The 55,099-nt window shown below is 60.9% G+C and carries 58 protein-coding genes and 1 pseudogene (2 of these 59 only partly in view); 38 read left to right on the forward strand and 21 right to left on the reverse strand.

Annotated elements, in window-relative coordinates:
• The 6 genes and pseudogenes from BM403_RS22135 to BM403_RS22160 all read left to right on the forward strand — a co-directional run.
• Window positions 1–669, forward strand: partial view of a choline sulfate utilization transcriptional regulator gene (locus tag BM403_RS22135; protein ID WP_064053161.1) — the 3' portion only. Its footprint begins 282 nt before the window's first position; only the last 669 of its 951 coding nucleotides appear in the window; its start codon lies beyond the left edge, outside the window; it ends in the stop codon at window positions 667–669.
• A gap of 31 nt (window positions 670–700) precedes the next feature.
• Window positions 701–1,031: pseudogene (locus BM403_RS22140) on the forward strand (DOPA 4,5-dioxygenase family protein).
• A 110-nt stretch (window positions 1,032–1,141) separates the two neighbouring features.
• Window positions 1,142–2,101: a 2-dehydro-3-deoxygalactonokinase gene (locus tag BM403_RS22145; protein ID WP_093544840.1), complete on the forward strand. Its 960-nt coding sequence runs from the start codon at window positions 1,142–1,144 to the stop codon at window positions 2,099–2,101.
• Between the two features lies 1 nt (window position 2,102).
• Window positions 2,103–2,723, forward strand: coding sequence for a 2-dehydro-3-deoxy-6-phosphogalactonate aldolase (locus tag BM403_RS22150; RefSeq protein WP_046035868.1), 621 nt, complete (start codon window positions 2,103–2,105; stop codon window positions 2,721–2,723).
• Between the two features lie 48 nt (window positions 2,724–2,771).
• Entirely contained in the window at window positions 2,772–3,920 is a 1,149-nt protein-coding gene (gene dgoD / locus BM403_RS22155; protein ID WP_012721479.1) for a galactonate dehydratase, read from the forward strand.
• A 115-nt stretch (window positions 3,921–4,035) separates the two neighbouring features.
• Entirely contained in the window at window positions 4,036–5,346 is a 1,311-nt protein-coding gene (locus BM403_RS22160) for an MFS transporter (RefSeq protein WP_012721480.1), read from the forward strand.
• A gap of 182 nt (window positions 5,347–5,528) precedes the next feature.
• Here BM403_RS22160 and BM403_RS22165 read toward each other — a convergent pair whose 3' ends face one another.
• The 3 genes from BM403_RS22165 to trpB form a co-directional block, all read right to left on the reverse strand.
• On the reverse strand, window positions 5,529–5,969 hold the full coding sequence (locus BM403_RS22165; RefSeq protein ID WP_012721481.1) for an anti-virulence regulator CigR family protein: 441 nt from the start codon (window positions 5,967–5,969) through the stop codon (window positions 5,529–5,531).
• A gap of 136 nt (window positions 5,970–6,105) precedes the next feature.
• On the reverse strand, window positions 6,106–6,915 hold the full coding sequence (trpA, locus tag BM403_RS22170; protein WP_093544843.1) for a tryptophan synthase subunit alpha: 810 nt from the start codon (window positions 6,913–6,915) through the stop codon (window positions 6,106–6,108).
• Window positions 6,915–8,141, reverse strand: coding sequence for a tryptophan synthase subunit beta (trpB, locus tag BM403_RS22175; RefSeq protein ID WP_012721483.1), 1,227 nt, complete (start codon window positions 8,139–8,141; stop codon window positions 6,915–6,917). The genes trpA and trpB overlap by 1 nt, the downstream gene beginning before the upstream one ends.
• Window positions 8,142–8,251: 110 nt before the next feature.
• On the opposite strand from trpB, the gene BM403_RS22180 reads away from it, so the two are divergent.
• A complete protein-coding gene (locus BM403_RS22180) occupies window positions 8,252–9,148 on the forward strand; it encodes a LysR family transcriptional regulator (RefSeq protein WP_012721484.1) in 897 nt (298 codons plus the stop codon).
• An 11-nt stretch (window positions 9,149–9,159) separates the two neighbouring features.
• Here BM403_RS22180 and BM403_RS22185 read toward each other — a convergent pair whose 3' ends face one another.
• Window positions 9,160–9,486, reverse strand: coding sequence for an ElaB/YgaM/YqjD family protein (locus tag BM403_RS22185; RefSeq protein ID WP_003170746.1), 327 nt, complete (start codon window positions 9,484–9,486; stop codon window positions 9,160–9,162).
• A 154-nt stretch (window positions 9,487–9,640) separates the two neighbouring features.
• Here BM403_RS22185 and BM403_RS22190 point away from each other — a divergent pair, with 154 nt between their 5' ends.
• A complete protein-coding gene (locus BM403_RS22190; protein WP_012721485.1) occupies window positions 9,641–9,856 on the forward strand; it encodes a dodecin in 216 nt (71 codons plus the stop codon).
• Between the two features lie 115 nt (window positions 9,857–9,971).
• The gene (locus tag BM403_RS22195; protein WP_012721486.1) at window positions 9,972–10,199 is read left to right on the forward strand and encodes a DUF1161 domain-containing protein; all 228 of its coding nucleotides are present in this window, start codon (window positions 9,972–9,974) and stop codon (window positions 10,197–10,199) included.
• Window positions 10,200–10,350: 151 nt separating this feature from the next.
• On the opposite strand, the gene BM403_RS22200 is transcribed toward BM403_RS22195, so the two are convergent.
• Window positions 10,351–11,352 (reverse strand): LLM class flavin-dependent oxidoreductase, encoded by a 1,002-nt coding sequence (locus tag BM403_RS22200; protein ID WP_046035871.1) that lies wholly within the window; start codon window positions 11,350–11,352, stop codon window positions 10,351–10,353.
• Between the two features lie 218 nt (window positions 11,353–11,570).
• On the opposite strand from BM403_RS22200, the gene BM403_RS22205 reads away from it, so the two are divergent.
• Both BM403_RS22205 and BM403_RS22210 read left to right on the forward strand, forming a co-directional pair.
• A complete protein-coding gene (locus BM403_RS22205; RefSeq protein WP_012721488.1) occupies window positions 11,571–12,002 on the forward strand; it encodes an OsmC family protein in 432 nt (143 codons plus the stop codon).
• A gap of 146 nt (window positions 12,003–12,148) precedes the next feature.
• A complete protein-coding gene (locus BM403_RS22210) occupies window positions 12,149–12,388 on the forward strand; it encodes a DUF1161 domain-containing protein (RefSeq protein WP_010207769.1) in 240 nt (79 codons plus the stop codon).
• Here the strand turns inward: BM403_RS22210 and BM403_RS22215 are convergent, their stop codons facing one another.
• Window positions 12,389–12,811, reverse strand: a complete 423-nt coding sequence (locus tag BM403_RS22215) for a PA0061/PA0062 family lipoprotein (RefSeq protein WP_093544846.1) — start codon at window positions 12,809–12,811, stop codon at window positions 12,389–12,391.
• Between the two features lie 142 nt (window positions 12,812–12,953).
• On the opposite strand from BM403_RS22215, the gene BM403_RS22220 reads away from it, so the two are divergent.
• Window positions 12,954–13,997 (forward strand): aminopeptidase, encoded by a 1,044-nt coding sequence (locus tag BM403_RS22220; protein WP_012721490.1) that lies wholly within the window; start codon window positions 12,954–12,956, stop codon window positions 13,995–13,997.
• A gap of 85 nt (window positions 13,998–14,082) precedes the next feature.
• Here BM403_RS22220 and BM403_RS22225 read toward each other — a convergent pair whose 3' ends face one another.
• Window positions 14,083–14,742, reverse strand: a complete 660-nt coding sequence (locus tag BM403_RS22225) for an HAD family hydrolase (protein WP_046035874.1) — start codon at window positions 14,740–14,742, stop codon at window positions 14,083–14,085.
• Entirely contained in the window at window positions 14,739–15,281 is a 543-nt protein-coding gene (locus BM403_RS22230; RefSeq protein WP_064053154.1) for a gamma carbonic anhydrase family protein, read from the reverse strand. Before BM403_RS22230 ends, BM403_RS22225 begins: the two co-directional genes overlap by 4 nt.
• Before the next feature lie 54 nt (window positions 15,282–15,335).
• Between BM403_RS22230 and prlC the strand changes: the two genes are divergently transcribed.
• Together prlC and BM403_RS22240 are read left to right on the forward strand one after the other, a co-directional pair.
• The gene (gene prlC, locus BM403_RS22235) at window positions 15,336–17,435 is read left to right on the forward strand and encodes an oligopeptidase A (RefSeq protein ID WP_175538095.1); all 2,100 of its coding nucleotides are present in this window, start codon (window positions 15,336–15,338) and stop codon (window positions 17,433–17,435) included.
• Entirely contained in the window at window positions 17,432–17,707 is a 276-nt protein-coding gene (locus BM403_RS22240; protein WP_012721494.1) for a YheV family putative zinc ribbon protein, read from the forward strand. Before prlC ends, BM403_RS22240 begins: the two co-directional genes overlap by 4 nt.
• A 73-nt stretch (window positions 17,708–17,780) precedes the next feature.
• Here BM403_RS22240 and BM403_RS22245 read toward each other — a convergent pair whose 3' ends face one another.
• Window positions 17,781–18,437 (reverse strand): phosphatase domain-containing protein, encoded by a 657-nt coding sequence (locus BM403_RS22245; protein ID WP_043206094.1) that lies wholly within the window; start codon window positions 18,435–18,437, stop codon window positions 17,781–17,783.
• 273 nt (window positions 18,438–18,710) lie between these two features.
• Between BM403_RS22245 and BM403_RS22250 the strand changes: the two genes are divergently transcribed.
• The 6 genes from BM403_RS22250 (at window position 18,711) to BM403_RS22275 (ending at window position 26,293) form a co-directional block, all read left to right on the forward strand.
• Window positions 18,711–19,463, forward strand: coding sequence for a gluconate 2-dehydrogenase subunit 3 family protein (locus BM403_RS22250; RefSeq protein WP_012721496.1), 753 nt, complete (start codon window positions 18,711–18,713; stop codon window positions 19,461–19,463).
• A gap of 2 nt (window positions 19,464–19,465) precedes the next feature.
• Complete coding sequence (locus BM403_RS22255) at window positions 19,466–21,250, forward strand: GMC family oxidoreductase (RefSeq protein WP_012721497.1); 1,785 nt, start codon at window positions 19,466–19,468, stop codon at window positions 21,248–21,250.
• 12 nt (window positions 21,251–21,262) lie between these two features.
• Window positions 21,263–22,561 (forward strand): cytochrome c, encoded by a 1,299-nt coding sequence (locus tag BM403_RS22260; RefSeq protein ID WP_093544852.1) that lies wholly within the window; start codon window positions 21,263–21,265, stop codon window positions 22,559–22,561.
• Between the two features lie 81 nt (window positions 22,562–22,642).
• Entirely contained in the window at window positions 22,643–23,701 is a 1,059-nt protein-coding gene (locus BM403_RS22265; RefSeq protein ID WP_093544855.1) for a PA0069 family radical SAM protein, read from the forward strand.
• A 227-nt stretch (window positions 23,702–23,928) separates the two neighbouring features.
• Window positions 23,929–24,660, forward strand: coding sequence for a carbonic anhydrase (locus tag BM403_RS22270; RefSeq protein ID WP_043204601.1), 732 nt, complete (start codon window positions 23,929–23,931; stop codon window positions 24,658–24,660).
• Between the two features lie 85 nt (window positions 24,661–24,745).
• A complete protein-coding gene (locus BM403_RS22275) occupies window positions 24,746–26,293 on the forward strand; it encodes a SulP family inorganic anion transporter (RefSeq protein WP_012721501.1) in 1,548 nt (515 codons plus the stop codon).
• A gap of 68 nt (window positions 26,294–26,361) precedes the next feature.
• Here BM403_RS22275 and BM403_RS22280 read toward each other — a convergent pair whose 3' ends face one another.
• Window positions 26,362–27,009, reverse strand: coding sequence for a hypothetical protein (locus BM403_RS22280; RefSeq protein WP_012721502.1), 648 nt, complete (start codon window positions 27,007–27,009; stop codon window positions 26,362–26,364).
• A 368-nt stretch (window positions 27,010–27,377) separates the two neighbouring features.
• Between BM403_RS22280 and coxB the strand changes: the two genes are divergently transcribed.
• The 4 genes from coxB (at window position 27,378) to BM403_RS22300 (ending at window position 31,772) form a co-directional block, all read left to right on the forward strand.
• Entirely contained in the window at window positions 27,378–28,505 is a 1,128-nt protein-coding gene (gene coxB, locus BM403_RS22285) for a cytochrome c oxidase subunit II (RefSeq protein WP_012721503.1), read from the forward strand.
• A 58-nt stretch (window positions 28,506–28,563) separates the two neighbouring features.
• Window positions 28,564–30,150 carry a cytochrome c oxidase subunit I gene (ctaD, locus tag BM403_RS22290; RefSeq protein WP_012721504.1) on the forward strand — a complete coding sequence of 529 codons (1,587 nt, stop codon included), beginning with the start codon at window positions 28,564–28,566 and terminating at the stop codon, window positions 30,148–30,150.
• A 147-nt stretch (window positions 30,151–30,297) separates the two neighbouring features.
• Window positions 30,298–30,849, forward strand: a complete 552-nt coding sequence (locus BM403_RS22295) for a cytochrome c oxidase assembly protein (RefSeq protein WP_043204603.1) — start codon at window positions 30,298–30,300, stop codon at window positions 30,847–30,849.
• Between the two features lie 35 nt (window positions 30,850–30,884).
• The gene (locus BM403_RS22300; protein ID WP_012721506.1) at window positions 30,885–31,772 is read left to right on the forward strand and encodes a cytochrome c oxidase subunit 3; all 888 of its coding nucleotides are present in this window, start codon (window positions 30,885–30,887) and stop codon (window positions 31,770–31,772) included.
• A 6-nt stretch (window positions 31,773–31,778) separates the two neighbouring features.
• On the opposite strand, the gene BM403_RS22305 is transcribed toward BM403_RS22300, so the two are convergent.
• Window positions 31,779–31,982: a twin transmembrane helix small protein gene (locus BM403_RS22305; protein WP_012721507.1), complete on the reverse strand. Its 204-nt coding sequence runs from the start codon at window positions 31,980–31,982 to the stop codon at window positions 31,779–31,781.
• A gap of 28 nt (window positions 31,983–32,010) precedes the next feature.
• Between BM403_RS22305 and BM403_RS22310 the strand changes: the two genes are divergently transcribed.
• Genes BM403_RS22310 through BM403_RS22330 form a run of 5 tightly spaced genes read left to right on the forward strand, consistent with a single transcriptional unit; the run spans window position 32,011 to window position 35,934 of the window.
• On the forward strand, window positions 32,011–32,775 hold the full coding sequence (locus BM403_RS22310; RefSeq protein ID WP_093544917.1) for an SURF1 family protein: 765 nt from the start codon (window positions 32,011–32,013) through the stop codon (window positions 32,773–32,775).
• Window positions 32,741–33,325, forward strand: coding sequence for a hypothetical protein (locus BM403_RS22315; RefSeq protein WP_093544858.1), 585 nt, complete (start codon window positions 32,741–32,743; stop codon window positions 33,323–33,325). The genes BM403_RS22310 and BM403_RS22315 overlap by 35 nt, the downstream gene beginning before the upstream one ends.
• 10 nt (window positions 33,326–33,335) lie before the next feature.
• Entirely contained in the window at window positions 33,336–34,415 is a 1,080-nt protein-coding gene (locus tag BM403_RS22320) for a COX15/CtaA family protein (RefSeq protein WP_093544860.1), read from the forward strand.
• Window positions 34,403–35,302 carry a heme o synthase gene (gene cyoE / locus BM403_RS22325; protein WP_012721511.1) on the forward strand — a complete coding sequence of 300 codons (900 nt, stop codon included), beginning with the start codon at window positions 34,403–34,405 and terminating at the stop codon, window positions 35,300–35,302. The genes BM403_RS22320 and cyoE overlap by 13 nt, the downstream gene beginning before the upstream one ends.
• Complete coding sequence (locus BM403_RS22330; RefSeq protein WP_012721512.1) at window positions 35,299–35,934, forward strand: SCO family protein; 636 nt, start codon at window positions 35,299–35,301, stop codon at window positions 35,932–35,934. Before cyoE ends, BM403_RS22330 begins: the two co-directional genes overlap by 4 nt.
• 143 nt (window positions 35,935–36,077) lie before the next feature.
• On the opposite strand, the gene BM403_RS22335 is transcribed toward BM403_RS22330, so the two are convergent.
• The 3 genes from BM403_RS22335 to BM403_RS22345 are packed head-to-tail and all read right to left on the reverse strand — an operon-like array spanning window position 36,078 to window position 38,580.
• Entirely contained in the window at window positions 36,078–36,848 is a 771-nt protein-coding gene (locus BM403_RS22335) for a MetQ/NlpA family ABC transporter substrate-binding protein (protein ID WP_093544863.1), read from the reverse strand.
• A 50-nt stretch (window positions 36,849–36,898) separates the two neighbouring features.
• Window positions 36,899–37,573, reverse strand: coding sequence for a methionine ABC transporter permease (locus tag BM403_RS22340; protein WP_012721514.1), 675 nt, complete (start codon window positions 37,571–37,573; stop codon window positions 36,899–36,901).
• Window positions 37,573–38,580: a methionine ABC transporter ATP-binding protein gene (locus BM403_RS22345; protein ID WP_012721515.1), complete on the reverse strand. Its 1,008-nt coding sequence runs from the start codon at window positions 38,578–38,580 to the stop codon at window positions 37,573–37,575. The genes BM403_RS22340 and BM403_RS22345 overlap by 1 nt, the downstream gene beginning before the upstream one ends.
• A gap of 244 nt (window positions 38,581–38,824) precedes the next feature.
• Here BM403_RS22345 and katE point away from each other — a divergent pair, with 244 nt between their 5' ends.
• A complete protein-coding gene (katE, locus tag BM403_RS22350) occupies window positions 38,825–40,987 on the forward strand; it encodes a catalase HPII (protein WP_256577195.1) in 2,163 nt (720 codons plus the stop codon).
• 65 nt (window positions 40,988–41,052) lie between these two features.
• Here the strand turns inward: katE and BM403_RS22355 are convergent, their stop codons facing one another.
• Genes BM403_RS22355 through BM403_RS22370 form a run of 4 tightly spaced genes read right to left on the reverse strand, consistent with a single transcriptional unit; the run spans window position 41,053 to window position 43,858 of the window.
• Window positions 41,053–41,772, reverse strand: coding sequence for a PA5502 family lipoprotein (locus tag BM403_RS22355; protein WP_012721517.1), 720 nt, complete (start codon window positions 41,770–41,772; stop codon window positions 41,053–41,055).
• A 37-nt stretch (window positions 41,773–41,809) separates the two neighbouring features.
• Window positions 41,810–42,598 (reverse strand): zinc ABC transporter permease subunit ZnuB, encoded by a 789-nt coding sequence (gene znuB, locus BM403_RS22360; RefSeq protein WP_012721518.1) that lies wholly within the window; start codon window positions 42,596–42,598, stop codon window positions 41,810–41,812.
• A complete protein-coding gene (gene znuC, locus BM403_RS22365) occupies window positions 42,591–43,376 on the reverse strand; it encodes a zinc ABC transporter ATP-binding protein ZnuC (protein ID WP_012721519.1) in 786 nt (261 codons plus the stop codon). The genes znuB and znuC overlap by 8 nt, the downstream gene beginning before the upstream one ends.
• Entirely contained in the window at window positions 43,376–43,858 is a 483-nt protein-coding gene (locus BM403_RS22370) for a Fur family transcriptional regulator (RefSeq protein ID WP_012721520.1), read from the reverse strand. Before BM403_RS22370 ends, znuC begins: the two co-directional genes overlap by 1 nt.
• A gap of 58 nt (window positions 43,859–43,916) precedes the next feature.
• On the opposite strand from BM403_RS22370, the gene BM403_RS22375 reads away from it, so the two are divergent.
• Complete coding sequence (locus BM403_RS22375) at window positions 43,917–44,846, forward strand: zinc ABC transporter substrate-binding protein ZnuA (RefSeq protein ID WP_012721521.1); 930 nt, start codon at window positions 43,917–43,919, stop codon at window positions 44,844–44,846.
• A gap of 124 nt (window positions 44,847–44,970) precedes the next feature.
• Here the strand turns inward: BM403_RS22375 and BM403_RS22380 are convergent, their stop codons facing one another.
• On the reverse strand, window positions 44,971–45,924 hold the full coding sequence (locus BM403_RS22380) for a homoserine kinase (RefSeq protein WP_012721522.1): 954 nt from the start codon (window positions 45,922–45,924) through the stop codon (window positions 44,971–44,973).
• Window positions 45,925–45,980: 56 nt separating this feature from the next.
• A complete protein-coding gene (locus tag BM403_RS22385; RefSeq protein WP_012721523.1) occupies window positions 45,981–46,271 on the reverse strand; it encodes a DUF2782 domain-containing protein in 291 nt (96 codons plus the stop codon).
• A gap of 74 nt (window positions 46,272–46,345) precedes the next feature.
• On the opposite strand from BM403_RS22385, the gene polA reads away from it, so the two are divergent.
• On the forward strand, window positions 46,346–49,123 hold the full coding sequence (gene polA / locus BM403_RS22390) for a DNA polymerase I (protein WP_093544869.1): 2,778 nt from the start codon (window positions 46,346–46,348) through the stop codon (window positions 49,121–49,123).
• 270 nt (window positions 49,124–49,393) lie between these two features.
• Here the strand turns inward: polA and yihA are convergent, their stop codons facing one another.
• On the reverse strand, window positions 49,394–50,035 hold the full coding sequence (gene yihA / locus BM403_RS22395; RefSeq protein WP_042943980.1) for a ribosome biogenesis GTP-binding protein YihA/YsxC: 642 nt from the start codon (window positions 50,033–50,035) through the stop codon (window positions 49,394–49,396).
• 192 nt (window positions 50,036–50,227) lie between these two features.
• Here yihA and BM403_RS22400 point away from each other — a divergent pair, with 192 nt between their 5' ends.
• The 6 genes from BM403_RS22400 to BM403_RS22425 all read left to right on the forward strand — a co-directional run.
• The gene (locus tag BM403_RS22400) at window positions 50,228–50,530 is read left to right on the forward strand and encodes a c-type cytochrome (protein WP_012721526.1); all 303 of its coding nucleotides are present in this window, start codon (window positions 50,228–50,230) and stop codon (window positions 50,528–50,530) included.
• Between the two features lie 34 nt (window positions 50,531–50,564).
• The gene (locus BM403_RS22405) at window positions 50,565–51,191 is read left to right on the forward strand and encodes a c-type cytochrome (protein WP_046035882.1); all 627 of its coding nucleotides are present in this window, start codon (window positions 50,565–50,567) and stop codon (window positions 51,189–51,191) included.
• A 168-nt stretch (window positions 51,192–51,359) separates the two neighbouring features.
• A complete protein-coding gene (gene dsbA, locus BM403_RS22410) occupies window positions 51,360–51,995 on the forward strand; it encodes a thiol:disulfide interchange protein DsbA (protein WP_010207835.1) in 636 nt (211 codons plus the stop codon).
• 10 nt (window positions 51,996–52,005) lie between these two features.
• Complete coding sequence (locus tag BM403_RS22415) at window positions 52,006–52,884, forward strand: endonuclease/exonuclease/phosphatase family protein (protein WP_093544872.1); 879 nt, start codon at window positions 52,006–52,008, stop codon at window positions 52,882–52,884.
• The gene (locus BM403_RS22420) at window positions 52,881–54,935 is read left to right on the forward strand and encodes a GGDEF domain-containing protein (RefSeq protein WP_093544875.1); all 2,055 of its coding nucleotides are present in this window, start codon (window positions 52,881–52,883) and stop codon (window positions 54,933–54,935) included. The genes BM403_RS22415 and BM403_RS22420 overlap by 4 nt, the downstream gene beginning before the upstream one ends.
• Window positions 54,936–55,023: 88 nt before the next feature.
• On the forward strand, window positions 55,024–55,099 hold the 5' end (the start) of the coding sequence (locus BM403_RS22425) for an N-acetylmuramoyl-L-alanine amidase (RefSeq protein ID WP_012721530.1). Its footprint extends 737 nt past the window's final position; only the first 76 of its 813 coding nucleotides appear in the window; the start codon lies at window positions 55,024–55,026; the stop codon falls past the right edge of the window.

Genomic DNA, 55,099 nt, shown 5'->3' on the forward strand with positions numbered 1-55,099 from the left:
CACGAAGTGCTGCAAGTGGCCACCGACTTCGCGTTCGCCGCCTATTGGCTGATGCCGCGTTTGCATCGCTTTCACGCGGCCAACCCTCAGGTGGATGTGAGCCTGGTGACCAGCGAACGCAACCACGCCACGTTGCGCAGCGACATTGACGTGGCAGTGCTGTTTGGCGACGGGCGTTTCAAGCAGGGCGACAGCCTGTGGTTGTTCAACGAGGAAGTGTTCCCGGTGTGCAGCCCGCAGTGGCTGAAGGATCAGGCCACACCGCTGACTGTACAAAATTTGCACGATTTCCCCTTGCTGCACCTGCGCCAGGAAAATAACAGCCAGTGGTTCGACTGGAGCGGCGTGTTTCGCGAACTGGGCATCGCCACGGCGCCCACGCCCGGCCAACTGCGCTTCGACAACTACACTCTGCTGATCCAGGCCGCGATTGCCGGCCAGGGTGTGGCCATCGGCTGGCGCCATTTGGTGGATAACCTGTTGGAGCAGAACTGGCTGTGCCGACCGCTCAGCGACACCGTCATCTCGCGTTTCGGCTATTACGTGGTGCAGCCGCAGCGCAAACGCCGAGGGCAGCTGGTGGAGCGCTTTGTCGACTGGCTGGTGGCCGAGCAGGCCAGCAGCGCGCAGTCGCTGACCGGGCTGGCCCTGCCGTCGATTGCGGTCTAGCATCTGGCGCCTATTGGATTCGGAGTCCGTCATGCAACGTATCAAAGGGTTACCACGCCCACATCTACTTCGACGCGAACACTATCGAACAGGCGCGCACCTTGTGCGAAGACGCCGCCAAGCTTTTCCCGCTGCGCATGGGGCGCGTGCACCAAAGGCCGGTAGGCCCGCACCCGGACTGGAGCTGCCAGTTGGCGTTCGATGCCGAATACATCGGCGTGGTGCTGCCGTGGCTGGTCATCCATCGCAATGGGCTGGTGGTGTTTCTGCACCCGGATACCGGCGATGACCTGAAGGATCACACCGACTATGCCATCTGGATGGGCGCCATGCGGGAACTGAACTTGTCAGCCTTTTCCTGACTCTCATTTCCAAATCATCATCCCTAAATATGGGATTGATATTTATATATTGAGACTTCCTCGCGCGTAGGTTTATATTCGCTGCATCCGCTCAGAACTCAGGTGAAGCGATGCAGGCGCAATTGATCGCGCTCGATTGGGGGACCAGCTCCCTTCGTGCTTATAAACTCGGCCCCGCAGGCGTGGTGCTGGAACAGCGCTCGCTGGCGTGGGGCATCATGCATTTGCCCAGCGAGCCGCGGGTTATCGCCGGTGTTCACTGCAGCGATGGCTTCGAGTTGGCGTTCGATGCAGCCTGCGGCGATTGGCTCGACGCCGCGCCCACCCTGCCGGTGATCGCCTGTGGCATGGTCGGCAGCGCCCAGGGCTGGAGCGAAGCGGCCTACCGCAACACCCCGGTCGACGTGGCGAGCCTGGGCCAGGCCCTGCACCGGGTACGCAGCTTGCGTGGGGTCGACGTGCATATCGTGCCGGGTGTGATCGAGCAGGTTGGCTTGCCCAACGTGATGCGCGGCGAAGAAACCCAGGTATTAGGCGTGCTGCAAGGGCTGGGCGTCGATGGGTTGATCGGCCTGCCCGGCAGCCATTCCAAATGGGTCGAAGTGGTCGAAGGCTGCATCACCCACTTCGACACCTTCATGACCGGCGAGCTGTTCGCGGTGCTGAGCAAGCACAGCATCCTCGGGCGCACCCAGCAACCTTGCGAGCATTTCCAGGCCGAAGCCTTTGACCGAGGCGTGCACGTGGCGCTGTCGACGGACGGCGAGCGCGGTGTGCTGTCGACCCTGTTCAGTGCACGCACCCTCGGGCTCACTGGCGCACTCGCCCCCGACCAGCAGCCCGACTACCTCTCCGGGCTGCTGATTGGCCATGAACTCGCCGGCTTGCCCGGCAGCGCAAAACACACGCCGATCGTCCTGGTCGGCGCCGCTCCTCTCTGCGCCCGTTATAAACGCGCCCTTGCCCTTTGCGGCTTTGCCCACGTCAGCCTGGCGCAGGAAGCCACCGAGCGTGGCCTGTGGCAACTGGCCGTGGCGGCCGGGCTCACTCAACCTGTATCGGAGGCCTGACATGCTCAAGCAAGCACTCGCGCAAAACGGTTTGATCGCCATCCTGCGCGGCATCCGCCCGGACGAAGCCGAGGCCGTTGGCCAGGTGCTGTACCAGGCCGGGTTTCGCGTGATCGAAGTTCCGCTGAATTCGCCTGACCCTTACACCAGCATCCGCACCCTGCGCGACAGCCTGCCCGCCGATTGCCTGATCGGTGCCGGTACGGTGTTGCTGCCTGAGCAGGTCGAGCAGGTGAAGGCGGCCGGTGGCCAGGTGATCGTAATGCCTCACAGCGATGCCAAGGTGTTGCGTGCCGCGAAAGCGGCGGGGCTGTTCCTGTCGCCGGGCGTGGCGACGCCGACCGAAGCCTTCGCCGCATTGGCCGAAGGCGCCGACGTATTGAAGCTGTTTCCGGCTGAGCAAATGGGCCCGGCGGTGATCAAGGCGTGGCTGGCGGTATTGCCGGCCGGCACCTTGCTGCTGCCGGTGGGTGGCATCACCCCGGACAACATGCAGGTGTTCATCGACGCCGGCGCCAAAGGTTTCGGGCTGGGTTCCGGGTTGTTTAAACCGGGTATGACAGTGGATCAGGTAGCGAGCCGCGCCCAGGCTTATGTCGCCGCCTGGAAAGCCCTGAGCTGACTTCAAGTTCCGCGCCCACAGGCGCCGCATCTATAAGAGAGATAACAGATGAAAATCACCAAACTGACGACCTTCATCGTCCCGCCGCGCTGGTGCTTCCTCAAGGTCGAGACCGACCAGGGCGTGACCGGCTGGGGTGAGCCCGTGGTCGAGGGCCGCGCCCACACCGTGGCAGCTGCCGTCGAAGAGCTGTCCGACTACCTGATCGGCAAAGACCCCCGCAATATCGAAGACATCTGGACCGTACTCTATCGTGGCGGCTTCTACCGGGGCGGTGCCGTGCACATGAGCGCCCTCGCCGGTATCGACCAGGCGCTGTGGGACATCAAGGGCAAGGCCCTCGGCGTTTCCGTCAGCGACCTGCTCGGTGGCCAGGTGCGCGACAAGATTCGCGTGTACTCGTGGATCGGCGGCGACCGCCCGGCCGACACCGCCCGCGCCGCTCAAGAGGCCGTGGCCCGTGGCTTCACGGCGGTAAAAATGAACGGCACCGAAGAACTGCAGTTCGTCGACAGCTTCGAAAAAGTCGACCTGGCCCTGGCCAACGTGGCCGCCGTGCGTGATGCCGTGGGCCCCAACGTCGGTATCGGCGTCGACTTCCATGGCCGGGTGCACAAACCCATGGCCAAGGTGCTGATGAAGGAGCTGGACCCGTACAAGCTGATGTTTATCGAAGAGCCGGTGCTCAGCGAAAACTACGAAGCGTTGAAAGAACTGGCACCGCTGACCAGCACGCCGATTGCCCTGGGCGAACGCCTGTTTTCGCGCTGGGACTTCAAGCGCGTGCTCAGCGAAGGTTACGTCGACATCATTCAGCCGGATGCGTCCCACGCCGGTGGCATCACCGAAACCCGCAAGATCGCCAACATGGCCGAAGCCTACGACGTGGCCCTGGCCCTCCACTGCCCGCTGGGCCCGATTGCCTTGGCAGCCTGCTTGCAACTGGACGCGGTCTGCTACAACGCGTTTATCCAGGAGCAAAGCCTGGGCATTCACTACAACGAGAGCAATGACCTGCTCGACTATGTGAAAGATCCGCGAGTCTTCGACTACGACAAAGGCTTCGTGAAGATCCCTAACGGGCCAGGCCTGGGCATTGAGATCAACGAGGAATACGTGATCGAACGCGCGGCCATCGGCCACCGCTGGCGCAACCCGATCTGGCGCCACGCCGACGGCAGCTTCGCCGAGTGGTGATTTTCCTCTGAACAAACGCGGTTAGAGAATGTGGGAGGGGGCAAGCCCCCTCCCACATTTACCTCGTTTCTTCAGTCAGATCTGTCCTCAATAAACATAAGAAGAGGCATCCCCCATGCACCCTGAGTCCTTCACCGGGCAGGCTTCTCTCGTCACGCCTACCAGAAAGCGTTTTTTCATCATGGTGCTGCTGTTTATCACTGTGGTGATCAACTACCTCGACCGCAGCAACCTGTCGATCGCAGCGCCCGCGCTGACCAGTGAACTGGGCATCGACCCGGTGCACGTCGGGCTGATTTTCTCCGCGTTCGGCTGGACCTACGCCGCCATGCAAATCCCCGGCGGCTGGCTGGTGGACCGCGTGCCGCCGCGCATTCTCTACACCGCTGCACTGCTGTTGTGGTCCATTGCCACCGTGATGCTCGGCTTCGCTGCCAGCTTTATCGCGCTGTTCGTGCTGCGTATGGCGGTGGGGGCGTTGGAAGCCCCGGCTTACCCGATCAACAGCCGCGTGGTCACCACGTGGTTTCCCGAGCGCGAGCGCGCCACGGCGATTGGCGTGTACACGTCCGGGCAGTTTGTCGGGCTGGCGTTTCTCACGCCGGTATTGGCTTGGCTGCAGCACGCATTTGGCTGGCACATGGTGTTTGTCGCCACGGGCGGCGTGGGCATCCTGTGGGCGGTGATCTGGTACGCGGTGTATCGCGAGCCCAAGGATTTCAAAGGCGCCAACGCCGCGGAGATCGAGCTGATCCGTGAAGGGGGCGGGCTGGTGGATATGCAGGCGAAAACGGTCAAGGCGCCGTTCAGCTGGGTTGACCTGGGCATCGTGTTGAGCAAGCGCAAACTCTGGGGCATCTACCTGGGTCAGTTCTGCCTGAACTCCACGCTCTGGTTCTTCCTGACCTGGTTCCCGACCTACCTGGTGAAATATCGCGGCATGGACTTCATCAAGTCCGGCCTGCTGGCGTCGTTGCCGTTTCTCGCGGCGTTTGTCGGCGTGCTGTGTTCCGGGGTGTTTTCCGACTGGCTGATTCGTCGCGGCGCGTCGGTGGGGTTTGCGCGCAAGTTGCCGATCATTGGTGGGTTGCTGATTTCCACGGCGATCATCGGCGCCAACTACGTGGACTCGACGGCGTGGGTGATTGCGTTCCTGGCGGTGGCGTTCTTCGGCAATGGCCTGGCCTCGATTACCTGGTCGCTGGTGTCGACACTGGCCCCCGCACGCTTGCTGGGATTGACCGGTGGCGTGTTCAACTTTATCGGCAACTTGGCGGCAATTACCACGCCGATTGTGATTGGCTTCCTGGCCAGTGGCGATTCGTTTGCGCCGGCGATCACTTATATCGCGGTGCTGGCGTTGCTGGGCGCGCTTTCCTATGTGTTGCTGGTCGGTAAGGTGGAGCGAATCGAGCTCAATGAATAACCCACGGTCAGGCGCTTGTCGTGGTGAGCGGGCTTGCCCCGCGTTGGGCTGCGCAGCAGCCCCATTGAGGCCGCTGCGTTTGGTCAGGTGTTACGCGCTGACCGTTCTGGGGGCGCTTTGCACCCCAACGCGGGGCAAGCCCGCTCACCACAGAAGCTAAGTCGCCACCCTATCGTCCGGGCTTAGTTGAGGACGCCGTCGAGAATCTCGTAGACGATGCCGGTGCCCACCGCGATCAACACCACGTCCGGCCCGGAACGGCGCCATTCATAACCTGGATACACCGGGAGGCGCGCCAGTGCACGGTTGTCCAGGCGTTCGCCGTAATAACCACGAGGCAACGGCTGGCCACGCACCAGGCGTACATTCGGCGGCGGCGGCGCGCCACGGGAGAACTGGCCGTGGTTGTCGTGGATGATCTGCCGAACCGGGCCAAAGTCCTGGGGTGGGCCGCCGCGACGGTTATCCGGCGGGCCGCGATGGTCGTCGCCACGTTGTTCGTGCTGGCCTTGCGGGCCGCCACGGTCTGGGCCGCCTTGGTCATAAGGCGCGGCCTGCACCAGGGCGCTGGCGCCAAGCACCAGCACGCCAAGGCCCGCAATCACGGATTTGGGCATTTTCATCGGGTATTCCTCAGGGCACACCTACAAAAAAGGGATCTCGAACACGGTTCGAAATCCCTTGGTCTTGCTGTTTAGGCCGTGCCCGAGCGGGTTGATTCCTCTGTATCAGGAACTTTACCTACTGGTTACGGAGCCTTTACTTACGAGCGTTACGAACGCCTTCCGATAGCGCCGCACACAGGCTCAACACGCCGTCGATGGCTTGCTGGTCGTTGCTGGCGTTGGCGATGTGATCGATCAGCGCCGAACCCACCACCACTCCGTCGGCCAGACGGGCGATGGCCGCCGCTTGTTCCGGCGTACGGATACCGAAGCCGATGCTGATCGGCAGGTCGGTATGACGACGCAGACGGGTCACGGCTTCCTCGACGTGTTCCAGGGTCGCGGCGCCGGCACCGGTCACGCCGGCCACCGACACGTAGTACACAAAGCCGGAGCTGCCGTTCAGGACTGTCGGCAAGCGCACATCGTCAGTGGTCGGCGTGGTCAGGCGGATAAAGTCGATGCCGGCGGCCTGGGCCGGGTCGCACAGCTCGCCGTTATGCTCTGGTGGCATGTCGACCACGATCAGGCCGTCGACCCCGGCTTCCTTGGCGTCAGCGATGAACTTAAGCACACCGTATTTATGGATCGGGTTGAAGTAGCCCATCAACACCAGTGGCGTGTCGTTGTTGTCCTTGCGGAACTCGCGAACCATCTGCAGGGTTTTCACCAGGTTCTGCTTGGCTTCCAGCGCGCGGATGTTGGCCAGCTGGATTGCCGGGCCGTCGGCCATTGGGTCGGTGAACGGCATGCCCAGTTCGATCACATCGGCGCCGGCGGCCGGCAAACCTTTGAGGATCGCCAGGGAGGTGTCATAGCCAGGATCGCCAGCAGTGACGAAGGTCACCAGGGCGGCGCGATTCTGTTCGTTCAGCTGCGCAAAGCGGGTTTGCAGGCGGCTCATCAGTGTTTCTCCTGCTTAGCGGTTTCCATATGGTGCATCACCGTCTGCATGTCTTTGTCGCCACGGCCCGAGAGGTTGACCACCATCAGGTGATCCTTCGGCAAGGTCGGTGCACGCTTGAACACTTCGGCCAGGGCGTGGGCGCTTTCCAGTGCAGGAATGATCCCTTCCAGGCGGCAGCATTTATGGAACGCGTCCAGGGCTTCGTCGTCGGTCACCGAGGTGTACTGGACGCGGCCGATATCATGCAACCAGGCGTGTTCAGGGCCGATGCCGGGGTAGTCCAGGCCTGCGGAAATAGAGTGGGCGTCGATGATCTGGCCGTCGTCGTCCTGCAACAGGAAGGTGCGGTTGCCGTGCAGCACGCCCGGTACGCCGCCGTTGAGGCTGGCGGCGTGCTTGCCGGTCTCGATGCCGTAGCCGGCCGCTTCAACGCCGATGATCTCGACGCTGGTGTCATCCAGGAACGGGTGGAACAGGCCCATGGCATTGGAACCGCCGCCGATGCACGCCACCAGGCTGTCCGGCAGGCGGCCTTCCTGGGCTTGCAACTGGTCGCGGGTTTCCTTGCCGATTACGGCCTGGAAGTCACGCACCATGGCAGGGTACGGGTGTGGGCCGGCCACGGTGCCGATCAGGTAGAACGTGTCGTCGACGTTGGTCACCCAGTCACGCAGGGCTTCGTTCATCGCATCTTTGAGGGTGCCGGTGCCGGCCACCACCGGGATCACTTCGGCGCCCAACAGCTTCATGCGGAACACGTTGGCTTGCTGGCGCTCGATGTCGGTGGTGCCCATGTAGATCACGCATTGCAGACCAAAGCGAGCAGCCACGGTGGCAGTGGCCACGCCGTGCATGCCGGCGCCGGTCTCGGCGATGATGCGTTTTTTGCCCATGCGCCGTGCCAAAAGGATTTGGCCGATGCAGTTGTTAATCTTGTGCGCGCCGGTGTGGTTCAGCTCTTCGCGCTTGAGGTAGATCTTGGCGCCGCCGCAGAACTCGGTCAGCCGCTCGGCGAAATACAGCGGGCTTGGACGGCCGACGTAGTCGCGCTGGAAGTAGGCCAATTCTTCTTTGAATGCCGGATCGTCCTTGGCCGCTTCGTATTCGCGGGCCAGGTCGAGGATCAACGGCATCAGGGTTTCAGCGACGTAACGGCCGCCGAACGCGCCAAACAGGCCGTTGGCGTCTGGGCCGTTGCGTAGATCGGTCTGGGACTGAGTCATGGGAGGCTCCAGGTAAGCATTCGTGTGAAAAGCAATGACGGCCACTCTACCCCTGACGTTCCACGCTGAAAACCGATAAGATCGCCGCAACCTGTCAGGAAAACTCACAAATGAGCCGAGACCTTCCGCCCCTTAACGCCTTGCGTGCCTTTGAAGCGACAGCGCGGCTCAATAGCGTCAGCCAGGCCGCCGAGCAATTGCACGTGACCCATGGCGCCGTCAGCCGTCAGTTGAAGGTGTTGGAAGAGCACTTGGGTATCAGCCTGTTCGTCAAGGATGGGCGTGGCCTTAAACTCACAGATTCCGGCGTGCGTTTGCGTGATGCCAGCGCCGAGGCGTTCGACCGGCTGCGAGATGTGTGCGCCGAGCTGACCCAAAGCAGCGCCGATGCACCGTTCGTGCTGGGTTGCTCGGGTAGCTTGCTGGCACGCTGGTTGATCCCGCGCCTGGGGCGCTTGAACGCCGACCTGCCGGATTTGCGCCTGCACCTCTCGGCGGGTGACGGTGATCTCGACCCCAGGCGGCCGGGTCTGGATGCCTTGCTGGTATTCGCAGAGCCGCCGTGGCCGGCGGATATGCAGGTGTATGAACTGGCCAGCGAGCGCATCGGGCCTGTGATGAGCCCACGGTATGCCGGCTACGAGCACTTGCGCCAGGCTCCCGCCCAGGCCTTGTGTGATGAAGCGTTATTGCACACCACCTCCCGCCCGCAAGCCTGGCCCAGTTGGGCGCAGCAACACGGCATCGCGCCCGGCGCACTGAAGCATGGCCAGGGGTTCGAGCATTTGTATTATTTGCTGGAGGCGGCAGTGGCGGGATTGGGGGTGGCGATTGCACCCGAGCCATTGGTGGCAGAGGACCTGCGAGCAGGCCGCCTAGTGGCGCCGTGGGGGTTCAGTGAAACCCCGGCGCACTTGGCGTTGTGGCTACCCAAGCGCGCCGCAGACGGGCGCGCTGGGCAACTGGCGCAGTGGCTCAAGGCTGAGCTGTTGCGCGAGCCGGTTTAGCCGGTAAACAATCAGTCACCACGTTTGCACAGCAGATAAGCAGCCAGCAGACCCAGTGCACCGACAGCGACGCCGGCTGTGGTCCATGGGTGCTCTTGTGCGTAATCCCGGGTGGCAACACCGGTTTCGCGGATTTTGACTTTGCTTTCTTCGTAGGCATCGCTGATCAGGTGACGGGAGTGCTTGAGGGCATTCTCGGCGTTGCTTTTCAGGGCCTTCAACGTTTTGCGCGACTCATCGGACGCATCGTCCTTGAGGCTCTCCAGAGACTTGAGCAGGCTCGAAATCTCGGCTTCCATGCTTTCCAGCGATGCTTTGCGTAAAGAAGTGTTAGCCATTTGGACTCTCCTGAAGTGATTGAGTGGCGTGTGTAGATACCGACTGCGGCCGTTTCAGAAAGTGCAGTAAATCTGAACTTTCAGGTAGGAACCGTCGCCTGAAGCAGTACGAACATTGACTGCTACGCTCACTAGAGACCTCAGGAGAAACGCCATGTCTGATCATCACACGTACAAGAAAGTCGAACTGGTGGGTTCATCGACGACCAGCATCGAGGACGCCATCAACAACGCAATCGCCGAAGCCAACAAGAGCATCAAGCACTTGGAGTGGTTTGAGGTGGCTGAAACCCGTGGCCACATCAAAGACGGCAAGGTCGCGCACTATCAGGTCACCCTCAAGGTGGGATTCCGAATTGCCAGTAGTTGATCGCATCGGTTGAACTTGCCGACTGGCCGATTGCCATAACCTGCGCTACAACCAATGGGTGCCGATGCCACGAGCGTCGGCACGCTCTTTTTGATCAGCGCAAGGAAAGTAACGGATGAAGAAGTTCCTGTTAGCGGTAGGTTTGTTGAGCATTGCCGGCACAGCCCTGGCGGCGGGCAAGCCTTGTGAAGAGCTGAAAAGCGAGATTGCAGCGAAAATCGACGCCAAGGGCGCTTCGGGTTATTCGCTGGAAGTGGTGGACAAAGGCGCTGCAGCCGATGGCTACACCGTAGTCGGCAGCTGCGAAGCCGGCACCAAGGAAATCGCCTACAAGCGCGGTTAACCTCGTGCTCCGGACATAAAACCGACGTACTTGTGGCGAGGGAGCTTGCTCCCGCTGGAGTGCGCAGCACTCCCGTTTTTTGGGGCCGCTACGCAGCCCAGCGGGAGCAAGCTCCCTCGCCACAAGTGCGTCGGTTTTTTTCGCGTGGGATTTAGCCCTTCATTACTTGCGCGAGCAGCTCGTAGGAATGAATCCGGTCAGCATGTTCGTACAGGTCGCTGGTAAAAATCAGCTCGTCGGCGCCGGTTTGCTCGATCAACACTTCCAGTTTGGCGCGGATCTTCGCTGGGCCACCGACCATCGCCAGGCCGAGGAAGCTGCCGACCGCCTCTTTTTCATGGGGTAACCACAGGCCATCCATGCTGTCGACCGGAGGGCGCTGCACCAGGCTCTGCCCGCGCATCAGCGCGAGAATGCGTTGGTACACGGAGGTCGCCAAGTAGTCCGCCTGTTCATCGGTGTCCGCCGCAACCAACGGAATGCCGAGCATCACGTAGGGCTTCTCCAGCACGGCCGAAGGCTTGAAGTGGTTGCGGTACACGCGGATCGCTTCATGCATCAGGCGCGGTGCGAAATGCGAGGCGAAGGCGTAAGGCAAACCGCGCTCACCGGCGAGCTGTGCACTGAATAGGCTGGAGCCCAGCAGCCACACCGGTACGTTGGTACCGGTGCCCGGCACGGCGATCACCCGTTGGTCAGGCGTACGTGGGCCGAGGTAGGCCATCAATTCGGCTACATCGTCCGGGAAGTCATCGGCGCTGCCGGAGCGTTCACGGCGCAGGGCACGGGCGGTCATCTGGTCTGAGCCGGGCGCGCGGCCCAGGCCCAGGTCGATACGGCCGGGGTAGAGACTTTCGAGGGTACCGAACTGTTCGGCAATCACCAGAGGCGCGTGGTTGGGCAGCATCACACCGCCGGAACCGACGCGAATGGTCGAAGTGCCACCGGCCAGGTAACCCAGCAACACCGAGGTGGCCGAGCTGGCGATGCCGTCCATGTTGTGGTGTTCAGCCACCCAGAAACGGTTGTAGCCGAACTTTTCCACGTGCTGGGCCAGGTCCAGTGAATTGCGCAGCGACTGCGCCGGACTGCCGTTGGCCCGCACGGGCACCAGGTCGAGGGTCGAGAACTTTACGTCGGACAACGATTTCATAAGCCTGCTTCTCCAATGGGGGCGCAGGCTTCTTAGACGAACCAAAACCTGCCGCTTCATGTGCATGTTCTATGCAATGAGGGCATATACCCGAGATTCAATAGCGAGCGTAGAAATTTCCTACTAAATCGCTAGGTTTCTCCGACAAGATGAACTTTGCCGGGCCGTCTATCCTCAGAACCCTTACTGAAGCAAAACCACCGTTCGAGGAGACCGCTATGAGTATCGTTAAAAAAGCATCCGCGCATTGGGAAGGTGACCTGAAGACTGGCCTGGGTTCCATTTCCACGGAAACCGGCGTGCTGCGTGAAGCGCCCTACGGCTTCAAGGCCCGTTTCGAGGGCGGCAAGGGCACCAACCCGGAAGAATTGATCGGCGCAGCCCATGCCGGCTGTTTCTCCATGGCGTTTTCCATGATTCTTGGCGATGCCGGGCTCAAGGCTGACAGCATCGACACCCAGGCTGAAGTGACCCTGGACCAGGTTGAAGGTGGTTTTGCGATCACCGCCGTGCATTTGATCCTTAAGGCCAAGATTCCCGGCGCGAGCCAGGCGCAGTTCGATGAACTGAGCAAAAAGGCCAAGGAAGGGTGCCCGGTGTCCAAGGTGCTGAACGCGAAAATCAGCCTGGATGCCACCTTGGTTGGCTAACGCAGCAGGTCCAATGTGGGAGGGGGCTTGCCCCCTCCCACATTTAGTTCTGCGTTGGATCAGAACTCGTGTTTTGTAAGTGTGGTCCTATTACCATGCAGCCTTAGCCGCACACTCGTGCGCAATGCATTCAGGGAGCTTCAAACATGAAACGTTTTGCCTTGGCAATCATCTGCGGTGTATTGGCCACCTCGGCTGTGGCCGCACCAAAAGACTGCGAAGAGCTCAGGAAAGAGATCGAGGTCAAGATCCAGGCTAACGCGGTTCCGTCCTACACCCTGGAGATCGTCAGCAAGGAAGAAGCCGACAAGCACGACAGCGCCATGGTTGTCGGCAGCTGTGAGAACGGCACCAAGGCCATCGTCTACCAGAAGAACAACGACTGATCAGAGGCAGTTGACGCTGCGTTCTTCCGCGAGCAACTGACGCGCCGAGTCATACAACCGGATATTGGGTGTGAAGGCCAGCGAGCGCCCTTCCAGCACATAGCGCTGGCCGGCCTGGAAGTGATCGTATTCCAGGGTCATGAAGCAGGTGCGGTACATCATCTGGCTCAGCCCACCCAAACCGCCGCCCGCGGGCACTTCAAAGTCGAAACGCACCATCAGTTCATGATGGCCGGGCGGGAACTGGAAGAAACGCCCGTCATCCAGGTTCTTGCCGTCCAGGCGCTGCGCCATCACCAGCTTGGACCCCGGCGTAGGCGTGGTGAAATCGACCCAGGTTTGCTGCGGGTCCACCGGCGGTACGGGCGTGGTGGTGCAGGCACTGAGGAACAGGGCGGCGACGGGAAACAAGAGCTGACGCATGGCAGGCACTCGACGGAAAGAGAGAATTGAGCCCGGCGCCGACGGCAGCAGACTCCCTATGAGTATAAACACGTCATGCGATGAAAAAATTCCGTGCGGGCGCGATAGTCTGGCGAGCAAATTACCCAGGAGCGGTCGGGGCATGGTCAGGCGTTTTCTTCCAGGGTTGATGGTTGTGCTGCTCAGCGGCTGCTCCAGTGTCAGTTATTACGGCCAGTTGGCCAGTGGTCAGTGGCAATTGCTACGCGCCCGGGAGCCGGTGGCGCAGGTGATTGCCGACCCTTCCCGCCCAGCGTTATTGCGCGAGCATCTGGCGCAATCGCAAAAGGCGCGCACGTTCGCCAGTGAACACCTGCACCTGCCCGACAACCAGAGTTACAGGTTGTATGCCGACATCGGCCGGCCCTATGTGGTCTGGAACGTCTTTGCCACGCAGGAGTTTTCCCTGTCACCCGAAACCCATTGCTTCCCCATCGCCGGCTGTGTGGCCTATCGCGGTTACTACAACCAGGGCGCGGCGCGTGGCGAAGCCGCGTTGTTGAAGCAGCAGGGCATGGATGTGTCGATCGGTGGCGTCGAGGCCTATTCCACCTTGGGCTGGTTCAACGACCCGATCATGAATTCAATGATGAACTGGGGTGATGAGCGCCTGGCCACGCTGATCTTCCACGAGCTGGCGCACCAGCGTTTCTATGTGAAGGACGACACCGAGTTCAACGAGTCGTTTGCCAATTTTGTCGAGCAGGAGGGTACGCGCCAGTGGCGTGCTGCACGCGGTTTGGCAGCGGATAGCTTATCGACGTCGAAGCAGCGTGATCAATTTATCCAGTTAGTCCTCGATACCCGTCAACGTTTGGAAAAGCTCTACGCCCAACCGTTGGCAGCTGATGCGATGCGTCAGGCCAAGGCGGATCAGTTCGAGCGTTTGCGCGCCGAATATCGGCACATGCGCGATCACCAGTGGGGCGGGGATAAGCGTTATGACGCTTGGATCAACCAGCCCATGAACAATGCGCGGCTGTTGCCGTTTGGGTTGTATGACCAGTGGGTGCCGGCGTTTGCGGCGTTGTTTGCGCGGGAAGGTGGGGATTGGGTGAGGTTTTATGCGGCGGTGGAGAGGCTGGGTGGGTTGCCGGTGGGGCAGCGCAAGGCGGCGTTGAGGCAGTTGGAAGGGGGTGGCCTCTAGGGCCTCATCGGGGGCAAGCCCCCTCCCACATTTGAACGGCGTATACAGATCAACTGTGGGAGGGGGCTTGCCCCCGATGGCAGTCTCAAGACCGCTGCAAAAACGCCTGATGCATCTGTGCCAGGGTCTCGAAATGCCAAGTCGGCGCCTCGGCATTCAACTCTTCAAAACTGCCAAACCCATACCCCACCGCCGCCGAATCCAGCCCATTGCTGCGCGCACCGATCAGGTCATGCTTGCGGTCACCAATCATCAGGGTGGTGCTCGGGTCCAGGCCTTCTTCGCTGATCAAATGCGCGATCAGCTCGACCTTATTGGTACGCGTGCCGTCCAATTCGCTGCCGTAGATCACCTTGAAGTGCTTGGCGAAATCGAAATGCCGGGCGATCTCGCGGGCAAATATCCACGGCTTGGACGTCGCCACATAGAGCTGGCGGCCCTGGCTGCCCAGGTCTTCCAACAGCGGCATCACGCCGTCGAATACCCGGTTTTCATACAGGCCGGTGACCTTGAAGCGCTCGCGATAGAAATTCACCGCTTCCCAGGCCTTGGCCTCGTCGAAGTCGTAGAACTGCATGAAGGCTTGCAGCAACGGCGGGCCGATGAAGTGTTCCAGTTTACTCAGGTCCGGCTCGTCGATACCCAGCTTGCCGAGGGCGTACTGGATCGAGCGGGTGATGCCCTCGCGCGGGTCGGTGAGGGTGCCGTCCAGGTCGAACAGCACGGTTTGGTAAGGCAGGCTCATCGGTCGAATCCTTCAGCCAGGTGCAAGTCTTTGAGCTTCACGTAGTTCGCGGCGCTGTAGGTGAAAAAGGCGCGTTCCTTGTCAGTCAGTGGGCGGACCTGTTTAACCGGGCTGCCGACATACAAAAAACCGCTTTCGAGTTGCTTACCCGGCGGCACCAGGCTGCCGGCGCCGATGATCACGTCGTCCTCAACCACGGCGCCGTCCATCACGATGCTGCCCATGCCGATCAGGATGCGGCTGCCCACGGTGCAGCCATGCAGCATGACTTTGTGGGCGATGGTCACGTCGTCGCCGATCAACAGCGGGAAACCGTCCGGGTTGAAGGGGCCTGCATGGGTGATGTGCAGCACGCAGCCGTCCTGCACGCTGGTGCGCGCACCGATGCGGATGCGGTGCATGTCGCCACGGATCACGGTCAGTGGCCAGACCGAGCTGTCGGCGCCGATTTCGACATCGCCGATCACCACCGCCGAAATATCGACAAAAGCCCCGGCGCCCAGGGCCGGCGTGTGGTTCTGATAGGTGCGAAGGGTCACGATAGCCTCTCTCTCTTCTGCTGATAGCTGCGGTGGACGTTGATTGTAATTAAGATGGCCCCATCTTTGTTCTTACCTGTTTCTTCAGCCAAGGTGCCAACCGTGAGCGCGAACAACCCTCTTCTGCAGTCCTACGACCTGCCGCCGTTCTCGGCGATCCGTGCCGAGCACGTCCAGCCGGCCATCGAACAGATCCTCGCCGACAACCGCGTTGCCATCGAAGGCATCCTGCAAAGCCAGGGTAAAAACCCGACGTGGGCCGGCCTGGTCCTGGCCATGGATGAACTGAACGACCGCCTGGGCGCCGCCTGGAGCCCGGTCAGCCACCTTAATGCCGTGTGCAACAGTGCCGAACTGCGCGAAGCCTATGAAGGCTGCCTGCCGGCGTTGAGCGCCTACTCCACCGAGATGGGCCAGAACCGTGCGCTGTTCCAGGCCTTTGAAGCCCTGGCCAACAGCCCGGAAGCCGCCGGTTTCGACGTGGCGCAAAAAACCATCCTGGAACATTCTCTGCGCGACTTCCGCTTGTCGGGTATCGATTTGCCGCCCGAGCAGCAAAAACGCTACGCCGAAGTGCAAAGCAAACTGTCCGAGCTGGGCAGTAAGTTTTCCAACCAGTTGCTGGACGCCACCCAGGCCTGGACCAAACACGTGACCGATGAGGCCACCCTCGCCGGCCTGACCGATTCGGCCAAGGCGCAGATGGCTGCCGCTGCCCAGGCCAAAGGCCTCGACGGCTGGCTGATCACCCTGGAGTTCCCGAGCTACTACGCGGTGATGACCTACGCCCAGGACCGCGCCCTGCGTGAAGAAGTCTACGCGGCCTACTGCACCCGTGCGTCGGACCAAGGCCCGAATGCCGGTCAGCATGATAACGGCCCGGTGATGGAACAGATCCTCGACCTGCGTCAGGAGCTGGCTCAGTTGCTGGGTTACGCGTCGTTCTCGGAACTGAGCCTGGCCACCAAGATGGCCGAGTCCAGCGACCAAGTGCTGAGTTTCCTGCGTGACCTGGCCAAGCGCAGCAAGCCGTTTGCCGCCCAGGACTTGCAACAGCTCAAGGCTTACGCCGCCGAACAAGGCTGCGCCGACCTGCAAAGCTGGGACAGCGGTTTCTACGGCGAAAAACTCCGTGAACAACGCTACAGCGTGTCCCAGGAAGCCCTGCGCGCTTACTTCCCGATCGACAAAGTGTTCGGCGGCCTGTTTGCCATCGTGCAGCGCCTGTACGGCATCGAGATCGCCGAGCAGAAAGGCTTCGACACCTGGCACCCGGATGTCCGCCTGTTTGAAATCAAGGAAAACGGCCAGCACGTCGGCCGCTTCTTCTTCGACCTGTACGCCCGCGCCAACAAGCGCGGCGGTGCCTGGATGGACGGCGCCCGCGACCGTCGCCGCACGATTGACGGCGTGCTGCAAAGCCCGGTGGCCAACCTGGTGTGCAACTTCACCCCGGCCGACAGCGGCAAGCCTGCCCTGCTGACCCACGATGAAGTCACCACGCTGTTTCACGAGTTCGGCCACGGCCTGCATCACCTGTTGACGCGTGTTGAACACGCTGGCGTGTCCGGCATCAACGGTGTGGCCTGGGATGCGGTGGAGTTGCCGAGCCAGTTCATGGAGAACTGGTGCTGGGAGCCGGAGGGCCTGGCGCTGATCTCCGGTCACTATGAAACCGGTGAGCCACTGCCCCAGGACCTGCTGGAAAAAATGCTCGCAGCCAAGAACTTCCAGTCCGGCCTGATGATGGTGCGCCAGCTGGAATTCTCGCTGTTCGACTTCGAACTGCATGCCACCCACGGTGATGGCCGCAGCGTGGCGCAAGTGCTTGAAGGCGTGCGCGATGAGGTATCGGTGATGCGTCCGCCGGCCTACAACCGCTTCCCTAACAGCTTTGCGCATATCTTTGCCGGGGGGTATGCAGCGGGTTACTACAGCTACAAGTGGGCCGAAGTGCTGTCGGCGGATGCTTTCTCCAAGTTCGAGGAAGACGGCGTGCTCAATGCCGAGACCGGCCGTGCGTTCCGCGAAGCCATCCTGGCACGTGGCGGTTCCCAGGCACCGATGGTGCTGTTCGTCGACTTCCGCGGACGGGCGCCGTCGATTGACGCACTCTTGCGCCACAGCGGCCTGAGTGAGGACGCGGCAGCATGAGCGAAGGGCCTGTGATTACCAAAAAGCAATTTATCGCCGGGGCGGTCTGCCCGGCGTGCAGTGAGCCGGACAAGCTGAAGATGTGGACTGAGGACAACGTACCGCATCGCGAGTGTGTGGCCTGCGGTTATACCGACACCCTCAATGACCAGGGGCTGTCGGTGCCCAAGGAGTTGGGGACGCGGGTGAATACCTCGGCGTTGAAAGCGCCTGCGGACCCTAAGGTGCAGGCGGTGCAGTTTTTCCCCAACCCGAAGCTCAAGAAAGAGTAACGTCTGGTGCCCGCTCCCTGTGGGAGCGGGCTTGCCTGCGCCGCGGGCACGTCCGGCTCTCACAGCACGTGCACTACGGTGCTTTTTCGTCCTTGCCCGTTGTCGTGATCCAATCTTTCATCGAACACAGCGCAAATGCACTGGTGCTGCAATCGCCACTCGCCAACGCCGTGCGCAACTTGTCGACATCGGCGCGCATCATGTAGCGAACGCCGTCCTTGAAGCCATTGCTGGTGCCGAAACCGCCCAAGCTCATTTCGTTCAAGGCATCTTCCTTGCTCCATCCCTGGATCACTACCCGATACATCGCCGCCATCAGGCCGGTACGGTCAGAGCCGTGCTTGCAATGCATCAGCACAGGGCCGTTGGCCTCGGCTTCCCGGATAGCTCTCAGTGCCGCCAGCACGTCGGAGTCATCTACGTGGTTGGTGCGATAACTCAGCTGTACCTGTCGGATGTTGGGGGACTTGAGCCAATCGGCATCGGATTCCGGTAGGAAATTGATCACGGTGCCAATCTTCAGTTTTTCCAGCAGAGGCGCCGCGTTGCCGTCCGGTAGCGCGCTGCGGTAGAGCGTGGGCGTCATCTGGTGAAGGTTGTATTGGTTGCCCACAGGCTGCGCCCATTCGGCTGAACGGATGGACGTGGGCTCGTCGGCGTGGGCGTAAGCGCTGGTGAAGAGTGCCACGAGCGCGAGGCCCACACCCGACAACCATTGATTCTTGAGCATCTGTGACATGACCGGGCAGAAGGGTGGAGAGGGTGTTCAGCTTCGTCTGCCGGGGGTCAATGAGGCGTGAGGTGCCCGTCAAAGAATCGTGAATCCCTCAGTCTTTAGTCGCTGAAACGATTCTCTACATCCTTAGCCTGCTATCATTTGTAACTATTGATTGCTGCTGCGTTCTATCTCCTTGGATCTTTTGGATCCAACTCGCTGCTCAAAAACACCAAGCCACTCCCAGAAGCGGCTGATAAACCCGTGACCACATGATGAGGTGCCACCATGTCTGATCAAGATCAAGACAACCCCCGGCGTGACTTTTTGCGCAAATCCTTGACCTTGATCCCGGTGGTCACGGTTGCCAGCACCGGCCTTGGCGGTTCGATGCTGATGGCGACGCCTGAACCCGTCCAGGCTGCGCCTGCCAAGCCTGTGGCTGACGAAAAAGCCTACGAGCCGACTTACTTCACGGCCGAGGAATGGGCGTTTATCAACGCCGCCGTCGAGCGTTTGATCCCCGCTGACGCCCAAGGCCCGGGTGCCCTGGAAGCCGGTGCGCCGGAATACATCGACCGCCAGATGAATACGCCGTATGCCAGCGGAGCCCTGTGGTTCATGCAAGGCCCTTTCAACGCCGATGCGCCGCCGGAAATGGGTTGGCAGAGCAAATTGGTCCCCAAGGAGATCTACCGCTTGGGTATTGCCGCGACGGATGCCTGGTCGAAGGCGTTCAACGGTAAGGTTTTTGCTGCGCAAGACAGCGCTACCCGAGACGATATGTTGCGCCGCCTGGAGGCTGGCGGAGGCGAAGTTGCTGCGCATTTCGAGGCGGTGCCGCCGAAGATATTCTTCAATCTGTTGCTGCAAAACACCAAGGAAGGGTTCTTCTGCGACCCGATTCACGGCGGCAACAAAGGCATGGTCGGCTGGACCATGATCGGCTTCCCCGGCGCCCGCGCCGATTTCATGGACTGGGTGGAACGCAACGAGCAGTACCCCTTCCCGGCCGTTTCAATCCGTGGCGAGAGGGCATAAGCGTGGCGACCATCATGAAGAAAGTGGATGCAGTGATCGTAGGCTTCGGCTGGACCGGCGCGATCATGGCCAAGGAACTGACGGAAGCAGGTCTCAACGTGGTCGCGCTGGAGCGCGGCCCGATGCAGGACACTTACCCGGACGGCAACTATCCCCAGGTCATCGACGAATTGACCTACAGCGTGCGTAAGAAACTCTTCCAGGACATCTCCAAAGAGACGGTGACCATTCGCCACAGCGTGAATGACGTTGCCCTGCCTAACCGTCAGTTAGGTGCGTTTTTGCCGGGCAATGGCGTGGGGGGCGCGGGCCTGCACTGGTCGGGCGTGCATTTCCGGGTCGACCCGATCGAGCTGCGTATGCGCAGCCATTACGAAGAGCGCTACGGCAAACAGTTCATTCCCAAGGACATGACCATCCAGGACTTCGGCGTCAGCTATGAAGAGCTGGAGCCGTTTTTCGACTACGCGGAAAAAGTCTTCGGCACCTCCGGCCAAGCCTGGACCGTGAAAGGTCAGCGAGTAGGCGAAGGCCGTGGCGGCAACCCGTATGCACCGGATCGCTCCAACCCGTTCCCACTGGAAGCGCAGAAGAACACCGTCTCCGCACAGCTGTTTCAGAAAGCGGCTGCCAGCGTGGGTTACAAACCCTACAACCTGCCGTCAGCCAATACATCGGGGCCTTACACCAACCCCTACGGCGCGCAGATGGGCCCGTGCAACTTCTGTGGCTTCTGCAGTGGCTACGTGTGCTACATGTATTCCAAGGCTTCGCCGAACGTGAACATCCTGCCGGCGCTGCGCCAGGTGCCGAACTTTGAGCTGCGGCCCAATTCCCACGTGCTCAAGGTCAACCTCGACAGCACCAAGAGCAAGGCCACCGGCGTGACGTATATCGACGCCCAGGGTCGCGAATGCGAGCAGCCGGCGGACCTGGTGATTCTCGGTGCCTTCCAGTTTCACAACGTGCGCTTGATGTTGTTGTCGGGCATCGGCAAGCCCTACGACCCGATTACCAATGAGGGCGTGGTGGGCAGGAACTTCGCCTACCAGAACATGGCGACCATCAAGGCGTTCTTCGACAAGGACACCCACACCAACAACTTCATCGGTGCGGGCGGTAATGGCGTGGCCATCGATGACTTCAACGCCGATAACTTCGACCACGGGCCTCACGGCTTCGTGGGCGGTTCGCCGATGTGGGTCAACCAGGCCGGCAGCCGACCGATTGCCGGCACCTCCAACCCGCCGGGTACCCCGGCCTGGGGCAGCGCGTGGAAGCGCGCCACCGCCGATTACTACACCCACCAAGTGTCGATGGATGCCCATGGCGCCCATCAATCCTACCGGGGCAACTACTTGGATCTGGACCCGGTTTACCGCGATGCCTACGGCCTGCCGCTGCTGCGGATGACGTTCGATTGGCAGGAAAACGACATCAAGATGAACCGCTTCATGGTCGAGAAAATGGGCAAGGTCGCTGAGGCGATGAACCCCAAGGCGATTGCCGTGCTTGGCAAAAAGGTCGGTGAACACTTCAACACGGCGTCCTACCAGACCACCCACCTCAATGGCGGCGCGATCATGGGCACCGACCCGAAAACCAGTGCGTTGAACCGTTACCTGCAGTGCTGGGATGTACACAACGTGTTTGTCCCAGGCGCCTCCGCGTTCCCACAAGGCTTGGGCTACAACCCTACCGGCTTGGTGGCGGCGCTGACCTATTGGTCGGCCCGTGCGATCCGCGAGCAGTACCTGAAAAACCCCGGCCCACTGGTTCAGGCATAAGGAGCGATGACCATGAAAGCACTTGTTATCGCGACCTTCGCCCTGTTCAGCAGCTGCTCGGTGAGCGCCGCTGAAACCGACTTGATCAAGCAAGGGGAATACCTGGCCCGCGCCGGTGACTGCGTGGCCTGCCACACCGCCAAGGGCGGCAAACCCTTTGCCGGCGGGCTGCCGATGGAAACCCCCATCGGTGTGATCTATTCCACCAATATCACCCCGCACAAGACCGGCCTGGGCGACTACAGCTTCGAAGACTTCGACAAGGCCGTGCGCCATGGCGTCGCCAAGAGCGGTAGTACGCTTTACCCGGCAATGCCCTACCCGTCTTACGCACGCGTCAGTGACAGCGATATGCAGGCGTTGTACGCCTATTTCATGAAGGGTGTTGAGCCGGTCGCCCAGGAGAACAAGGACAGCGATATTCCCTGGCCCTTGAGCATGCGTTGGCCGCTGGCGGCGTGGCGATGGATGTTTGCCCCGTCTGTCGAAGAGCATCCGGTGCAGGCCGCTGCCGATCCGGTGATCAGCCGTGGCGCTTACCTGGTGGAAGGCCTCGGCCACTGCGGCGCGTGCCATACGCCACGGGCGTTGACCATGCAGGAAAAAGCCCTGAGCGCCACTGACGGCAACGCCTTCCTGTCCGGCAGCGCGCCACTGGAAGGCTGGATTGCCAAGAGCCTGCGCGGTGACCACAAGGACGGCCTCGGCAGTTGGAGCGAGGAGCAATTGGTGCAATTTCTCAAGACCGGTCGCAGTGATCGCAGTGCGGTGTTTGGTGGCATGAGCGATGTTGTCGTCCACAGCATGCAGTACATGTCGGAAAATGACCTGACGGCTATCGCCCGTTACCTCAAGAGCCTGCCGGCGGTGGACCCCAAGGATCAGCCGCACCCGTACGACAAGCAGGTAGCGGATGCCCTGTGGAAAGGCGATGACCGCCAGCGCGGCGCCTCGGTGTATATCGACAACTGCGCCGCCTGCCACCGTACCGATGGCCATGGTTATACACGCGTGTTCCCGGCGTTGGCGGGCAACCCGGTGTTGCAGACGGCGGATGCCACATCGTTGATCAACCTCGTGTTGAACGGCGGTACTCTGCCGGCTACCCACGCGGCGCCGTCGACGTTCACCATGCCGGCGTTCGCCTGGCGCCTGTCTGACCAGGAGGTGGCCGACGTGGTCAGTTTCATCCGGGGTAGCTGGGGCAATAAAGGCGCGCCGGTGACCGCCAGCGACGTGGAGAACCTGCGCCAGAACGACATGCGTACCACCTCCGGCGATGACCTGGGACAAGTGACGCAAAAGCACTGATCCCTCCCTGGCCGCCAAACGGCACTGGTCAGAAACCTCGCGCCTCGATACTGTATATAAAAACAGTATCGAGGCGCTTTCATGTCTACTCCGCTGCCACCCCGAGGCCGGGGCACGGCCACCAACCTGCACAACCGCTTTGCGCCCACTGTCAGCGTGGCCGAAGACGACGGCTGGTTCCAGGAAGTGCCGCCGACCCAGGGCACCGAAGTGCGCATCGAAACGGCCAAGACCATCATCACCCGCAACAACTCGCCGGACTTGCCGTTTGATCGGTCGATCAACCCCTACCGTGGCTGCGAGCACGGCTGCATCTACTGCTATGCCCGGCCCAGCCATGCCTATTGGGACATGTCGCCGGGGTTGGATTTCGAAACCAAACTGATCGCCAAGACCAACGCTGCCGAGGTGCTGGAGCAGCAACTGTCAAAGCCGGGCTACGTGTGTGCGCCGATCAACCTCGGTTCCAATACCGACCCGTACCAGCCGATCGAGCGCGAGTACACCATCACCCGGCAAACCCTGGAAGTGCTGCTGCGTTATCGCCACCCGGTGACCATCATCACTAAGGGTTCACTGATTTTGCGCGACCTGGACCTGCTCACCGAGCTGGCCCGCCAGCGACTGGTGGCCGTGATGATCAGCCTCACCAGCCTGGATGATGAACTCAAGCGCATCCTCGAGCCACGCACGGCGGCGCCCAAGGCGCGGTTGCGGGCGATTCGGGTGATGCGTGACGCCGGGATCCCAGTGGGCGTGCTGTGCTCGCCGATGATCCCGATGATCAACGACAGTGAATTGGAAAGCCTGTTAACCGAAGCCCATGCCGCAGGCGCGCAAAGTGCCGCATACATGATGCTGCGGCTGCCGCTGGAGGTGGCGCCGTTGTTCGAGGAGTGGCTGGCGGCGCATTACCCGCAACGCGCGGCCCACGTGATGAGCCTGGTGCGTCAGGTGCGCGGCGGTGAGGTTTACGACAGCCGCTTCGGCGTGCGCATGCGTGGCGAAGGGCCGTTTGCCGATTTGCTGGCGCAGCGCTTCAGCAAGGCGATCAAGCGCCTGGGGCTCAACCGGCGGGAAGGCTTCAATCTCGATTGCAGCGCCTTTTGTCCACCGGGCAGGCAGATGGCTTTGTTGTAGACTGAAGAGGTAAAAGGCGACATCCCTGTGGGAATGGTCGCGTTTTGATATCACTGAAAGCCGCGAGATAGAGCGGTTCATTCAGTTTGAGTTAAGTTTCGACGGTTACCTTGTTCAGCGAGTGACTGATGAGTCGGCGGCCCGGTTTGTAGCGTTTACAACTATTGCCTTGGCCTGACGTCGAACTGAGCTGAAAACTCCCCCTGCATTAATCAAGAGGATGAATCATGAGTGACAAGGATAAACAGCCGTTGGCTGCGTCGGCTTCTGCCTCTCCGGTGGCTGAAACCGCCGATGCAGCGCTGCAGCATATCGTTGACGGCTTTTTGCATTTCCATCACGACGTCTTCCCACAGCAGGAAGAACTCTTCAAGAAACTCGCCACGGCGCAGAGCCCACGGGCGATGTTTATCACCTGCGCGGACTCGCGCATCGTGCCTGAGCTGATTACCCAAAGCTCACCGGGCGACCTGTTCGTAACGCGTAACGTCGGCAACGTTGTGCCGCCATACGGCCAGATGAACGGCGGTGTTTCCACGGCCATCGAGTACGCGGTTCTCGCCTTGGGTGTGCAGCACATCATCGTCTGCGGGCACTCCGATTGCGGCGCTATGCGGGCGGTCCTCAATCCCGCCAGCCTGGAGAAAATGCCGACGGTAAGGGCCTGGCTGCGGCACGCCGAGGTCGCCAAGTCCATGGTCGAGGACAACTGCGACTGCGCCAATGAAGGCGAAAGCATGAAGGTGCTGACCGAAGAAAACGTCATCGCCCAACTGCAGCATTTGCGTACCCACCCTTCCGTGGCCTCGCGCATGGCCAATGGTCAACTGTTTATCCACGGTTGGATCTACAACATCGAGACCAGCGAAATCCGCGCCTACGATGCCGACCAGTCGGCGTTCCGACCGTTGGGCGGCGAAGGGCCAATTCCTTCCGCGACGCCTAAAGCGCGCTTCTAAAACACTTCCCTGCCGGGTAAAGCGGTGGCTGCCATGGACGCAGCCAGGCTTTACCGCGCCCGGTAAATGCCTCGGGAGAGTCATCATGCGTGCTGCTCAATTGAAAGCTGTAATACCTCGAGAGCTACTCGCCTCGGTGGTCGTGTTTCTGGTCGCCCTGCCCCTGTGCATGGGCATTGCAATCGCTTCCGGCATGCCGCCGGCCAAGGGCCTGATCACTGGGATCATCGGGGGCCTGGTGGTGGGTTGGCTGGCCGGCTCGCCGTTGCAGGTCAGCGGCCCGGCGGCGGGTCTGGCGGTGTTGGTGTTCGAGCTGGTGCGCCAGCATGGGATGATGATGCTTGGGCCGATCCTGCTGCTGGCAGGCTTCCTGCAGCTGGTGGCCGGGCGTCTGCGCCTGGGTTGCTGGTTCCGCGTCACGGCGCCGGCAGTGGTGTATGGCATGCTGGCGGGCATTGGCGTGCTGATCGTGTTATCGCAGATACACGTGATGCTCGATGGCGCGCCCAAGCCTTCGGGTCTGGATAACCTGGCGGGTTTCCCGGCGGCGTTGGCCGAGGCGATCCCGACCTTGGGTGGCGGCTTGGGCTGGCAGGCAGGATTGCTCGGTTTGTCGACGATGCTGGTGATGTACGTCTGGGATAAATTCCGCCCGCAGAAGCTGCGCTTTGTGCCCGGCGCCTTGCTGGGTGTGGGGCTGACCACCGTCGTCAGCCTGGTGCTGGCATTGCAGGTCAAGCGTGTGGAAGTCCCGGAGAACCTTGCCGATGCCATCGATTGGCTGCGCCCCAGTGATCTGCTGAACCTTGCCGATCCGCAGTTGCTGATTGCGGCCTTCGCCGTGGCGTTTATCGCGAGTGCCGAGACGTTGCTTTCCGCCGCCGCGGTAGACCGCATGCACAGCGGGCAGCGTTCCGATTTCGATAAGGAATTGTCTGCTCAAGGTGTAGGCAACATGCTGTGCGGCCTGGTAGGTGCACTGCCGATGACCGGTGTGATCGTGCGCAGCTCGGCCAACGTACAGGCCGGTGCTACCACCCGCCTGTCGGCGATGTTCCACGGTGTGTGGCTGTTGGGCTTTGTATTGCTGCTGTCGAGTGTGTTGCAAAGCATTCCGGTGGCGAGCCTGGCCGGCGTGCTGGTGTACACCGGGATCAAGCTGGTCGACATCAAGGCGTTCAAAGCCCTCGGGCGCTATGGGCGGATGCCGATGTTTACGTATGCGGCGACGGCTTTGGCGATCATCTTTACCGACCTGCTGACCGGCGTTCTGGTGGGCTTCGGGTTGACGCTGGTCAAGCTGGCGCTCAAGGCGTCACGGCTTAAGGTCAGCTTGATCGACTTGCCCCAGGACGGTGAGATGGAGCTGCGTCTGATCGGTGCGGCGACCTTTCTGAAAGTGCCGGCGTTGACCCAGGTATTGTCGACGGTGCCTGCGGGAAGCACTGTGCATGTGCCGCTCAATAACTTGAGCTATATCGACCATTCCTGCCTGGAGTTGCTGGAGGAGTGGGGACGGGCGAATGCGGCGAAGGGTTCAAGGCTGGTGATCGAGGCGCGTGGGTTGAAGCGCCGGTTGGAAGGTCGGGTGAGGACGACGACCGGGATAGGTTCGGCGGCTTCTACTGGCTGACGAAACCGGATAAAAATGTGGGAGGGGGCTTGCCACCTCCCACATTTGGTTCGCGTCAGACTGAAAGTTTAAGCCGGCTGATCCAACGCCAACTCAACCCCCAACTGCCGCGACAGGCACGGCCAGCGCTTCCACGCCGCTTCCGTGTCCGGGCTCTTCAGTTGCTCGCGATAGGCCTCGACCGACTCCAGCGCAAAGCTCTCTTCGTTGAGCATTTCATCCACCGCGTGGTGCACCGCTTCATCCAGCTGGTTGGCAAACGCTTCGCCGATCAGTTGATGGGCGATGACATTGGCCACGGTGGTATCCGCCGGAATCAACGGCTGACCGAAATGCTTGATATACAGATCGTTTACTTCTTCCACCAGGCGATGAGCCAGGTAAGCCTCGTCCAGCAGGCCATCGAGCCCTTCATGGCCGGCCAGGATAGCGGGTGGTTGCAGGAAAAAATGCTCGGCGATCTTCAGCACCGGCTTGATCTGGCTTTCGATACCGGCCTCGCGGGCCACATCGTTGGCGGCGTCCAGCAACTCCGGGACGAGGTCGATGTAGGCGGTCACAAAGCGGGCCATGACAATGTTGCGATCACCGTCAGCCAGGGCGATGGCCGAATGCAGGTGCGGCAATTGTTTTTCCAGTTGCTGGGCCAGCTGGCCCGTGCTGGCTTCGTGTTGATGGGCACGGGAAATCTGCTCGCGCAATGCGGCGGTGTTCATGAAGGCTCCAGTCATGCAGGCGTAGGAATAGGGAGAGGATAAGGTAGCTCGTTTATACGAGCGCCTCAGACGCATTTGTCATAATTATTTCATGGTTATGCGCGGGCGTTATATCGAATCGCGATAGATAACGGGATAAACGATTCCGCCGCCTATTTCATTAGCCTGAAACACCTCATTTTTGCTCATTTACCCCTACACATTGCGGGGTTGCAGAGCGTGTCTATACTCGGATTTGTACGCGATTAGCTGATGACGCCAGACTGCATAAGCAGGCAAGGCTAAGCGGTTGTAAGCAGTATGGAAGCCGCTCCCTTCGACGCAGGTGCATACCGGCGGGATAACAAGAACGATAAGGGGAACCCGCAATGATGCGACATCCACACGTTTGGATGGGCCTCCTGTTGTGGTCGGTATTCGGCCAGGCGCACGCCGCCTGGACAACGAATATGGCGCCAGGGGCGACAGAAGTCAGTCACGCTGTGTTTGACCTGCACATGACCATTTTCTGGATCTGTGTGGTGATCGGCATCATCGTGTTTGGCGCGATGTTCTGGTCGATGATTGTTCATCGCCGGTCCACGGGGCAGGTTGCGGCCAAGTTCCACGAGAGCACCACCGTGGAGATTCTCTGGACCGTCGTGCCGTTGTTGATCCTGATCGCGATGGCCATTCCGGCAACCAAGACCCTGATCAATATCTACGACAGCAGTGAGTCGGATATCGATATCCAGGTCACCGGCTATCAATGGAAGTGGCATTACAAATACCTGGGCCAGGATGTGGAGTTCTTCAGCAACCTGGCCACGCCCGCCGAGCAGATCCACAACCAGGCCACCAAAGGCGAACACTACCTGCTGGAAGTCGACCAGCCGCTGGTGTTGCCGGTGGGGGCCAAGGTGCGCTTTCTGGTGACCGCCGCCGACGTGATCCACTCCTGGTGGGTACCGGCGTTTGCGGTCAAGCGCGACGCCATCCCAGGCTTTGTCAACGAGGCTTGGACCCGCGTAGAGAAGCCTGGCATCTACCGTGGCCAGTGCGCCGAATTGTGCGGCAAAGACCACGGTTTCATGCCCATCGTGGTCGAGGTCAAGTCCAAGGCCGACTACGAAACCTGGCTGGGCGAGCGCAAGGAAGAGGCCGCCAAGCTCAAGGAGCTGACCTCTAAAGAGTGGACGCTGGAAGAGCTGGTAGCCCGTGGCGACAAGGTCTACCACACCACGTGCGTGGCCTGTCACCAGGCCGAAGGCCAGGGCCTGCCACCGATGTTCCCGGCACTCAAGGGCTCGAAAATTGCCACCGGACCGAAGGAAGGCCACCTGAGCCTCGTCTACCACGGCAAGCCCGGCACCGCGATGGCGGCCTTCGGCAAGCAGCTTTCGGAAGTGGATATCGCCGCCGTAGTGACCTACGAGCGCAATGCCTGGGGCAACAACAAAGGCGACATGGTCACGCCTAAAGACGTGCTGGCCATCAAGCAGGCGGAAAGCAAATGACCTATTCCAAGGCGTTTACCTCGACCCGCCCCGCCCACTTGCTTGCAGGAGAACGGCCATGAGCGCTGTGATCGATGACCATGGTCACGCCGACCATGCCCACGGCCCCGCGAAGGGCTTGATGCGCTGGGTGCTGACCACCAACCACAAAGACATCGGCACCCTGTACCTCTGGTTTGCCTTCTCCATGTTCCTGCTCGGCGGCTCGTTCGCCATGGTGATCCGGGCCGAGCTGTTCCAGCCCGGCCTGCAGATTGTCGAGCCGGCGTTTTTCAACCAGATGACCACGATGCACGGCCTGATCATGGTGTTCGGCGCGGTGATGCCGGCGTTCGTCGGCCTGGCCAACTGGATGATCCCATTGATGATCGGCGCGCCCGACATGGCCCTGCCGCGCATGAACAACTTCAGCTTCTGGCTGCTGCCGGCGGCGTTCCTGCTGCTGGTCTCGACGCTTTTCACGCCGGGCGGCGGGCCGAACTTCGGCTGGACGTTCTACGCCCCGCTCTCCACTACCTACGCGCCGGAAAGCGTGACGTTCTTCATCTTTGCGATCCACCTGATGGGCATCAGTTCGATCATGGGCGCGATCAACGTGGTCGCGACCATCCTCAACCTGCGCGCACCCGGCATGACATTGATGAAAATGCCGCTGTTCGTCTGGACCTGGCTGATCACTGCGTTCCTGCTGATCGCGGTGATGCCGGTGCTGGCCGGTTGCGTGACCATGATGCTGATGGACATCCACTTCGGCACCAGCTTCTTCAGTGCGGCCGGCGGCGGTGATCCGGTGCTGTTCCAGCATGTGTTCTGGTTCTTCGGCCACCCCGAGGTGTACATCATGATTCTGCCGGCCTTCGGCGCCGTCAGCTCGATCATCCCGACCTTTTCGCGCAAGCCGCTGTTTGGCTACACCTCGATGGTCTACGCCACGGCGAGCATCGCGTTCCTCTCGTTCATCGTGTGGGCGCACCATATGTTCGTGGTCGGCATTCCGTTGGTGGGCGAGTTGTTCTTCATGTACGCCACCCTGCTGATCGCCGTCCCGACAGGGGTGAAGGTCTTCAACTGGGTCAGTACCATGTGGCAGGGCTCGCTGACCTTCGAGACGCCCATGCTGTTCGCCGTGGCCTTCGTGATTCTGTTCACCATCGGCGGGTTTTCCGGGCTGATGCTGGCGATTGCGCCAGCGGACTTCCAGTATCACGACACCTACTTCGTGGTGGCGCACTTCCATTACGTACTGGTGCCCGGCGCGATCTTCGGCATCTTCGCGTCGGCCTACTATTGGCTGCCGAAATGGACCGGCCACATGTACGACGAAACCCTGGGCAAGCTGCACTTCTGGCTGTCTTTCGTGGGCATGAACATGGCGTTTTTCCCGATGCACTTCGTCGGGCTGGCGGGCATGCCGCGGCGGGTGCCGGACTACAACCTGCAATTCGCCGACTTCAACATGGTTTCGTCGATTGGCGCCTTCATGTTTGGTGCTACGCAGATCTTCTTCCTGTTCATCGTGATCAAGTGCATCCGTGGCGGCGCGCCTGCGCCGGCCAAACCGTGGGATGGCGCCGAAGGCCTGGAGTGGAGCATCCCCTCGCCTGCGCCGTACCACACCTTCACGACGCCGCCGGAGGTCAAATGAACACGCCTTGGCACTGCGTACACGGCCAATGTGGGAGGGGGCTTGCCCCCGATGGCGGTGTGTCAGCCGACATCATTATTGGCTGTAAAACAGCTATCGGGGGCAAGCCCCCTCCCACAATGGCCTCATTCACATTGGGTGGGCGTCATGGCTGAATCCTTGCCGATCAAGCGCCTGGTCACCCGCCTGCTGATCCTGGTGGTGGCAATGTTCGCCTTCGGCTTTGCGCTGGTGCCGATCTACGACGTGATGTGCAAGGCGTTCGGCATCAACGGCAAGACGGCCGGGCAGTACGAGGGGTCGCAGGTGGTGGACCCAACGCGCCAGGTGCGTGTGCAATTTTTGTCCACCAACGCCATCGACATGGTCTGGGATTTCTACGCCAAGGCTGACGAAGTGGTGGTCAACCCAGGCGCGGTGACCGAGATGTTGTTCGTGGCCTACAACCCCACTGACAAACCCATGACCGCACAGGCCGTACCGAGTATTTCCCCGGCCGAAGCGGCGATGTATTTCCACAAGACCGAGTGCTTTTGCTTCACCCAGCAAGTGCTGCAGCCAGGCCAGCGTATCGAGATGCCAGTGCGCTTCATTGTCGACCGTGACATGCCCAAGGATGTGAAGCATTTGACCCTGGCGTACACGCTGTTTGATATCACTGCGCGCCAACCGCCGGTGGCTGTGCACACCGGGGGCTAGCTACTGTTTGCCCGCTCAATCAGGAGAGCGAATACATGTCGACTCATGATACGTACTACGTACCAGCGCAAAGCAAATGGCCGATAATTGCCACGATTGGCATGCTGGTCACCGTGTACGGCCTGGCCGTGTGGTTCAACGACCTGAAGGCGGCGCGCCCGGAATCCCACGGCCCGTGGATCTTTTTCATCGGTGGCCTGCTGGTGGCCTACATGATGTTTGGCTGGTTCGGCGCGGTGATCAAGGAAAGCCGCGCCGGTTTGTACAGTTCGCAGATGGACCGCTCGTTCCGCTGGGGCATGACGTGGTTCATCTTTTCCGAAGTGATGTTCTTTATCGCATTCTTTGGTGCGCTGTTTTATGTACGGCACATGTCCGGCCCTTGGCTGGGCGGCGAAGGGCATAAGGGCATTGCGCACATGCTGTGGCCGAATTTCGAATTTGCGTGGCCGTTGCTGAACAACCCCGATCCGAAAATGTACCCCGCGCCGGAAGGCACCATCAGCCCTTGGGGCCTGCCGCTGGTCAATACCATCCTGCTGGTGAGTTCCAGCGTGACCATCACCATCGCCCACCATGCGCTGCGCAAAGGCCATCGCGGTGCGCTGAAGATCTGGCTGGCGATCACGGTGCTGCTGGGCCTGGCATTCCTGGGGTTCCAGGCTGAGGAATACATCCACGCTTATAAAGAGCTGGGCCTGACCTTGGGCTCGGGCGTATACGGCGCAACCTTCTTCATGCTCACCGGATTTCACGGCGCCCACGTCACCATCGGCACGATCATTCTGTTCGTGATGCTGATGCGCATCCTTAAGGGGCATTTCAATGCCGAGCACCAGTTTGGATTCGAGGCGGCCAGTTGGTATTGGCACTTTGTGGATGTGGTGTGGATCGGGCTGTTTTTCTTCGTCTATGTGCTGTGAAGCGGTTTACCACGGCGCATGAGAAACCAGTTGGCCGCTGAAAAAGCCCCAGGTGATCAACGCCAGGGTAATCACGGCCAGTACGACACGCACGGTCAGGGCGGTGACGAGGCGATTGGAGTTGCCCTCGTCCTTGACCAGGAAGAACAAGCCACTGAACAGACTCACAACGGTCGCGATCAGCATCAGGGCAATGGCGGCTTTGAGCATGGTCGGGCTCCAATGGGATGGGCGGGCAATGAAAACAAGTATAGCCAGCGCCGCAAAACGCTTTCGTCCAGGGATCACACCCACCTTAGTGGTGCTGGTGTTGCTGCCGTTGATGGTGGGGCTGGGGTTCTGGCAGCTGTCTCGCGGCCATGAAAAGCAGCTGCTGGTGGACAGTTACACCGAGCGCCGCGCAGCGGATCCGATCAGCGGTGCGCAACTCAACGATATGCCTGACCCGGCCTTTCGCCGTGTGCGGCTGCGCGGACAATTCGATGCCGAACACAGCGTTTTCCTCGATAACCGCACGCGAGACGGCAAGGCCGGCGTTGAACTGCTGCAACCCTTCCACGACCAGGCCAGCGGCCTGTGGCTGTTGCTCAATCGTGGTTGGCTGCCCTGGCCGGATCGGCGCACGCCACCGGTCTTCAGCACCCCTGAGCAACCTGTGAACCTGGATGCCTGGGTCTACGTCGCCCCCGGCGAAACCTTCCAGCTGCACGCCGACCCGGCGGGCGCGCAGTGGCCGCGCCTGCTGACGGCGCTGCACCCGGCCGCGTTGTGGACGGAGCTGGGACGCAGCGGTTTCGCCTACGAGCTGCGGGCCGAAGCCGGCCCCGGCACCTACGAAACCACTTGGCCGATCGTGGCCATGGGGCCGGAAAAACACCTGGCGTACGCCGTGCAGTGGTTCGCCATGTCGCTGGCCCTGCTGGCGCTTTACCTCTACCTCGGATGGCACAACAAAAAGGAGAAGCCCCATGGGAGCGGCCATGAATCCACTCAACATGTCTGAAGTGCCTGATCGGCGCAAAGGCCGTTGGCAGTTGATCCTGATCCTGATGATGGTGATCGGTCCGATGGCGCTGGCGACCTTCATGTACAAGCTGCAGTTCTGGGTGCCGGACAGCCGCAGTTACCATGGCGAAATGATCGGCAACGGCCAGACCCGCGCCGACATCGGCGTGCAGGCTGATGAACAGCGTTGGCAACTGCTGGTGACCGCGCCCGCCGCTTGCGCCGCGGATTGCCAGCAACTGGTGTACCTCGCGCGGCAATTGCAGATTGGCCTGGGGCGCGATGCCTCCCGCGCCAGCCATGCCTTGGCCAGTGCTCAGCCGCTGGGCAGCGACTATGACGCCAAGCTCAAGGCCGAGTACCCGCAACTGCAACGTTACCCGCTGGACCTCTCGACCTTCAGCAAAAATGCCGGTGCGCCGGGAGATGCGCAGCTATGGATCGTCGATCCCCACGGCAACCTGGTGTTGCGCTACGACACCAAGGTCAAGGGCAAGGACTTGCTCAACGACCTGCGCCACCTGCTGAAACTGTCCAACATCGGATAAGGGCATCGTCATGGCCAAACCTGGATTTCGCCTCGCGCTGTTTGCCACCTTGCTGGCGCTGATTGTCGTGCTGCTCGGCGCCTATACCCGCCTGACTCACGCCGGACTTGGCTGCCCGGACTGGCCCGGCTGCTACGGCTTTATCAGCGTGCCCAAGACCGAAGCCCAATTGGCCCATGCCGAGCTGCACTTCCCTGATACGCCGGTGGAAGCGGACAAGGGCTGGGCCGAGATGACGCATCGCTACTTTGCCGGCACCTTGGGCTTGCTGATCGTATTGCTGGCCGCGCGCTCGTGGGGCCATCGGCGCGATCCGGGGCAGCCGGTGAAATTGCCGCTGTTCGTGCTGGTGGTGGTGTTCGCGCAGGCGGCGTTTGGCATGTGGACGGTGACGCTGAAGCTGTGGCCGCAGGTGGTGACGGGACATTTACTCGGCGGCTTTGCGACCTTGAGCCTGCTGTTCCTGCTGACCCTGCGCCTGTCCGGGGTGTTGCCCGCCTTGATCGTGCCCAAGCGCCTGCAGTATTGGGCAACCGCCGGCCTGGTGCTGGTGATCGGCCAGATTGCGTTGGGCGGCTGGGTCAGTTCGAACTACGCGGCGGTGGCCTGTATTGATTTGCCGACCTGTCATGGCGAGTGGTGGCCGGCAGCGGATTTTGCCAATGGCTTTCATCTCACCCAGCACATCGGCCCCAACTACCTGGGCGGGCAGCTGGACAGCGAGGCGCGCACCGCCATCCACCTCACCCATCGTATGGGCGCCGTCATCGTCAGCCTGGTGCTGTTCGGCCTGGCCTGGCAATTACGCGCGGTCGGCATGACGCGATTGGCCGGCTTGCTGCTGATCGCCTTGGCGGCGCAAATCTGCCTGGGCCTGAGCAACGTGTACTTCCATCTGCCGCTGCCGGTTGCGGTAGGGCATAACGCCGGCGGTGCGGCCTTGCTGCTGACGCTGGTACTGGTTAACTACCACGCCCGCACCAGCCTGGTCCGGGTGCGCAACCAGCTGCCGTTCGGCTGGCGCTTTATCCCGCGCAAACACGTATCGGGCCTCATCACCCTTAAAGGAGAGATGCCATGGCGACCTTGATCGGCGCGCGCCACCGCCAGGCGATCTGGCGAGACTATTTGGAGCTGACCAAGCCGAAGGTGGTGGTGCTGATGCTCATCACTTCGCTGGTGGGGATGTTCCTGGCGACCCGCGCCGGCGTGCCGTGGACGGTGCTGGTGTTTGGCAACCTGGGGATCGCCCTGTGTGCGGGTGGTGCCGCGGCGGTCAACCATGTGGTGGATCGGCGCATCGACGCGGTGATGGCGCGCACTCACAAGCGGCCGTTGGCGGAGGGCCGTGTGTCGCCGCTGGCGGCATTGGCGTTTGCATTGTTTCTGGCGGTTGCAGGATTGGCGCTGCTGCTGGCGTTCACCAACCCGCTGGCGGCCTGGTTGACGCTGGCCTCGTTGCTGGGTTATGCGGTGATCTACACCGGCTTTCTCAAGCGTGCCACGCCGCAAAACATCGTGATCGGTGGGCTAGCCGGAGCCGCGCCGCCGCTGTTGGGCTGGGTTGCCGTCACCGGCCACATCAGCGCCGAACCCTTGCTGCTGGTGCTGATCATCTTCGCCTGGACCCCGCCGCACTTCTGGGCCCTGGCCATTCACCGCAAGGAGGAATACGCCAAGGCCGATATCCCGATGCTGCCGGTCACCCATGGCGAGCATTACACCAAGGTGCATATCCTGCTTTATACCTTCGCCCTGCTGGCGGTGAGCCTGATGCCCTATGTCATTCATATGAGCGGCCTGCTGTACCTCGCGTGTGCGCTGGTATTGGGCGGGCGCTTTCTGCAATGGGCCTGGGTGCTGTACCGTGGCGCTCAGCCGCACGCGGCGATCAACACCTTCAAGTACTCTATCTGGTACTTGCTGCTGCTGTTCATCGCCCTGCTCGTAGACCACTACCTACTGTTGAACCTATGACTCGAACTCAAAAAACTGTCTTTATCCTGGTGGCCATTGTCGCGTTGATCATGGGCCTGACCGTCAACAAAGTGCTGAGTGGCAAAGGCCAGGGCGATCCCACCGCCTTGATCGACGCCGGCATCATCCTGCTGCCGCAAAGTCGCCAGCTGCCGCCGGTAACCATGACCAATCAGGAAGGGCAGCCGGTGGTGGTCAATGAGTTGAAAGGCAAGTGGAGCTTGTTGTTCTTCGGCTACACCTTCTGCCCGGACATCTGCCCGACCACCCTCGCCCAGCTGCGCCAGATCAAGAGCGAACTGCCCAAGGACGTTGTGGATAAGCTGCAGGTGATCCTGGTCAGCGTCGACCCGAACCGCGATACGCCGACCCAGCTCAAGCAGTACCTGGGCTACTTCGACCCGCAGTTCCAGGGCCTGACCGGCGCGAATGTGGAGGATGTGCAGAAGGTCTCGAATGCCGTGAGCATTCCGTTCATACCTGCCGATACCAGCAAGCCGAACTACACCGTCGACCACAGCGGCAACCTGGCGCTGATCGGGCCGGATGGGACGCAGCGCGGGTTTATTCGTGCGCCGTTGAATAACCAGAAGCTGGTGGCGCAGTTGCCGGGGTTGTTAAAGCGCAACTAACAGGCGACACATAACAAATGTGGGAGGGGGCTTGCCCCCGATTGCTGAGTGTCAGTCATTGCTTTGGTGGCTGACCCACTGCTATCGGGGGCAAGCCCCCTCCCACATTTTTTGATCTCCAGTGCTTGGGAGATCGGGTTACATCAGAACGCCGGCTTGATCGCGCCTTTGTACTTCTCTTCGATGAATTGCTTCACTTCAGGGGTGTGCAGGGCTGCTACCAGCTTCTTCACCGCGTCGGAATCCTTGTTGTCTTCGCGGGTCACCAGAATGTTCACGTAAGGCGAGTCGTTGCCTTCGATCACCAGGGCGTCCTTGGACGGATCCAGCTTGGCTTCCAGCGCGTAGTTGGTGTTGATCAGCGCCAGGTCGACCTGGGTCAGCACGCGCGGCAGGGTGGCGGCTTCCAGTTCGCGGAATTTGAGCTTCTTCTCGTTGCCAGTGATGTCCTTGATGGTCGACAGGATATTGGTCGGGTCCTTCAGGGTGATCACGCCGTTCTTGGCGAGCAGCAGCAGCGCGCGGCCGCCGTTGGTGGCGTCGTTCGGGATCACCACGTTGGCACCGTCAGGCAGGTCGGCCAGCTTCTTGTACTTGCTGGAGTAAGCGCCCAGTGGTTCCAGATGCACGGCGCCGACGCTCACCAGGTGAGTGCCCTTGGCTTTGTTGAACTCATCCAGGTACGGCTGGTGCTGGAAGAAGTTGGCGTCCAGGCGTTTTTCCGCGACTTGTACGTTGGGCTGCACGTAGTCGGTGAAGACTTTGACCTGCAGATCTACGCCTTCTTTGGCGAGGGCAGGTTTCACGAACTCCAGGATTTCGGCGTGAGGAACCGGCGAAGCGGCGACCGTGATGGTCTCGGCGTGGGCGGAAAACGCGGCAACGGCGGCGAAAGCAACCAGTAGTTTTTTCATCCAACAAGCTCCTTGTTCGGGCATGGGCCGGCGGGGGCCGGCCATGGCCGTTATTTTCGAGAAAAGTGCACCACCAGCTTGTCGCCGACGGTTTGCAGAATTTGCACCAGGATCAACAGCATCACCACCGTGACCACCATCACATCGGTCTGGAAGCGCTGGTAACCGAAACGGATTGCCAAGTCGCCCAGGCCACCGGCACCGACCACACCGGCCATGGCCGTGTAGGACACCAGTGTAATCGCCGTCACCGTAATCGCTGCGAAAATGCCCGGACGGGCTTCTGGCAGCAAGGCATTGGTGATGATCTGGCGCGTGCTGGCGCCCATGGATTGGGTGGCTTCGATGATGCCGCGGTCCACTTCACGCAAGGCGGTCTCCACCAACCGCGCGAAGAACGGCGTCGCGCCCACGACCAGCGGCGGAATCGCACCCGCCACACCCAGCGAAGTGCCGGTGAGCAGCACGGTGAACGGGATCATCACGATCAACAGAATGATGAACGGCAGCGAGCGCAGAATGTTCACAATCAGCGACAGCAGCGCGTACAGGCCCTTTTGCTCGAACAGTTGGCGCGGGCTGGTCAGGAACAGCAACACACCCAGCGGCAGGCCGAGCACCACGGTGAAGAACAGCGAGCCGAACAGCATGGTCATGGTGTCGCCCGTGGCCAGCCAGATTTCAGACCAGTCGATATTGGCGAAGAAACTCATCAGGACTTCCATTAGCGCAGGACCTCCATGTGGACGTCGGCGGCGGTGAAGCGTGCAAACGCGGCTTCCATGTCACCACCGGTGACGGCGAGGGTCAGTTGCCCGTAAGGGATGTCTTTGATGCGGTCGATACGACCGGCCAGGATGCTGTAGTCCACCCCCGTTTCCCGGGCGACGGTACCCAGCAATGGTGCGTAGGTCGCTTCGCCCTGGAATGTCAGGCGCACGATGCGGCCCGGCACGTGGGCGAAGTCATCGTGTTGCTCGCCTTCGTCGACCTGCTCGGCTTCTTGCACGAAGCGTTTGGTGGTCGGGTGCTTGGGGTGCAGGAACACATCGGCCACCGAGCCTTGCTCGACGATCACGCCGGCGTCCATCACGGCCACTTGGTCGCAGACGCGGCGGATCACGTCCATTTCATGGGTGATCAGCACGATGGTCAGCTTCAGCTCGCGGTTGATCTCGGCCAGCAGTTGCAGCACCGAAGCGGTGGTCTGCGGGTCAAGGGCACTGGTCGCTTCGTCGCACAGCAAAATCTTTGGCTTGGTCGCCAGGGCGCGGGCGATGCCGACGCGTTGCTTCTGGCCACCGGACAACTGCGCCGGGTATTTCTTGGCGTGGTCGGACAGGCCGACGCGGGCGAGCAATTCCGCCACTCGCAGGTCGATGTCCTTGCGCGACAATTCGCCGGCCAGGGTCAGCGGCAGCGCCACGTTGTCGGCGACGGTCTTGGAGGCCAGCAGGTTGAAGTGCTGGAAGATCATCCCGACCTGCTGGCGGAAACGGCGCAGGCCGTTGGCATCCAGGGCGGTAACTTCTTCGCCATCCACCGTGATCTTGCCGCCGCTCGGTTCTTCGAGGCGGTTGATCAGGCGCAGCAGGGTGCTTTTACCCGCACCAGAGTGGCCGATCAGGCCGAATACCTGGCCGTTTTCGACACTCAAGCTGGTGGAGTGCAGCGCGGGAATATCCTTACCGGCGACGCGGTAGGTTTTATGGACGTTTTGAAACTCGATCACGTAGCGAACCTTGTGGGGCGCATGGAAAAGGGATCAGCGGTTAGCCGGGCGCGCATTTTAGCCTGTCCGTATAGCGTTTCTTAGCATTTATTTCGCATTCAACCTTTGATTTGGCAATAACGCGATCAAAGGTCATAAAAAAGGAACGGCCCAAAACCCCATCAGTCACTACTTAAGCAACTCGATTTCCCAGGTGCCGTGCCTGGGGTTTTGCTCAAACGAGCCGGGGACCGCTCTGGCCACTTTGAATAAGGAGTTTTGTCTGATGAGTACCAAGAAGCCAGCCACCCCGCCGAAGAGTGAACTCGCGGGCACCGATACCCTGGACCGTGGCAACACCAACGCCAAGCTGCAGGCCCTGGAGGAATTCCGTTCCGATGCGACCGGTCAGGCCCTGCGTACCAACCAAGGCGTCAAGATTTCCGACAACCAGAACACGTTGAAAGTCGGCTCCCGTGGCCCATCGCTGCTGGAAGATTTCATCATGCGTGAAAAAATCACGCACTTTGACCATGAGCGCATCCCGGAGCGCATCGTGCATGCCCGTGGTACGGGTGCCCATGGCTATTTCCAGACGTATGAGAACCATTCGGCGCTGACCAAGGCCGGGTTCCTGCGTGACCCTGGGCATAAAACCCCGGTATTCACACGCTTTTCCACCGTGCAGGGCCCGCGTGGCTCGGGTGATACGGTGCGCGACGTACGGGGCTTTGCCGTGAAGTTTTTCACCGAAGAAGGCAACTTCGACCTGGTGGGCAACAACATGCCGGTGTTTTTCATTCAGGACGCGATCAAGTTTCCTGACTTCGTGCACGCCGTTAAGCCTGAACCGCACAACGAAATTCCTACCGGCGGATCGGCACACGATACGTTCTGGGACTTCGTTTCGTTGCAGCCCGAATCTGCCCACATGGTGATCTGGGCAATGTCTGACCGTGCCATTCCAAAAAGCCTGCGCAGCATGCAGGGCTTTGGCGTGCACACCTTCCGCCTGGTGAATGCCGAGGGTCAATCCAACTTCGTCAAATTCCACTGGCGCCCTACGGCGGGTACTTGCTCGCTGGTGTGGGACGAGGCGCAGAAGCTGGCCGGTAAAGACACTGACTACCATCGCCGCGATCTGTGGGAAGCCATTGAGATGGGCGACTACCCTGAGTGGGAATTGGGCGTGCAGGTTATTCCTGAGGACAAGGAGCATGCCTTCGACTTCGACATTCTCGACCCGACCAAGCTGATTCCCGAAGAGCTGGTGCCCATCATCCCATTGGGCAAGATGGTGCTCAACCGCAACCCGGATAACTTCTTTGCTGAAGTCGAACAGGTGGCATTCTGCCCAGGGCATATCGTGCCGGGTATCGACTTCTCCAATGACCCACTGCTGCAAGGTCGACTGTTTTCCTACACCGATACGCAGATCAGCCGACTGGGTGGCCCGAACTTTCACCAGCTGCCGATTAACCAGCCTGTGACACCGCTGCATAACAACCAGCGTGACGCCATGCACCGCAGCACCATCGACAAAGGGCGTGCGGCTTACGAGCCAAACTCCATCGATGGTGGCTGGCCGAAAGAAACCCCGCCGGCGGCGCAGGATGGCGGTTTTGAGTCTTACCCTGAGCGTATCGATGCGCACAAGATCCGTGAGCGCAGCGAGTCGTTCGGCGATCACTTCTCCCAGGCGCGCCTGTTCTTCCGCAGCATGAGCAAGCACGAGCAAGAGCACATCATCGCGGCTTATAGCTTTGAGTTGGGCAAGGTGGAGCGTGAGTTCATTCGCGCGCGCCAGGTCAACGAGATCCTGGCCAATATCGACCTCGAACTGGCCAAGCGCGTGGCCCAGAACCTGGGGCTGCCAGCACCGACCAAAGGCACTGTACCGGAGCGCAAAACCCAGCCGGAGCGCTCGCCAGCATTGAGCCAGGCGAACCTGCTGCCGGGCGATATCAAGACGCGAAAAGTGGCGATACTGGCGGCCAATGGTGTGGACGGCGTGGCGATTGCCGCGTTGAAGAAGGCGCTGGAAGCGGAAGGTGCTCACGCCAAACTGCTGGGGCCGACCTCGGCACCGGTGAAGACGGCCGATGGCAAGAGCCTGCCGGTGGATGCGTCGATGGAAGGCATGCCGTCCATTGCGTTTGATGCGGTGTTCGTGCCGGGTGGGAAAGAGTCGATCAAGGCGTTGAGCGGTGACGGTGTGGCGCTGCATTTCGTGCTGGAGGCGTACAAGCACCTGAAGGCGATTACCGTCGCCAGTGATGCGAAGCCATTGCTCGATCTGTTGAAGCTTGAGGCGGATGCAGGGCTGATCGTCGGGTCGGATGCCAAGGCGTTCAAGGCGTTTTTTGCCGCGATCGGCCAGCATCGGGTCTGGGATCGGGAGCCTAAGGCCAAGGCGATTCCGGCTTAAGTCTTTGGTTGTTTGTTAGATCGTCATCGGGGGCAAGTCGAATCGTCGCTCCGCCCCCGATGCTCTTACTCCGCTTTGCGCGGAATCAGCACAACCTGCGCCGGAATATTCTTCAGAATCTGCCGGTGAATCTTCAGGTCATACCCCGAATCGATACGCTTCACCCGTTTGGTCAGCAAGGTGGCCAGCCACGGGTAATCCTCTGTGCGCGGCGCTTGGATGCTCACATCGCACTGGTAATTCACCACATCGGTGGCAATTGCATCCAGCTGGTGGCGCAGTTCTTCGATATGGGTGAGGTTCAGCGCCACGGTCGTGCTCGGTGCCGCCGGGTCGATGACCTTGGCGGCGGGCTTGGCTTCGGCGGCTTTCAGGGCAGCCTCGGCTTTGTCCAGCTCGGCTTTGCGGGCGTGGGTGATGGCGCTGTTTACGCCGCCGGTGAGTGCGGGTGCCTTGGGCATCAGGGCGCGGGCACGGCTGAGGGCGGTGGCGGCGGCGTTTACGTCACCTTTTTGCAGCACGATCTGACTGCGCTGCAGATAGGCTTCGGCCAATTGACGCTGGTAGGTTTCCAGCGCCGGGTCGTTGGGCGACTGGGCCTGTAGCGCGGCTAACTGGTCTTCGGCGGTGGCCAACTCGCTGCTGGCCAGGTTTTGCTCCAGCTGTGCAATGGCCACAGCGCGTGCGTCCGGGGCCTCGGGGGCAGCGGGCGGTGTGCTTTGACAAGCGCCCAGCAGCAGGGAAAATGCGGCAAGGAGCAGATAACGGGAGGTGAACGGCTTCATTCCTGCGACTCTCTATTTGCGCAAAAAGCGAGCAAGTCTACACCCCTCGACGGGGCAGGACAAAACTCAGCAAAAACAGGGCGGCGGCCGTGACCACAATCGATGGCCCGGCGGGCGTATCCTTGAACCAGGACAGTGCCAAGCCCCCGCACACTGCGAGCATCCCCAACAGGCTGGCGCCGATCGCCATTTGCTCCGGCGAACGGGCATGGCGCTGGGCAGCAGCTGCAGGAATGATCAACAGCGACGTGATCAACAATACGCCCACTATCTTCATCGCGACAGCAATCACCACGGCGATCAGCAACATCAGGGCCATGCGCAGGCTCGGCACCGGCAAGCCCTCGACCGTGGCCAGCTCTTCGTGCACGGTAATCGCCAGCAATGGGCGCCACAGGGCGACCAGCAATACCAGGACGGCCGCGCTGCCGCCGAGGATCCACGCAAGGTCGGTGGGGCTGATCGCCAGCAAATCGCCGAACAGGTAGGCCATCAAGTCGATGCGCACTTCGTGCATGAAGCTCAGCACCACCAGGCCCAACGACAGGGTGCTCGGCGCCAGGATGCCGAGCAAGGTGTCGGAAGCCAGCGGCTGGCGCTGCTGCAGCGTCACCAGCAGCACCGCCAGGAGCAGGCAGCCCACGGTCACGGCGATGGTGGGGCTGACATCCAGCAAGAAGCCCATGGCCACACCCAGCAGCGCAGCGTGGGACAACGTGTCGCCGAAGTAAGCCATGCGCCGCCAGACCACGAACGAGCCCAGTGGGCCCGCCACCAGCGCCAAAGCCAAGCCTGCCAGCAGGGCGTAGAGCAGAAAATCAGCCATGCTTGCAGCTATCTCCATGAACGTGGGTGTGAGGGGCAACGGGATCGTCGACCACGGCGCCATGCAGATCGTGGGCGTGGTCGTGATGGTGGTGGTAGATCGCCAGGCTTTGGGCATTCTTGCCGAACAGCTCGACGAAGGCCGGGTCGCCGCTGACCTGTTCCGGATGACCGGAGCAGCACACGTGGCGGTTGAGGCACACCACTTGGTCGGTGGTGCTCATCACCAAGTGCAGATCGTGGGACACCATCAGCACGCCGCAGCCATGACGGTCGCGCAGCCGGGTGATCAGGCTGTATAGCTCGGCCTGGCCGGCGACGTCGACGCCTTGCACAGGCTCATCCAGCACCAGCAGTTCCGGCTCGCGCAACAGGGCGCGGGCCAGCAGCACGCGCTGCATTTCGCCGCCGGAGATGCTTTGCACCGGGCTGTCGATCACCTGTTCAGCGCCGACTTCCTTGAGCGCAGCCTGGGCACGGGCGCGATCCACGCCTGGCACCAGGCGCAGGAAGCGCAACACGGAGAGTGGCAGTGTGGGGTCGACGTGCAGTTTCTGCGGCATATAACCGACGCGCAGCTTGGGTTTGCGCCACACGCTGCCGGTGTCGGGCTTGAGCAGTCCGAGCACGGCGCGTACCAGGGTGGTCTTGCCGGCGCCGTTGGGGCCGATCAGGGTGACGATCTGCCCAGGCTCAACGCTGAGTGCGATGTTATCCAGCACGGTTTGCCCGGCGAACGTGACCCCAACCTGCTCCAGGCGGATTAACGCGTTGCTCATCAAGCCCCCTGGCAGCCCGAGCACAGGCCGACCACTTCGACCGTTTGCCCTTCGACCCGGAAGCCGACATCGGCGGAGCTTTTGATGATGGCGTCGCTGATGCTTTTTTGTTCAAGCTCGATGGCGGCGTGGCACTCGCGGCAGATCAGGAACTGGCCCTGGTGCGCGTGCTCCGGGTGGCTGCAGCCGACGAAGGCGTTGAGCGATGCGATGCGATGCACCAGGCCGTTTTCCAGCAGGAAGTCCAGCGCGCGGTACACGGTCGGCGGTGCGGCGCGGCGGCCATCCTGCTCGCTGAGCACGCCGAGAATGTCGTAGGCGCCCAGCGGCTTGTGGCTCTGCCACACCAGTTCCAGCACGCGGCGCCGCAAGGCGGTCAGGCGCAACCCCTTCTGTGTGCACAGGGTGTCGGCCTCCGACAGCGCGGTATGCACGCAGTGAGAGTGGTCGTGGGGACGGCTGGCAAGCGGTGTTTTAGGCATGAGCGGCGACAGATATTTGATAGAGACGTTATTATGTTACCCGTTCCTACGCCATTGAGTGGTCATCGTGTCCCGACTTTTTCCCGTTTTTGTCGTATTTGTCACCAGTTTGTTCATTACTGGCGCCGCTCAGGCCGAGGTCAAGGTGCTGACCAGCATCAAGCCATTGCAGTTGATTGCCGCTGCTGTGCAGGACGGCGTAGCGGTGCCCGAGGTGTTGTTGCCGCCGGGTGCATCGCCTCATAACTACGCGTTGCGACCATCCGACGTACGGCGCGTGCAGTCGGTGGACCTGCTGTACTGGATCGGTCCGGATATGGAGAGTTTCCTACCACGCGTGCTGAAAGGTCGTACGGCTGCAACGGTGGCGGTGCAGGACCTTCCGGGCATGAAGCTGCGTCGATTCGCCGAAGATAGCCACTCCCACGCCGACGATGCCGACGAGCACGACCACGATCACCGACCAGGCAGCCTGGATGCGCACTTGTGGCTATCGACTGTAAACGCTCGGGTGATTGCCGCGCGTATGGCGACTGACCTGGCGACAGCCGACCCGGCCAATGCCACGCGTTACCAGAGCAACGTGAAGGCCTTCGATGAGCGCCTGGATGCCCTGGACGCGCGCTTGAAAGCCCGCCTGGCGCCGATTGATGGCAAACCTTACTTCGTGTTCCACGAAGCCTTCGATTACTTCGAAGACGCTTATGGGCTCAAGCATGCCGGTGTGTTCAGCGTTGCCGCAGAGGTACAGCCTGGTGCCCAGCACGTGGCGGCGATGCGTACGCGTTTGCAGGAAGTGGGCAAGACGTGCGTGTTCAGCGAGCCACCGTTGCGTCCGCGTTTGGCTGAAACCCTGGTGGCGGGTTTGCCGGTGAAGCTGGCGGAGTTGGATGCGCTGGGTGGGTATACCCCGGCTACGGCTCAGGGTTATGAGCAGGTGTTGGAGAAGTTGGGGAATGACTTGGCCGGGTGCCTGGAGTCGTTGTAACAGACGGCGCACGTCTAATGTCGGAGCTGGCTTGCCTGTGATTGCGGTGGGCCTGCGACGAAATTGCTGGCTGACCTGACGCTATCGCAGGCAAGCCAGCTCCCACATTGACCGAGTTGGGGCTTTAGAGGGCGAACGGTAGTTGGATCGTGACCTGCTGGCGTTGTGCCAAGCGGTGCTCGAACTCTGCCGGGTCATGGATCAACACATCCTGCCCTGCAAACGACTCGGCGGCGATCAGGCGTGACAGCCAGAACCGCACACACGCCACCCGCAACATCGTCGGCCACAGTTCGGCTTCCTTGGCAGTGAACGGTCGCAGGCCGGCATAGGCGCCGAGCAGCGCACGGGCGCGTTGCCCGTCAATCACGCCATCCGCGTCCGAGCACCAGTCATTCAGGGCGATTGCCACGTCGTAGAGCATCGGGCCCGAGCAGGCGTTGTAGAAGTCGATCAGGCCGGTCAGGTGCGTGCCTTCGAACATCGCGTTATCGCGGAACAGGTCGGCGTGCACATTGGCGCGCGGCAGGGCGAGGATCTGGGCCTTGTGCGCTTTGATCTCATTCAGCGCGTCTTGCAGCAGGCGCTGCTGTGCGTCGTTCAAGTGCGAAATCAACTGCGCGCCTTCGTTGAGCATCCAGTCCAGGCCGCGATCGGTCTTACGTTCCAGTACCTTCTCGCCTTGTGTCGCCAAGTGCAGGTGGCCAAGCAGGTCGCCGACCTGGGCGCAGTGCTGGGCGTTGGCGTCCTTGATGTGCTTGCCGGCCAGGCGCGGTTGCAGCAGGGCCGGTTTGCCTTTCAGCTCGCGCAGGGCCACACCGTCGGTGGTGCGCAGGGCGTAGGGCACGGGCAGGTCGGCGTCGTGGAGCACGTCGAGCAGTTCGATGAAGAACGGCATTTCCGCGACCGGGCCGCGTTCAACCAGGGTCAGGACGAATTCACCCTGCTCCAGGCTGATAAAGAAATTGGTGTTTTCGCTACCGGCGGCAATCCCCTGGAAGTCGATCAGGCGGCCGAGCCCGTAAGGGGCGAGAAAGGTTTCCAGCTCGGGCCGAGCCAGGGGGGTGAACACAGACATGGTTAAAACTGCCAGTACGGGCGCCGCGGTGTGCGGCGCCAATTGAAGTTAAGAAATCATTTCCATTCGAAGATCTTCCATGACGGGATCAGCATATCCGGCTGGTCAGAGCGGATGAAGTTCGCGTCGGTTCCGTCCGCGCGTACCAGGAAATACGGAGGTGCACCCTTCGGGGTGACCTTGATTGCGTACAGGAAACCGTTCTGACGGTATTCCTGGATGGTCTTGTCGCCTTCCGTGCGGATCGTAACTTCCGGATCACCCCCAGGGGCATCGTCTGCCGCCATGGCAGCCATCGGAGCGAGTGCAATCAAGCCGGTCAACAGCAGGCGATTGAATGTACGCATGATAACCTTGTCCCTTTGTCGTCATTGGTCCGGCTATTCTAGCGCCTGACCCGCCGAAAAGGTTGATTCTGCTCATGAGCCAAGCACCCCTCGTCCTGGTGGACGGTTCTTCCTATCTGTACCGCGCGTTCCATGCGCTGCCACCGCTGACCACCTCCAAAGGCCTGCCCACCGGCGCGGTCAAGGGGGTGTTGAACATGCTCAAAAGCCTGCGCAAGCAGTACCCGGACAGCCCGTTCGCGGTGGTGTTCGACGCCAAGGGTGGGACCTTTCGCGATGACATGTACGCCGAATACAAGGCCAACCGCCCGAGCATGCCCGATGACATGCGCCTGCAGATCGAGCCGCTGCACCAGAGCGTGATCGCCCTGGGCTTCCCGTTGTTGTGCGTCGAAGGCGTTGAGGCCGATGACGTGATCGGCACCCTGGCCCGCAGCAGTGCGGCCGCTGACCGTCCGGTGGTGATCTCCACCGGGGACAAGGACATGGCACAGCTGGTCGACGGGCACATTACCTTGGTCAATACCATGACCGGTAGCGCGATGGACATCGAGGGCGTGAAGGAGAAATTCGGTGTCGCTCCCGAGCAGATCATCGACTATCTGGCCTTGATGGGCGATTCGTCCGACAACATCCCAGGCGTCCCGGGCATTGGTCCGAAGACGGCTTCCGGCTTGCTGGTCGGTGTGAATGGTGGCCTTAAAGAGCTGTATGAACAGCTGGATATCGTGCCGACCCTGCCTATTCGGGGCGCGAAGACGCTGCCGGCCAAGCTGGAAGAGCATAAGGAGATGGCGTTCCTTTCCTACCAGTTGGCGACGATCAAGATTGATGTGCCGCTGGATGTGGGCCTGGATGACCTGCACCTGATTGAGCCGGACCGTGAAAAACTGCTGGAGCTGTACACGCTGCTGGAGTTCAAGAGCTGGTTTGATGAGATCCAGCGCGACGCCAAGCGGGTGGAGCTCAAGGCTGCGCCGGTTGTTGAGGACGTCGCTGAGGTAGCGGCGCCGGCGGAGGCGACCTACACCACGATCCTTGATCAGGCCACCTTCGACATCTGGTTGAAGAAGCTCAACGACGCGAAGCTGTTCGCCTTCGACACCGAAACCACCGGGATCGATGCCCAGCAGGCGCAGTTGGTGGGTGTTTCCTTCGCGGTGCAGCCCCACGAAGCGGCCTATATCCCGCTGACCCACGCCTATATCGGCGCGCCGGAGCAGTTGGATCGCGATACCGTGCTGCTGGCCCTCAAACCGCTGCTGGAAGACCCGGCCAAGCTCAAGGTCGGCCAGCACGCCAAGTTCGACATGAACATCCTGGCCAATTGCGCCATCGGCGGCGACCCGGCGCACGGCATTACCGTACGGGGTATCGCCTTCGACACCATGCTCGAATCCTATGTGTTGAACGCCACCGCAACGCGGCATGACATGGACAGCCTGGCCAAGAAGTACCTGGATTACGACACCGTCGCCTTCCAGGACATTGCCGGCAAGGGTGCCAAGCAGCTGACTTTCGATCAGATCGCGCTTGAGCAGGCTGGCCCTTATGCGGCGGAAGACGCCGATGTGACCTTGCGTCTGCACCAGGCGCTGTTTGCGCAACTTTCAGCCATTCCGAGCCTGGCGAGTGTGCTCACGGATATCGAGATTCCGTTGGTGCCGGTGTTGGCGCGTATTGAGCGCCAGGGTGCGCTGGTCGACAAGGACCTGCTGGGTATCCAGAGCATCGAACTGGGCAACAAGATGGTCGAGCTGGAGCGCCAGGCGTTCGAGATCGCCGGTGAAGAATTCAACCTGGGTTCGCCCAAGCAACTCGGGGCGATTCTTTACGAAAAACTCGGCCTGCCGGTACTGAAGAAAACCGGCAAAGGCCAGGCTTCAACCGCCGAAGAAGTGCTGGCAAAGCTGGCCGAAGATGACTACCCGCTGCCCAAGGTGCTGATGCAGTACCGCAGCATGAGCAAGCTGAAAAGCACCTACACCGACCGTCTGCCGGAACAGATCAACCCGCGCACCGGGCGTATCCACACGTCCTATCACCAGGCGGTGGCGGCGACCGGGCGTTTATCGTCCAGCGATCCGAACCTGCAGAATATCCCGGTGCGTACCGCTGAAGGGCGGCGGATTCGCCAGGCCTTCATCGCGCCCAAAGGCTACAAAATGCTGGCGGCGGACTATTCGCAAATTGAGCTGCGGATCATGGCTCACCTGTCGAAGGACGAAGGTTTGATGAACGCCTTCCGTCACAACCTCGACGTGCACACGGCCACGGCGGCCGAGGTGTTCAAGGTTGAGCTGGGTGACGTCACGTCTGATCAACGCCGCAGCGCCAAGGCGATCAACTTTGGTTTGATCTATGGCATGGGCGCACAGAAGCTGGGCAAGGATATTGGCGTCGATACCAAGACGGCCAAGGCGTACATCGATGTGTATTTCGCCCGTTATCCCGGGGTTCGTGAGTACATGGAACGCACCCGCGCCCAGGCGTCCGATCAGGGCTACGTAGAGACCTTCTTCGGTCGCCGCCTCTACTTGCCGGATATCCATTCCAACAAGCCCCAGGAGCGCGCGGCGGCTGAACGCACTGCCATCAACGCGCCCATGCAGGGCACAGCGGCAGACATCATCAAGAAAGCCATGGTGCTGGTGGATAACTGGCTGACGGATTCAGGCCTGGATGCCAAGGTGATCCTGCAGGTGCACGATGAATTGGTGCTGGAAGTGCGTGAGGATCTGGTCGCGGAAGTCAGCGAGAAGATTCGCGAGCACATGAGTGCCGCTGCTCAGCTGGATGTGCCGCTGCTGGTGGAAGTGGGCGTCGGCGATAACTGGGACCAGGCGCACTGATCTCGGGGCTTTGCTGCCACTGTGGGGTGGTGGCAGAGTGCTTTAGTCCGGAAATCGCCGTCAGTTATTTCAAATAGTTTTTCGAACCTGCCGGAACTTAACCCGTGAATTGCCACTCAGAGTTACTGAATGGGTGGTGAAGCCCTTCAATGCTCCTATGTTGTGTTAAGTGTTGGCAGATATCTGGACCCCGCCCTAGCGGTCCGGAACTTGAACCCCGAACTTCCCCTCCCCATACGAAGTCCGGGGTTTTTTTTGCCTGCGCAAAAGTTACTCCGCGATTTCCGCGCCCTTGTCCGCCAATTCCATCCAGCCGGCCAGTACGGTGTAGGCGTCTTCCAGGCCCATGCGCTTGGGCGCCGAGAACAGTTGGATGGTGATCGCATCACCCCAGCCTTTACGGATTTCAGACTGCACTTTAAGCAACGTGTTTTTGGCGGCGCCGTAGGTCAGCTTGTCGGCTTTGGTCAGCAGGATATGCATCGGCATGCCGCTGGCAACTGCCCAGTCGAGCATCAGCAGGTCGAAATCGGTCATCGGATGGCGGATGTCCATCATCAGAATCAAACCCTTCAAACTCTCCCGGCCACCCAGGTAGGCCTCCAGGTGACGCTGCCAGTGCAGCTTCAGCGGGATAGGTACTTTTGCATAACCGTAGCCCGGCAGGTCGACCAGACGCCGATCATCGTCTAGCTTGAAGAAATTGAGAAGTTGCGTACGGCCTGGGGTTTTCGAGGTGCGTGCCAGGCTGGCGTGAGTCAGGGTGTTCAGCGCGCTGGACTTACCGGCGTTGGAGCGCCCGGCAAAGGCGACTTCAAAGCCCTCGTCATCGGGGCATTGGTCAACTTTGGCGGCGCTGAGCATAAACGTGGACTGTTGGCACAGGCCAAGGATGGGATTCTTGAGTTGCATGAGATTTCCGATGTGGGCGATGCCGAGAAAGGGTGCGGCAAGCGGTGTCGTTTCCGTTTCAGTAGCGCCAGTATATAATGCCGCAGATTTTGTGTGTGCTTTGTCCCAGCGAAGGATGAAGTTCACGGGAGCGAAAGACCTTTATTGCGCATTAGAACGCAAAACGCTCTCAAACCCTGAAATGGTCGACGTATGACCAAGTGGTTGCTCGCTATCGGTGTCCTGCTTCCGCTTTATGGCGCTCAGGCTACACAGGATCCGGAAGCGGTGTACAACCGAGTTTGCGTGGCTTGCCATGCCGGCCAGTTGCCGAATGCTCCGAAGCGGGGTGATCAGGCAGCTTGGGCGCCAAGACTGGCGCAGGGCATGGACACGTTGGTGCAACACGTGACCCAGGGTTTCAAGGCAATGCCGCCGCGTGGTTTGTGCATGGACTGCAGTACTGAGGATTACCAGGCCGTCATTGAGTTGATGGTGAGTAAACCCGGTAGATAACTCTTAAACCCCTTAGCCGTAGTTGGATTAGCTGATGAACAAACTGATCGTGAGTCTGCTGTTGACCTTGGGCATCACAGGCGCTGCCGTCGCTGCAGAGGGCCCCCTTAAAGGTGATGCCACTGCCGGTCAAGCGAAGGCCGCTGTATGTGGTGCTTGCCATGGACCGGATGGTAACAGCCCGGCGCCGAACTTCCCCAAACTGGCCGGCCAGGGTGAACGTTACCTGACCAAGCAACTGCACGACATCAAGGACGGCAAGCGAACGGTGTTGGAAATGACCGGCTTGCTGACCAACCTCAGCGATCAGGACCTCGCGGACCTCGCAGCGTATTTTGCCAGCCAGAAAGGCAGTGTGGGAGCTGCTGATCCGAAACTGGTGGCCCGTGGTGAGAAACTGTTCCGCGGCGGCGACCTGGAAAAAGGCCTGCCAGCCTGCACCGGCTGCCATTCGCCCAATGGCGCGGGCATAGCCGCCGCCGGCTTCCCGCACCTGAGTGGCCAGCACGCGACCTACATCGCCAAACAGTTGACCGATTTCCGTAAGGAAGAGGCAGGGCGAGCTAACGATGGCGACGCAGCGATCATGCGTACCATTGCGCGCAAGCTGAGCGATGAAGACATTGCAGCGGTCTCCAGCTATATCCAGGGCCTGCACTAACATGCCTGCAACGTTAACACTCGATTAATCCAGCGATGCAAGCATAAAAAGGGTGGCTTAGGCCGCCCTTTTTTGTGGCCGGTGCCGTTACACTAACGAACTCATGCCCGCGCAGACCTGTCACAACAAAGGTCGCGTGAGGCGACTTTATTTGTCCAGGAGTAAAGCATGCGTAATCTGATCCTCAGCGCCGCTCTCGTCACTGCCAGCCTCTTCGGCATGACCGCACAAGCTGCCGACGTGCCGCTTGAAGCCGGTAAAACCTACGTTGAATTGGCTAACCCGGTTCCGGTCTCGGAGCCAGGCAAGATCGAAGTGGTGGAGCTGTTCTGGTACGGCTGCCCGCATTGCTACGCCTTTGAGCCGACCATCAACCCATGGGTCGAGAAGCTGCCTAAAGACGTGAACTTCAGACGTATCCCTGCCATGTTCGGTGGCCCATGGGATGCCCACGGCCAGCTGTTCCTGACCCTGGAAGCCATGGGCGTGGAGCATAAGGTCCACAACGCGGTATTCGACGCGATCCAGAAACAAGGCAAACGCCTGACCAAACCAGACGAAATGGCTGACTTCGTGGCCACCCAAGGTGTCGACAAGGACAAGTTCCTTGCCACCTTCAACTCCTTCGCGATCCAGGGCCAGATCAAACAGGCCAAGGAGCTGGCGCAGAAGTACGGCGTGCAGGGCGTTCCAACCATGATCGTCAACGGCAAATACCGTTTCGACCTGGGCACCTCCGGTGGTCCTGAGCAGACCCTCAATGTTGCCGACCAGCTGATCGCCAAAGAGCGCGCAGCCAAGTAAGGGGCTCGTCATGCGCCGCTGGGGTACCGAACGCGTGGTTGGCCTGCATGATCCGCAGGTCAACGAACATCACCTGGAGTCCACGGGGTTGCCGCCGGACAGCCGCTTGCGGCTGCTCAGCTTCAATATCCAAGTGGGGATCAGTACCGAGAAGTACCGTCACTACCTCACCCGTGGCTGGCAGCACCTGCTGCCCCACACCGGGCGGGCCGGCAACCTGCAAAAGATTGGCAACCTATTGAATGACTTCGATCTGGTTGCGCTGCAGGAAGCCGACGGCGGCAGCATGCGTTCCGGTTACATCAATCAGGTGGAGCACCTGGCCCAGCTCGGCGCGTTCCCCTATTGGTACCAGCAACTCAATCGCAACCTCGGGCGCCTGGCGCAGCACAGCAATGGTGTGCTCAGTCGCCTGAAGCCCTCCGCCATCGAAGACCACCCGCTGCCAGGCCCCAAGGGCCGGGGGGCGATCCTTGTGCGTTTTGGCGAAGGCCCAGAGGCGCTGGTGGTGGTGATGATGCACCTGGCGTTGGGTGCGCGCACCCGCACGATGCAACTGGCCTACATCCGCGAGCTGATTGGCGGTTACAAACACCAGGTACTGATGGGTGACATGAACACCCATGCCAATGACCTGTTGTTGAATTCTCCGTTGCGCGACCTCGGGCTACTGGCTCCGCAAGCCGAAGCCACATTCCCCAGCTGGCGCCCGCAACGCTGTCTTGACCATATTCTGCTCAGCCCTACCCTCACACTCGAGAGTGTGCAGGTGCTGGCGCAGCCCATCTCCGATCACCTGCCGGTCGCGGTAGAGATTCGTCTGCCGGGTTCGCTCACGGCTGATGCATTACCCGCGTTGAGCCCCGGTCCTCGCGGACCCCTTGCATGAGCGACGACGCCCAGCGCTGGAAAGAGAAATACCTCAAAAGCATCGAGCAACAAGAAAAGCTCGAACGCCGTTGGGCAGCCCGCCTCGACCTGCTACGCCGTGGGCTGGTGCGCAGCACGCTGGCCGCTGAAGGCACCGACCGCGCCGTCGACCAGTGTATGAAGGAAATGCGTGACGTTGTCCGTACTGATGATATGGACGCCGCCCTCGCCGCCTTGCTGCCGCGCCTGGAAAAAGCCGTGCTGGATTCGGAGCAGCGCCGTGAAACCCGGGTCGACCAGATCAGCACCGCGCTGACGTCCCTGGTTACCCAGCTGCAAAAGTTGCCATTACCGCGTGAGGTTGCCCGGCCGCTTAAGACGTTCGCCAAGCAGTTGGACGGCCGAGTCAGCCAGGCACGTGAGATCCCCTTGCTGCTCAGCGAGTTGAGTGGCCTGCAGGGCCAGGCGCTGAACAACCTGGAGCCGGACGGCGAAACCACACGCCCAGGGCCGGGGCTTTTGCAGCGCCTGTTTGGTTCCAAAGACGTCGCGACCGAGCCGGAGGCCAGCGAATCGACAGCCCGCCCGGCACCGCAACCCATTGTGGCCAAGCCTGTCGCCGAGCCCCAACCGCCTGAACAGTCCGAGGAACTGACGCAAGCCTTGCGCGCCTTTGCGCCGCCGTCTCAGGAAAAGGTTAACCCCGCAGTTGAGTCGGCCGTGCCGGCCAAGGTGGCGGACGCTGTCAGTGAAACGTTTGTGTACGAGGCTCCGCCTCAAGCTGAGCCCGTCGAAGCGTCCGTAGCGTCCGTAGCGCATGTCGAGCGGGAGCTTCCGACAGAAGAGCCGGCACCGGAAAGCGCCCTCGCCGCCTTTATCGAAACGCCTGCCGTTCAGGTCGAAACGCCGGGTGAGACCACCATCGGCAGCCTGTCGCTCCCTCCTGTGCTGGAGGTCGAGGAGTCCGACCCCGACGAACTGCAAGCGGACGGCACGTATGCCTTACCTGATTCGCCGGAGCCGTCCTACAGCTCGGTAGCCAAGCATATTGAAGACACTCTGCTCGGGCTGCTGGAGGAGTTGTCGCTACCCGAGCGTCACCGGCCCCAGGCCGAGGCCATGCGTGAGCGTCTGGCGCACGGCCTGAACTGGTACGAACTGCTACCGATCCTCGACGACCTGGCCGTCTTGATGCTGGCAATCACCGACAGCGGCCAGCACGAATTCGAGGCTTACCTCAAGCAGCTCAACGAGCGTCTCGAAGCGTTCCAGGGGCATTTGCAGGTCGCCAGCGACGGCCATGCCGATAGCCGTTCGGCCGCCCGTGAGCTGGACACGCAGATCCGCGAACAGGTCGATGGCCTGCAAAGCAGCGTGCAGGAGGCCGCCGATCTGGAAAGCCTCAAGCACGTATTGGAAAGCCACCTCGAAGGTCTTCTCGGCACCATGGACGAGCACCAGCAGCAGCGTGACCAGCGAGAGCAGGAAACGGCAGCGCGACTGAAAGGCTTGGCCGAGCGGGTTGCCAATATGGAGCAGGAAGCCCAGGGCTATCGCGAGCATTTGGAGGTGCAGCGCCAGAAGGCCTTGATCGATCCGCTCACTGGCCTGCCCAACCGCGCCGCCTGGAGTGAGCGGCTCGATCACGAGGTCAACGCCTGGCATCAACGGGGTAACAGCCTGTCGCTGGCGATGCTGGACTTGGATCACTTCAAGCGCATCAACGACGGCTACGGCCACCTGGCTGGCGACAAGGTGCTGAAGATCATCGCCAACGTATTGCGCAAGCGCCTGCGGCCGACCGACTTTATCGCGCGTTTCGGCGGTGAAGAGTTCGTGTTGCTGATGCCCGACTCATCCCTCGCGGATGCCCTGGCGGCAGTTGAAGTGTTACGCGGCGCGATTGAAGCCTGCCCGTTTCACTTCAAGGGCGAGCCAGTGACAATCACTGTGTCCATGGGGGTGGCGCAGTTCCAGCCGGGAGAGCGCAGTGAACTGGCGCTCAAACGCGCGGATGCGGCCTTGTACCGGGCCAAGGCCGCAGGCCGAAACCAAGTGCAGGCCGCCTAAAAAATGTTCCATTTTGTAATTTGACGGTTAGGTCACAAGCGGTACGTTACACTGTTGCATTATCGTCTTCAGCGTAACGTCTTCCGTCATGAAATTTTTGTACATTGCCTTTGTGTTTCTTTTCCTTGCGGGCTGCGCCAGCGGCCCTCGCCTGGACACCAACC

This window comes from Pseudomonas sp. OV546 (genome assembly GCF_900116845.1).
Taxonomy (GTDB): Bacteria; Pseudomonadota; Gammaproteobacteria; order Pseudomonadales; family Pseudomonadaceae; genus Aquipseudomonas; species Aquipseudomonas petroselini.

Bases quoted from the DNA above. Each gene is read 5' to 3' on its own strand.
- BM403_RS22145 (WP_093544840.1), top strand. From the start codon at position 1,142: ATGCAGGCGCAATTGATCGCGCTCGATTGGGGGACCAGCTCCCTTCGT.
- BM403_RS22150 (WP_046035868.1), top strand. From the start codon at position 2,103: ATGCTCAAGCAAGCACTCGCGCAAAACGGTTTGATCGCCATCCTGCGC.
- dgoD (WP_012721479.1), top strand. From the start codon at position 2,772: ATGAAAATCACCAAACTGACGACCTTCATCGTCCCGCCGCGCTGGTGC.
- BM403_RS22160 (WP_012721480.1), top strand. From the start codon at position 4,036: ATGCACCCTGAGTCCTTCACCGGGCAGGCTTCTCTCGTCACGCCTACC.
- BM403_RS22165 (WP_012721481.1), bottom strand. From the start codon at position 5,969: ATGAAAATGCCCAAATCCGTGATTGCGGGCCTTGGCGTGCTGGTGCTT.
- trpA (WP_093544843.1), bottom strand. From the start codon at position 6,915: ATGAGCCGCCTGCAAACCCGCTTTGCGCAGCTGAACGAACAGAATCGC.
- trpB (WP_012721483.1), bottom strand. From the start codon at position 8,141: ATGACTCAGTCCCAGACCGATCTACGCAACGGCCCAGACGCCAACGGC.
- BM403_RS22180 (WP_012721484.1), top strand. From the start codon at position 8,252: ATGAGCCGAGACCTTCCGCCCCTTAACGCCTTGCGTGCCTTTGAAGCG.
- BM403_RS22185 (WP_003170746.1), bottom strand. From the start codon at position 9,486: ATGGCTAACACTTCTTTACGCAAAGCATCGCTGGAAAGCATGGAAGCC.
- BM403_RS22190 (WP_012721485.1), top strand. From the start codon at position 9,641: ATGTCTGATCATCACACGTACAAGAAAGTCGAACTGGTGGGTTCATCG.
- BM403_RS22195 (WP_012721486.1), top strand. From the start codon at position 9,972: ATGAAGAAGTTCCTGTTAGCGGTAGGTTTGTTGAGCATTGCCGGCACA.
- BM403_RS22200 (WP_046035871.1), bottom strand. From the start codon at position 11,352: ATGAAATCGTTGTCCGACGTAAAGTTCTCGACCCTCGACCTGGTGCCC.
- BM403_RS22205 (WP_012721488.1), top strand. From the start codon at position 11,571: ATGAGTATCGTTAAAAAAGCATCCGCGCATTGGGAAGGTGACCTGAAG.
- BM403_RS22210 (WP_010207769.1), top strand. From the start codon at position 12,149: ATGAAACGTTTTGCCTTGGCAATCATCTGCGGTGTATTGGCCACCTCG.
- BM403_RS22215 (WP_093544846.1), bottom strand. From the start codon at position 12,811: ATGCGTCAGCTCTTGTTTCCCGTCGCCGCCCTGTTCCTCAGTGCCTGC.
- BM403_RS22220 (WP_012721490.1), top strand. From the start codon at position 12,954: ATGGTCAGGCGTTTTCTTCCAGGGTTGATGGTTGTGCTGCTCAGCGGC.
- BM403_RS22225 (WP_046035874.1), bottom strand. From the start codon at position 14,742: ATGAGCCTGCCTTACCAAACCGTGCTGTTCGACCTGGACGGCACCCTC.
- prlC (WP_175538095.1), top strand. From the start codon at position 15,336: ATGGCCCCATCTTTGTTCTTACCTGTTTCTTCAGCCAAGGTGCCAACC.
- BM403_RS22240 (WP_012721494.1), top strand. From the start codon at position 17,432: ATGAGCGAAGGGCCTGTGATTACCAAAAAGCAATTTATCGCCGGGGCG.
- BM403_RS22245 (WP_043206094.1), bottom strand. From the start codon at position 18,437: ATGCTCAAGAATCAATGGTTGTCGGGTGTGGGCCTCGCGCTCGTGGCA.
- BM403_RS22250 (WP_012721496.1), top strand. From the start codon at position 18,711: ATGTCTGATCAAGATCAAGACAACCCCCGGCGTGACTTTTTGCGCAAA.
- BM403_RS22260 (WP_093544852.1), top strand. From the start codon at position 21,263: ATGAAAGCACTTGTTATCGCGACCTTCGCCCTGTTCAGCAGCTGCTCG.
- BM403_RS22265 (WP_093544855.1), top strand. From the start codon at position 22,643: ATGTCTACTCCGCTGCCACCCCGAGGCCGGGGCACGGCCACCAACCTG.
- BM403_RS22270 (WP_043204601.1), top strand. From the start codon at position 23,929: ATGAGTGACAAGGATAAACAGCCGTTGGCTGCGTCGGCTTCTGCCTCT.
- BM403_RS22275 (WP_012721501.1), top strand. From the start codon at position 24,746: ATGCGTGCTGCTCAATTGAAAGCTGTAATACCTCGAGAGCTACTCGCC.
- BM403_RS22280 (WP_012721502.1), bottom strand. From the start codon at position 27,009: ATGAACACCGCCGCATTGCGCGAGCAGATTTCCCGTGCCCATCAACAC.
- coxB (WP_012721503.1), top strand. From the start codon at position 27,378: ATGATGCGACATCCACACGTTTGGATGGGCCTCCTGTTGTGGTCGGTA.
- ctaD (WP_012721504.1), top strand. From the start codon at position 28,564: ATGAGCGCTGTGATCGATGACCATGGTCACGCCGACCATGCCCACGGC.
- BM403_RS22295 (WP_043204603.1), top strand. From the start codon at position 30,298: ATGGCTGAATCCTTGCCGATCAAGCGCCTGGTCACCCGCCTGCTGATC.
- BM403_RS22300 (WP_012721506.1), top strand. From the start codon at position 30,885: ATGTCGACTCATGATACGTACTACGTACCAGCGCAAAGCAAATGGCCG.
- BM403_RS22305 (WP_012721507.1), bottom strand. From the start codon at position 31,982: ATGCTCAAAGCCGCCATTGCCCTGATGCTGATCGCGACCGTTGTGAGT.
- BM403_RS22310 (WP_093544917.1), top strand. From the start codon at position 32,011: ATGAAAACAAGTATAGCCAGCGCCGCAAAACGCTTTCGTCCAGGGATC.
- BM403_RS22315 (WP_093544858.1), top strand. From the start codon at position 32,741: ATGGGAGCGGCCATGAATCCACTCAACATGTCTGAAGTGCCTGATCGG.
- BM403_RS22320 (WP_093544860.1), top strand. From the start codon at position 33,336: ATGGCCAAACCTGGATTTCGCCTCGCGCTGTTTGCCACCTTGCTGGCG.
- cyoE (WP_012721511.1), top strand. From the start codon at position 34,403: ATGGCGACCTTGATCGGCGCGCGCCACCGCCAGGCGATCTGGCGAGAC.
- BM403_RS22330 (WP_012721512.1), top strand. From the start codon at position 35,299: ATGACTCGAACTCAAAAAACTGTCTTTATCCTGGTGGCCATTGTCGCG.
- BM403_RS22335 (WP_093544863.1), bottom strand. From the start codon at position 36,848: ATGAAAAAACTACTGGTTGCTTTCGCCGCCGTTGCCGCGTTTTCCGCC.
- BM403_RS22340 (WP_012721514.1), bottom strand. From the start codon at position 37,573: ATGGAAGTCCTGATGAGTTTCTTCGCCAATATCGACTGGTCTGAAATC.
- BM403_RS22355 (WP_012721517.1), bottom strand. From the start codon at position 41,772: ATGAAGCCGTTCACCTCCCGTTATCTGCTCCTTGCCGCATTTTCCCTG.
- znuB (WP_012721518.1), bottom strand. From the start codon at position 42,598: ATGGCTGATTTTCTGCTCTACGCCCTGCTGGCAGGCTTGGCTTTGGCG.
- znuC (WP_012721519.1), bottom strand. From the start codon at position 43,376: ATGAGCAACGCGTTAATCCGCCTGGAGCAGGTTGGGGTCACGTTCGCC.
- BM403_RS22370 (WP_012721520.1), bottom strand. From the start codon at position 43,858: ATGCCTAAAACACCGCTTGCCAGCCGTCCCCACGACCACTCTCACTGC.
- BM403_RS22380 (WP_012721522.1), bottom strand. From the start codon at position 45,924: ATGTCTGTGTTCACCCCCCTGGCTCGGCCCGAGCTGGAAACCTTTCTC.
- BM403_RS22385 (WP_012721523.1), bottom strand. From the start codon at position 46,271: ATGCGTACATTCAATCGCCTGCTGTTGACCGGCTTGATTGCACTCGCT.
- polA (WP_093544869.1), top strand. From the start codon at position 46,346: ATGAGCCAAGCACCCCTCGTCCTGGTGGACGGTTCTTCCTATCTGTAC.
- yihA (WP_042943980.1), bottom strand. From the start codon at position 50,035: ATGCAACTCAAGAATCCCATCCTTGGCCTGTGCCAACAGTCCACGTTT.
- BM403_RS22400 (WP_012721526.1), top strand. From the start codon at position 50,228: ATGACCAAGTGGTTGCTCGCTATCGGTGTCCTGCTTCCGCTTTATGGC.
- BM403_RS22405 (WP_046035882.1), top strand. From the start codon at position 50,565: ATGAACAAACTGATCGTGAGTCTGCTGTTGACCTTGGGCATCACAGGC.
- dsbA (WP_010207835.1), top strand. From the start codon at position 51,360: ATGCGTAATCTGATCCTCAGCGCCGCTCTCGTCACTGCCAGCCTCTTC.
- BM403_RS22415 (WP_093544872.1), top strand. From the start codon at position 52,006: ATGCGCCGCTGGGGTACCGAACGCGTGGTTGGCCTGCATGATCCGCAG.
- BM403_RS22420 (WP_093544875.1), top strand. From the start codon at position 52,881: ATGAGCGACGACGCCCAGCGCTGGAAAGAGAAATACCTCAAAAGCATC.